This is a genomic window from Streptomyces sp. NPDC048353, assembly GCF_055587165.1.
The window spans coordinates 103514-159968 of the sequence record NZ_JBVJGU010000002.1 but is presented as its reverse complement, the minus strand read 5'-3'; the positions used below and the strand labels follow the sequence as shown (position 1 = coordinate 159968).

Genomic DNA, 56455 nt, shown 5'->3' with positions numbered 1-56455 from the left:
GAGGGCACCCGGGTTCGGCTCACGCGCCCCGGGGCGGCCCCGGCCGAGTGAGGCCGGGGGAACACCGTGCGTCGCGTTCGATTCTGTGGCAGGGTCTAGCGGGGCGATTCAGCGGGACCCGCGAAGGGTCCGAGGGGAGTCTGCTGCGCTGTGTCGAAAAACGCCACCGGGACGCGTACGGGAAGCGATCAGGCCCTCGCCGTCTACCTGGAACTCCGAACCCGCCCCGCCGCCGCCTTCGACGAGATCGCGGACGGACTCGCACTCTCCGCCGAGGACCGGGAGCGATGTCGTGGCGAACTCGCCACCCTCGGCCTGATCGAACAGCCCCCCACCGCGGCCGGCCCCCACACGCCCGCCGTCGTCGACCCCGACATCGCCCTCGTCCGCCTCCTGCAGTGCGAGCGCGAACGGCTGGAGAACCGGCTCGCCGAGACCAGCCGCGCCCAGAGCACCCTGGCGACCCTCGCCGGCCCCTTCCTGCGCGCCGGGACCGCCCCCGACTCCGAGGTCGCGGTCGAGATCGTCGCCGACCCCGACCGCGTCCGACACGAGCTGGCGGCCCTCACCGACACCGTGCGGTACGCCGTCCACTCCATGCACACCGGCTCCGTGCGGCGCGAGGACATGGGCGACGAGCTGGAGCGCGACCGCCACCGCCTCGCCCGCGGGGTACGCGTCCGCGCCATGTACAGCCGCCGGATCAGCTCCGTACCCGAGATGATCCAGCATTTGGAGGTCCGCAGCGCCCTCGGCGTGGAGATCCGGCTCTCGCCCGTCGTCCCGATGAACATGGTCCTCGCCGACGAGAACTTCGCGATGCTGCCCACCGACCCGCACGCGCCGGACTCCGCCACCATCCTCGCCCGCGGGCCGGGCCTGGTCCGGTCCTATCTCGCCCTGTACGACTACTGCTGGCACGCGGCCACCCGGTACGGCGACGAGGAGGCCCCCGAACGCGGCGGCGACGGGCTCTCCGAACAGCAGCGGGCCGCCCTCCACATGCTCGCCTCCGGCATCAAGGACGAACAGATCGCGAAGAACCTCGGAGTGTCCCTGCGGACCGTCAGCCGGCTGCTCTCCGAGGTGATGCACGAACTGGGCGCGGCGAGCCGCTTCGAAGCCGGGGTGAAGGCGGCCCGGCTCGGCCTCCTGGACGGCGAGGCGCGCGACCGGGAGGCGTGACCCCGGACGCGGAAAGGGAGGGGAGTGACCCACGACACATCAAAGATCGGCAGGACGGACACCCGACGAGCCGTATGACAAGGTGAGGCGGGGCGACTTGGATCTACGAGGGGGGTCACTTCGCCATGGTCTCGACGGGCGACGGCATCGGAGAGCACGTGACCGGTCCCGTCCTGACCCTCTATCAAGAGCTGCGCAGGCGGGGGATATCCAGCTTCGGCGAGGCGTACAGCGAGTTGAGACTGGCGCCGGAGGAGTACGAGCGATGTCGTGACGAACTAACCTCCCTGGGCCTGATCGTGCCGACGGGCCCCGCCCACGCCACCGTCGCCGCGCTCGCCGACGGCAGCTGGCGCCGCGAGACGGACATGGTCGCCGCGATCGACCCCGAGATCGCCCTGCTGCGGCTGCTCGAACGGGAGCGGGAACGGCTGCGCGAACACCTCGCCGAGGCCGACAAGGCGTACAGCACGCTGGAGACGCTGGCCGGCACCTTCCTGCGGGCGAGCGCGCTGACCCGCTCGGAGGCGGCCGTCGAGGCGTTGACCGACTACCGCCGCATCCAGCAGGCCATCGAGGACATCACCGACGTGATGCAGGAGAGCTCGGCCTCCCTTCACCCCGGCACGCCGGGCCGGCAGAACCCTGACAGCATGCTGGACCGCGACCGGCGCCAGATCGCCAACGGCGTGCGGGTGCGCGCCATCTACGGCCGGCAGGAGGCCGCCGAGCCGGAGATGGCCGCGTTCCTGGGCCGCCGCGCCGCGCTGGGGGTGGAGATCCGGCTCGCACCGGCCGTCCCCATGAACATGATCATCGCGGACCGGCAGTTCGCCCTGGTCCCCATCCGGCCCGAGGACCCCCGCGAGGGAGCGATCCTGGCGCGGGGCTCCGCGCTGGTCCGGCCGTACCTCAGCCTGTACGAGCACTGCTGGCACACGGCCACGCCGTACGGCACCGAGGTCGCGCCCGAGCGGGGCGGCGACGGACTGTCCGAGCAGCAGCGGGCGGCGCTGCAGATGCTCGCGTCGGGAATGAAGGACGAGAAGATCGCGCGGACGCTCGGGGTGTCCTTGCGGACGGTGAGCCGCATGATCTCCGAACTCATGCAGGAATTGGGCGCGTCGAGCCGATTCGAGGCCGGAGTGCGCGCCGTCCAGCTCGGCTGGCTGGACTGAGAAAACCGTCAGGCCCCGCAATCCCGATGCGATTGCGGGGCCTGACGATTTCCTGCGTCCTGCGTCCTACGGGACGCGGAGGCGCGTCGCCTCAGTCGATCGAGGGCGCGGGCGACGGCGGCGGGACCGGCCAGCCGTTGTCCTCCTGGCCGCCGGCGTTCTGCGAGACCGGGGCCGGGGCGGAGTCGGGGGCGGTGACCAGGGCGGCGCCACCGCCGACGGCCAGACACGCGGTCAGGGCGACGGCGAACCGGCGGGCGGCCGTGCGAATATCCGCGCCATGCGCAGCAGACATGATTCCTCCAGGAGTTGGAATGCGAATTCCGTCCTCCGGGGACCCGTGCCGCCGGGCGCTCCCTGAAGACATCTCCATTCTGGACCGCCCCCGGAATGCGATCCATAGATTCCCTCTGCGTGGACCCGCCATGGCGTGGATGCGTCATTACGCCATCGCGGCAACGGAATTGCCGGGTCCGGGACCGCTCATACTTTTGGTCGAACCAAAAGTAATGCTAGACTCGCACGACGGCCTTCTCGTTCCTCCAGGAGAGAGGGGCCGCCGGGGCAGGGGCGTGCCGCCGCCCTTGCCCCACCACGACGGCGTCCGCCCGCGCGGCGTCGTAGACCTCGATCGTGCGCGCGGCGGAGGCGTGCCAGCTCATCCCCCGGGCGTGCCGGACCGCCGCCTCCCCCATCGTCACCCGCGCCGCCGGATTCCCGGCCAGCCACAGCAGCCGGCGCGCGTACTCCACCGGGTCGTGGCCGCGCACCAGCAGTCCCGTCACCCCGTCCCACACCGCCGTCGGCAGCCCGCCGACCGCGGCCGCCAGCACCGGCGTCCCGCACGCCTGCGCCTCCAGCGCCACCAGACCGAAGGACTCGCTGCGCGACGGCACCACCAGCACGTCGGCCGCCCGGTACCAGTCCGCGAGCCGGTCCTGCGGTACGGGAGGACACGGCCGCAGCACGTCCGTCACGCCCCGTTCGCGCGCCAGTCGCCAGGCCGTGCCCTCCTGGCTCGCCCCCGAATGGCCGCCGATCACCGGAACGATCAGACGCCGGCGCAGCTCGGGTGCCATCAGCAGGAGTTCGGCGACCGCCCGGACCAGGACGTCGGGGCCCTTGAGGGGCTGGATGCGGCCGGCGTACAGCGGGACGAAGGCGTCGGCGGGCAGCCCGAGCCGGGCCCGCGCCGCCGCCCTGCCGTCCCCCGGCCCGAAGGTCCGCAGGTCCACCCCCGGCCGCACCACCTCCGTGCGCGGCGCCCGCGCCCCGTACAGCGACCGCAGCGCCTCGGCCTCGTCGGCCGTGTTGGCGATCAGCCGGTCGGCGGCGCCGACCACCTGGTGCTCGCCGCGGACGCGCAGCTCGGGCTCGGGGGTGTCGCCCGCCGCCAGGGCCGCGTTCTTCACCCGGGCCAGGGTGTGGGCGGTGTGCACCAGCGGTATCCGCCAGCCGGCGGAGGCGATGCGCCCGGCCTGGCCGGAGAGCCAGTAGTGGGAGTGGACCAGGTCGTAGCGGCGCTCCTCCTTGAGCAGGGCCAGCGAGAACGGCACGACCAGATCGGGCATCGCCTCTTTGGGCAGGGCCCGGCGGGGGCCCGCGTGCAGATGGCGGACCCGCACGCCCGGGGCCAGCTCGACCGAGGCGGGGACGGCCTCGCCGCGGCAGCGGGTGAACAGGTCGACCTCGGCGCCCTGTTCGGCGAGCGCCCGGGACAGCTCGACCATGTAGACGTTCATCCCGCCGGCGTCGCCGGTCCCGGGCTGGTGGAGCGGCGAGGTGTGGACGCTGAGCATGGCGACGCGCAGGGACACGTGGGGCTCCTGTGAGGGGCGGGCCACGTGTCCCTGCGTCGCGCGCACGGCCACGCGGCGAGTGGGTGGAACGGAGGCGGAGGCGGAAACGGGGATGCGGAACGGGTACGGGCGGCGGAACCGGCCGGTCAGAAGCCGAAGACCGGGCCCGAGGGCGGGGCGAGCCGGGTCCCCGGCAGCGGGGCGGTCAGGGCGTGCCAGTCGACCGGCCTGCCCGGCGCCGCCTGGAGCGCCCCCGCGAGCCGGTCGGCGCCCTCCGGCATCACCGGCCGCGCCCACGCGGACAGCGCCGACGCGAACGCCAACTGACCGGCGAGCGCCGGCAGGTGACGGCAGGCGGTGGTCGGCCGGCAGCGCTCGTGGGCGTTGACATGGCCGAAGTCGGCGACCGACCGGACCATCTCGTCGAGGACCGCGACCGCGCGGCGCGGGTCGAAGGCGTCGGGCCCGTAGGCGTCCCGCAGGTCGTCCACGGCCCGGTGCAGCCGACGCTCCAGGACCGCCCAGCCGGTTCCGCCGGGCAGCGCCTGCGGGGCCAGACCCGCGCACTCCTCGCGCACGGAGGCGAAGAGCCGCGCCAGCCAGCTGTTCCAGGACTCGTCCAGCTCCTGCCGGGCGGTGGCGAGCCGGTCGCGGGAGAAGACCGTGCGGCGACCGGTGGGGCGGGCCTGGAGCACATGCCGCCGCAGCGTGTCGGAGCCGTACTCGGTGAGCAGGTCGAGCGCCCAGACGTTGCCCTCCTGGACGCCCTCCTCGATGACGTACGACTCGTTGACGCAGAAGTCCTGCGGCAGCTTGACGTCCTGGGCGAGGAGCAGCACCGGCAGCAGCACCGCGTGGCAGAAGGCGTGCCCGAAGCCGCAGAAGTGGATGGCGCGGGCGGGCAGCGGGCCCTTGGTGTCGTAGCCGAACAGGTGCATCGCCGCGGCTTCGAAGCAGCCGTCGATGCGGTGGTCGGGGAAGCCCTCGACCGGCACCTCCAGGCCCCAGTCGGCCGGGTTGCCGACCGCGATGTCCGGCAGCCCGTCCTCGACGAGCGACTCGCACAGCGCGGCGAGCCGCGGCGGCAGCCCGGCGGTCGCCCAGTAGTCGGCCAGCGTCTCCCGGAACGGCTCCAGCGGTACGTACAGCCGGCGGCAGCGCTTGGGCAGCGCCAGGGTGTCGCACAGCGAGCAGCGCGGGGTGATCAGGTCGCCGCCGTCGTTGGGGCGGGCGCACTCGTGGCACATCCCGCCGTCGCTCGCCGCGCCGCAGTGCGGGCAGACGCCGGTGACGTGGGCGCCGTACAGCCAGCGCTCGCAGGGCTCGCAGTAGGGCAGCAGCCGGGTGCGCGGGGCGATGACGCCCTGGGCGTAGAGGCGGCTGAACAGTTCCTGGACCCAGCGGGTGTAGCCGCGGTCGCGGCGGGGGCGGACGATGTGGTCGAACTCCACGCCGGAGCGCAGCCAGTCGGCGGTGATCGCCGCGCGGTAGCCCTCGGCGACCTCCTCGGGCTTGCGGTGGTGGCGCAGCGCCCTGACCTCGACGGAGCTGGCGTGGTCGGCGGTGCCGGTGGTGAACCGGACGGCCTCGCCCTCGGCGCGCAGATAGCGGGTGAGGACGTCGGCGGCGACGTACGGCCCCGCGAGGTGGCCGATGTGCAGTTCGCCGTGGGTGGCAGGAGGGGTGGCGGTGATCCAGACGGGGGTGCTCATGGGGACCTCCTGAGCGTCAGCGAGGTTCGAAGTGGAAGCTGCGGATGAAGCAGTCACGCGGCTGTTCGACGGCATAGACGACGCATTCGAAAAGGGCCTGGGTGGTGAGCTTCTCGTCGGGCGCCATTCCGTCCGTACGCACTCCGTCCCATTCGGCGAAGCGCGGATCGGAGGTGGAGAAATCGGGAGGGTAGAGGGAGAAGACGCGGACACCCGAGGGGCGCAGCCGCCGGGCGAGGATGTCGGCGAATCCGGCCTGGGCGCTCTTCGCCGCCCAGAACGCCTCGTGGGCGGTGGCGGCCGAGGCGCCCTCGGCGTCCCGGACCGCGACCATGTTGACGATGTCGGGGCGCAGTGAGCCGCGCAGCAGCGGCAGGAAGTGCTTCACCATCAGGACGGTTCCGCCGGCGGTCGACTCGATCGTCTCCACGATCGCGTCGTCACTGGCCGCCTCCAGGTCCATGCCGTCGAGCCAGCGCGCCCCGTTGTTGACCAGCAGGTCGACGCGGTCGGTGTGCTCGCCGACCCGGGCGGCGAACTCCCGGATCTCGGCGGGCCGGCTCAGGTCGCAGCCGAAGGCGTGAATGCGGTCGCGGGCGGAGCCCATGACGTCGGTGCGGGTCCGCTCGGCGGCCTCGACGGTACGGGCCGAGACATAGACCTCGGCGCCGAGGTGTGCGAATCCGACGGCGAGCGCGCGGCCGAAATAGCGGGACGCTCCGGTCACGACGACACGCAGATTCTCGAATGTCATGCTCGTCTGCTCTCCCCTGCCGGACGGGCGAATGCGGTCGAATTCAGCGTGGCAGAGGAAAGGGAGCCCAACCCCGTTGTACGGGCTGCGCGTTCACGCCGTTGCGTGGATACGCCAGGGGATCCGGAGGCGGTCGACGACGGCCGCGCGCTTGTGGTGGACGGCGACGCGGCCGTCGTCGCAGGAGACGGTGACGGGCCCGCCGGGGGTGCGCACGGTGCCGCGCAGGGGCGGGACGACGGTCCCCCCGACGGACGCGGCGGCGGCGAGCGCGGCGGCTCCGGTGAGGGCGAGCCGGGGGTGCCAGCCGCCGACGGTGAGGGCGCGGACGGCCGTGCGGCCCGCGTCGTCCACGGCGAACGCGGCGATCTTCGGCAGTGCGGAGCCGGGCGGGTGCCCGAGGGCGCGGGCGGCGTGCGCCCGGAGCGCGAGGAGGCGGCGCCGGGTGCCGTCCCCGGCGCGGAAGAGGGCGTCGGCGGTGGGGGCGCCGAGGTGGGCGGCGTCGACGAAGACGTACGGATTGCCGTACCGGACCAGGGAGACGGGCAGCCCGCCGAGGACGTCGACGGGGCGCCCGGTGGGGAGGGTTCCGGGGGCGTCGGGGGGACGGAGGAAGCGGAGGGTGTAGGAGGCGGCGGGCGGGCCGGTGGGGCCGGCGGGCTCCGGGGTGCAGAGGAGGTCGTCGTCCGTCGTGACGGCGTGGACGGTGACGGGTCCGGGCCGGGCGGCCGCCACCACGCAGGCGAGCAGCGAGTGGCCGCAGCCGGTGCGGAAGTCGAACCCCCCGCCGGGCAGGGCCTGGACGAAGCGGTAGTCGAGGTCGTGGCCGGGGCGGGCGGACGGCCCGTACAGGGCGATCTTGTTCAGCCCGGCGTAGGGGGTCGCGGCCAGGGCCCGGCGCAGCGCGACCAGTTCGCCGCGCAGCGCCAGCGCGCCCGCCGGGAGGTGGGAGAGGCGTACGACCAGGGTGGGGCCCGGCGCGTCCTCGGCGCGGACGACGGTGGCGGCCACCCCGCCGCCCGCACCACCCGCGCCGCCGGCGCCCGTACGCCCGCTCGCGCCCGTACGCCCGCCCGCACCACCCCCGCCCGTACGCCCGCTCGCACCGCCCGCGCCCGTACGCCCGCCGCCGTCCGGTGTCACGCCGCGCAGCCCACCGGGATCCGCATGCCCTGGACGACGTCGCTCCACAGTTCGTGGACGGCGATGCCCCAGAGGGCCAGCGCGTCCTGCTGCGAGGGGCGTTCGAGCTGGCGGGCGAGGAGCCGGCCGACGCGGTCGGCGCGGAGCCTGCCGCCGAGGACGAGGCGGGCCGGGGAGAGGAGTTCGCGGACCGTGTCCAGGAGGGGGCTGCCGGGGGTGAGCAGGGCGGCGATCGGCAGTGTGAACGGCTGCTTGGGCCGGTTCAGGACCGCCGCGGGCAGCAGCTCCCGCCCCGCTTCGTACAGCGCTCGCTTGCCCCGCCGCGCCTCCGGCGGGAGCGAGCGCGCGTAGGAGACGACCGAGGGCTGGCAGAACGGCATGCGGGCCTCCACCGCCCACGCCATCGACAGGTGGTCCACGCGCCGCAAGTGGTACGCGGGCAGCCGCCACCGGGTCTCGAACGCCGTCATCGCCTCCAGCCGGCCGGCCCCGACCGCCTCGGCCGAGCGCAGCTCCTGCTCGATCCGGTCGGCCGCCGAGCCCCGCTCGGCGATGAACGCGCGGTACCCCGGCGTGTACAGGTGCTCGCGGAGCATCCGGGGGGCCGCCGACAGCGCGTCCGTGTACGCCCCCGCCCAGTCGGCGCCCGCCGGCGCGTCGAGCGCGGCGCGCATCCGGTCGTACCCCCCGAAGAGTTCGTCGGCGCCGTCGCCCGCGAGCGCGACGGTGAAGCCGCTCTGCCGTACGGCGCGGAACAGGGCGTACGTGGAGAGGGCGATGGGGTCGGCGTTGGGCTGGCCGAGGTGGCGGACCGTGCGGGTCAGGAGGGAGCCCAGCTCGTCGGGGTCGACGGCCACCTCGTGGTGCACGGTCCGGGCGCGGCGGGCGACGGAGCGGGCGTACGCGGACTCGGAGCCGGGCCATGTGCCGCGGTAGGTGAGGTGGAAGGTGTGGAGCGGCGGCGCGTCGGTCTCCCGGGCGTACTCGGCGGCGAGCGCGGTGACGAGCCCGGAGTCGAGGCCGCCGCTGGTGATCGCGCACACCGGCACCTCGGCGCGGACGAGCCGCCGCACCTCGCGCCGCAGCACGTCCTGCGCGTCGCCGGCCGACGCGTCCCCGGCCGGGGCGCGGTGCGGGGCGCGGCGGCGGACGAGGGGCGGGCGGCCGGGCCTGACGACGGCGGTCGCGCCGGGCGGCAGGACGTCGATGCCGTCGAGGGCGGTGCGGGCGGAGAAGGGCGTACGGGTGGCGAGGACGGTGTCCAGGGTGTCCTCGCGCGGGCTGATCCGTACGCCGTCGAAGGCGAGGAGCGCGGGGATCTCGGAGGCGAACCGGGTCGATCCGTCGGCCGGGTCGTGGTGGAGGTGCACCGGTTTCATGCCCATGTCGTCGACGGCGAGGAGGAGTCGGGGCCCGTGGCCGGTGCCGGTCCTGAGGTCGAGGACGGCGACGGCGAACATCCCGTCGAGGTGGTCGGCGAAGGCGGGGCCGTACTCGGCGTAGAGCGCGGGCAGGACGGTGCCGTCGCAGCGGTCGGGGAACCGGTGGCCGCGGGCGGCGAGGTGCCGGCGCAGCTCGGCGTGGTTGTAGATCTCGCCGTTGAGCACGGCGAGGATCCCGGGCAGGTGCGGCAGCCGGTAGGGCTGCCTCCCGCCGCGGGGATCGGTGACGGCGAGGCGGTCGCACCCCAGCGACCAGCCGGGCCCGCCGAGCACGTGGTGCTCGTCGGGGCCGCCGTGTCGCTGGCGGGCCGAGACCGCCGAGAGTTCGGCCGGCTCGGGGCGGGCCGCCCCGGCGGCGAAGGAGCCGAAAATCCTGCACATTGCCGGTCGCCCTCCGGTTCGTCTGCCGCGGCTCCGGCCGCCCGTCGTGGCCGCCGCGCGCTTCCTGACTCGGGTCACACATCCCATGACGTACTCAATGATTTGAATCTACCAACTTTTTGGGTGGCGCGTAAGTGCCATGTCCGGTTCACGCCACGACATGGCCTTGCGACGCCCCCGGCTCGGCAACACGCTTGCCCCATGGAGGACTTCGCGACCGACAGCAAAGACCGCAGCGCCCCCGCATCCCTGCTGGTGGTGGCCGCGCACCCGGACGACATCGAGTTCTGCGTCAGCGGCACGGTGATGCAGTGGATCGAACGCGGGACCCGCGTCACCTACTGCATCGTCACGGACGGCGGCGCCGGCGGATACGACGAGAAGCTCCCGCGCCAGGCCATGGCGGACCTGCGCCGCGCCGAACAGGTCCACTCAGCCAAGCTCAGCGGCGTCGCCGACGTCCGCTTCCTCGGCTACCCCGACAGCTTCGTGGAACCGACGGTGGAGCTCCGCCGCGACCTGTGCCGGGTCATCCGCGAGGTCCGCCCGCAGCGGGCCATCGTCCCCTCCCCCGAGATCAACTGGGCCCGCGTGGCCGACCTCCACCCCGACCACCGCGCCGTCGGCGACGCCTGCCTGCGCGCCGTCTACCCCGAGGCCCGCAACCCCTTCGCCCACCCCTCGCTGCTCCGGGACGAGGGCCTGGAGCCCTGGACCGTCCACGAGCTGTGGCTGATGACGGGCCCGACGCCCAATCAGTACGTGGACGTCACCCAGGTCTTCGACCGCAAGGCCGAGGCCCTGCGCATCCACACCTCCCAGACCGCGCACTTCGACGACCTGGCCGGACTGCTACGGGAGTGGCTGAGCGAGCACGCCACGGCGGGGGGCCTGCCGGCCGGCCGCATGGCGGAGGCGTTCCAGATCGTGCACATCGACTGACGGCCGCTCCCGGAGGGCGCCGGCAGGGGCCGGCGCCTACGATCGGCCCATGTCGAACCTCTCCCTGTGGTCACGGGACTCGGTCCTGTCGATCGGCTCCGTGGGCTCGGTGCTCTCCATCGGCTCGGTCGGCTCCGCCCTGTCCATCGGCTCGATCGGCTCCGCCGCCTCGGCCGCGTCCGTCGGATCCTGGCTGAGCGCCGGCTCCCTGCTCTCCGCCCGGTCCTGCTGGTCGGTCATGTCCTGGCGCTCCCGCCGGGGCGTGATGACGGCGGGAGCCCTCGCCGCCGCCCTCACGACAGCCGCCGTCCTGACCGCCGCGGGGGCCCGGGGACGGGGATGACCCCGAGAGGCCCCCGCGCCCTACGCCACCAGGTGCACCGCCAGGCCGGTGATCAGGGCGCTGGACACGAGGGCCGTGCCCAGGCGGCCCCGGGGGCCCGTCAGGGTGCGGCCGAGGAGGGCGCCGCCCGTGGCCAGGAGGAGTTGCCAGCTCGCGGAGGCGGCGAGGGCGGCGAGGACGAAGACGGTCCGGTCCAGCGGGGTCGCGGGTCCGGAAGGGCCGGTCGCCAGGATCAGGGCCACGAAGTAGATCACGGTCATCGGGTTCAGGACCGTGATGCCCAGGAACGTGAGGAAGGCCCGCCGCGGGGTGAGCGGGGTGGCGCCGTCGGCCCGCCGCGCGAGGGTCCGGGCGCGGTAGGCCCGTACCGCCGTCCAGGCCGCGCGGGCCGCGAGGCCCACCAGGACCACCGCCGAGACCCATCGCAGCGGCCCCATGACCGGGGCGAGGAGCGGGACGAGCGCCGAGCCGCCCACGACCGCGAGCAGGGCGTAGAGCCCGTCCGCCGCCGCGACGCCGAGGGCCGCGCCCGCGCCCGTACGCCAGCCGGTGCGGGCCGTGACCGCCACGAGATAGGCGCCGACCGCGCCGACCGGGATCGCGATGCCGTAGCCGGCCAGCAGGCCGGCCAGCAGCGCGGCCGTCACGCGACGGACGGGATCGCGCCTCCGGGGGAGCCGGGCTGCTGCTGTCGGCGGTAGGCCGAGCCGTCCTTCGTACGGGAGAGCAGGCCGCCGGTCACCAGATAACGGCGCAGGGCCGGGAAGTCGTCGTGGACGGTCGACAGCGCTTCGTTGACCTCGCGCTCGCTGTAGGTGCGGGCGGGCTCGAAGAGCGTCGCGGCCAGATGGGCGAGGAGCTGCTCCCGACGGGCCGGCCTGCGCGGGATCGCCTTCAGGCGTCCGTCCGTCGAGAAGAGGTCCGCCACCGGGCGGGGTTCGGCTGGGAGAGTCATACGCCGAACAGTGACGCGCGGCCCCGGGCCCGGGCAAAGCATTTTCGCGGGCCGGGCGGGCCGGGCGGCCGGGCGGCCGGCCCGCCCGGAGACACGCCCTAGCGGTAGATGCACAGCTCCCGCTCCGTCGCCCCCCACAGCTCGTACCGCGTCCGCACCAGAGGGCGGCCCGCGTACAGCCGGATCAAGGTCGCCGCGTCCCCCGTGAAGCGGGCCGGGGGGCGGCCGGGGGTCTCGTCGCCGAGGACGACCGGAGTCCCGCGGTCGTGGAGGGCAGCGACCAGGCGGGGTGTCTCGCGCCTGCGGCTGACCACCGCGAGCAGCGGGAGCGCCAGGTCCAGGCCCGCCGAGCCGCCGTACGCGCCGGGGACACCGAACGCCTCGCGGACGTCGCCCGCGTGCACCCACTCCCCCAGCGCCACCGCGTCCAGCAGTCCGTCCGTCGTCTTGGCGATCACCGGACCCGCCTCCGAGAAGCCGCGTTCCAGCTCGTCCAGGATCCGGCGGAGTGGCCAGGACTCGCGCTCGGCGACGTCCGCCGCGTTCGCGTCCGGCAGGAAGACGCCCTCCTCCAGCCGGCCCTCGACGATCCGGACCAGGGCCGCCCCGCAGTGGGCGATCACCTGCCGGGCCGTCCAGCCCGGGCACGCCGTCCGCAGTTCGAACGCCGCCTCCGGGGTCCGCCGCAGCAGCGGCATCAGCGCGTCCCGTTCCGTACGCAACAACCGGTCCGGGAGCCAGGGATCACGTACGTACGACATCAGTAGCGGTAGTGGTCCGGCTTGTACGGGCCCTCGACCTGGACGCCGATGTAGGCGGCCTGCTCGGGGCGCAGGGTCGTCAGCTTCACGCCGAGGGCGTCGAGGTGGAGGCGGGCGACCTTCTCGTCCAGGTGCTTGGGCAGGACGTAGACCTCGGTCGGGTACTCCTCCGGCTTGGTGAAGAGCTCGATCTGGGCCAGGGTCTGGTCCGCGAAGGAGTTCGACATCACGAACGACGGATGCCCGGTCGCGTTGCCCAGATTGAGCAGCCGGCCCTCGGAGAGCACGATCAGGACCTTGCCGTCGGGGAACGTCCAGGTGTGGACCTGCGGCTTGACCTCGTCCTTCACGACACCCGGAAGCTTGGCAAGCCCCGCCATGTCGATCTCGTTGTCGAAGTGACCGATGTTCCCCACGATGGCCTGGTGCTTCATCCGGGCCATGTCCGAGGCCATGATGATGTCCTTGTTGCCGGTCGTCGTGATGAAGATGTCCGCCGTCTCCACCACATCGTCCAGCGTGGCCACCTGATAGCCGTCCATCGCCGCCTGCAGCGCACAGATCGGGTCGATCTCCGTCACGATCACCCGCGCACCCTGACCACGCAGCGACTCCGCACAGCCCTTGCCCACATCGCCGTACCCGAACACGACCGCGGTCTTCCCGCCGATCAGCACGTCGGTGGCACGGTTGATGCCGTCGATCAGAGAGTGACGGCAACCGTACTTGTTGTCGAACTTCGACTTCGTCACCGCGTCGTTCACATTGATCGCCGGGAACAACAGCGTGCCCTCGGACATCATCTCGTACAGACGGTGGACACCCGTCGTCGTCTCCTCCGTCACGCCGCGGATCTCCGAGGCCATCGCCGTCCAGTCCAGTGTGGAGCGCCCCAACAGCTCCAGCACGACCCGCAGTTCGTCGTTGTCGGCCGTCGACGGGTCCGGGACCGCGCCCGCCTTCTCGAACTCGACGCCCTGGTGGACGAGGAGGGTGGCGTCGCCTCCGTCGTCCAGGATCATGTTCGGTCCCACGGCGTCCGGCCAGGTCAGCGCCTGCTCCGTACACCACCAGTACTCCTCCAGGGTCTCGCCCTTCCAGGCGAAGACCGGGATGCCGGCGGCGGCGATCGCCGCGGCCGCGTGGTCCTGGGTGGAGAAGATGTTGCAGGACACCCAGCGCACCCGCGCGCCGAGGGCGACCAGGGTCTCGATGAGGACGGCGGTCTGCACGGTCATGTGCAGCGAGCCGGTGATCCGGGCGCCGGCGAGGGGCTGCCGCTCGGCGTACTCGCGGCGGATCGCCATCAGGCCGGGCATCTCGTGCTCGGCGAGGGTGATCTCCTTGCGGCCGTACTCCGCCAGCGAGAGGTCGGCGACCTTGAAGTCGGTGAAGGCGTCAGACATGGGCAACGCTCCTTGCGTTCATGATGCTCCGGTGGATTTCCAGGGCCGCCGTCGACCTGTTCAGCGTGATGTAGTGCAGGCCCGGCGCCCCCTCGTCGAGCAGTCGCAGGCCCATCGCCGTCGCGTGCTCGACGCCGATCCGGTACGCGGCCGCCGGGTCGTCCCGGGCCGCCTCCAGGCGGTGGGCCAGCTCCTCGGGGAAGGCGGCGTCCGACAGCTCGGCGAAGCGGCGGATCTGGCGGACGTCCGTGGCCGGCATGATCTCCGGGATGATCGGGATGTCGCAGCCGGCCGCCGCGACCCGGTCCCGCAGCCGCAGATAGTCCGCCACGTCGAAGAACATCTGCGTGATGGCGTAGTCGGCGCCCGCCCGGCACTTGGCGACGAAGTGGGCGAGGTCGCTCCGCGGGCTCCCGGACCGTGGGTGGCCCTCGGGGAAGGCGGCCACCCCGATCCTGAAGTCGCCCAACGAACGGACCAGTTCGATCAGTTCGTAGGCGTACGTGAAGCCGTGCGGGTGCGGTGTCCAGGGGCCGCGCGGGTCGCCGGGAGGGTCGCCGCGGAGCACGAGGACGTCCCGTACCCCGGCGTCCGCGTAGGCGCCGATGACGGCCCGCAGCTCCGCCACCGAATGCCCGACCGCCGTCAGGTGGGCGACCGGCCGCAGGGTCGTCTCCGCCGCGATCCGCTGCGTGACCTCGACCGTCCGGTCGCGGGAGGACCCGCCCGCGCCGTACGTCACCGACACGAAGTCCGGGGCCAGGGCCTCGACGCGGCGGATCGCCTCCCACAGGGTCCGCTCGCCGCGGTCCGTCTTCGGCGGGAAGAACTCGAAGGAGAAGGTGGGGTTCACGGGCGCCGGCCTCCCGCGTTGAAGTAGCTCGCCTCGGGGTGGTGGACGACGATCGCGTCCGTCGACTGTTCGGGGTGGAGCTGGTACTCCTCGGACAGCTCGACGCCGATCCGCTCCGGCCGCAGCAGCGCGGCGATCTTCGCCCGGTCCTCCAGGTCGGGGCAGGCCGGGTAGCCGAGGGAGTACCGGCAGCCCTGGTACTCCGTCCGCAGCATCCCCTCGATGCCCGCGGGCTCCGAGGCGCCCGCGATGCCCCACTCGGCGCGGACGCGGGCGTGCCAGTACTCCGCGAGGGCCTCGGCGAGCTGCACCGACAGTCCGTGCAGCTCCAGGTAGTCGCGGTAGCGGTCCGCGGCGAAGAGCTTCGCGGTCTCCTCTCCGATCCGCGATCCGACGGTGACGACCTGGAGGGCGACGACGTCGACCTCGCCCGAGTCCTCGGCGCGGAAGAAGTCGGCCAGACAGAGGCGGCGGCCCCGCCGCTGGCGGGGGAAGGTGAAGCGGGTCCGCTCGCCTCCGTCCTCGTCCAGGACGATCAGGTCGTCGCCCTTGGACACACAGGGGAAGTAGCCGTGCACGACGGCCGCTTCGAGGAGCCGGTCCGTCTGGAGCCGGTCCAGCCAGCCGCGCAGCCGCGGCCGGCCCTCCGACTCGACGGTCCCGGCGTCCTTCAGGCCCCACTGGCCCTTGAAGAGGGCGCCCTCGTCGAGCCAGGAGGCGTACTCCTTGAGCTGGATGCCCTTGACGACCCGGGTGCCGAGGAACGGCGGTTCGGGGACGGGGTGGTCGGCGGCGACGTCCGATCGGCCGGCCGGCTCGGGCTCCCGTACGTCGAGGAGGGGCGTGTCCCGCTTCGGCACCCTGCGCTGCTTGCGCTCCGGCAGTACGGCCCCGGGGACGCCCCGCTTGACCGCCATGAGGGCGTCCATCAGGCGCAGGCCCTCGAAGGCGTCGCGGGCGTAGCGGACCTCGCCCTGGTAGATCTCGTGGAGGTCCTGTTCGACGTAGGCGCGGGTGAGGGCGGCGCCGCCGAGGATGACGGGGAAGTCGGCGGCCAGGCCGCGCTGGTTCAGCTCCTCCAGGTTCTCCTTCATGATCACCGTGGACTTGACCAGGAGGCCGGACATGCCGATGACGTCGGCGCGGTGTTCCCCGGCGGCGTCCAGGATCGCGGAGACGGGCTGCTTGATGCCGAGGTTGACGACGTTGTAGCCGTTGTTGGAGAGGATGATGTCGACGAGGTTCTTGCCGATGTCGTGGACGTCGCCGCGTACCGTCGCCAGCACGATGGTGCCCTTGCCGTCGGCGTCGGTCTTCTCCATGTGCGGCTCCAGGTAGGCCACCGCGGTCTTCATGACCTCGGCGGACTGGAGCACGAACGGCAGCTGCATCTGTCCGGAGCCGAACAGCTCGCCGACGACCTTCATGCCGTCGAGCAGCGTCTCGTTGACGATCTCGAGGGCCGGCTTGGCCTGGAGAGCTTCGTCGAGATCGGCCTCCAGGCCGTTCTTCTCGCCGTCGATGATCCGCCGCTTGAGGCGCTCCTCCAGCGGCAGCGCGAGCAGCTCGTCGGCCTTCCCGGCCCGCAGGGACTTCGCCGTCGCGCCCTCGAAGAGTTCGAGGAGGCGCTGGAGCGGGTCGTAGCCCTCCCTGCGCCGGTCGTGGATCAGATCGAGCGCCACCTCGACCTGTTCCGGCTCCAGCCGGGCGATCGGCAGGATCTTCGACGCGTGGACGATCGCCGAGTCGAGCCCGGCCTTCACGCACTCGTCGAGGAAGACCGAGTTCAGCACGATCCGGGCGGCCGGGTTCAGACCGAAGGAGATGTTCGACAGGCCCAGCGTCGTCTGCACGTCCGGGCGGCGCCGCTTCAGCTCCCGGATGGCCTCGATGGTGTGGACGCCGTCGCGCCGGGACTCCTCCTGCCCCGTGCAGATGGTGAACGTCAGGCAGTCGATGAGGATGTCCGACTCCCTGATGCCCCACCGCTCCGTCAGATCCGTGATGATCCGCTCCGCGATCGCGACCTTCGCCTCGACCGTGCGGGCCTGGCCCTCCTCGTCGATCGTGAGCGCCATCAGCGCGGCCCCGTGCTCCCGGACGAGCGCCGCGACCTTGGCGAACCGGGACTCCGGTCCGTCGCCGTCCTCGTAGTTCACCGAGTTGATCACCGCGCGGCCGCCGAGCTTCTCCAGGCCCGCCCGCAGCACCTCCACCTCCGTGGAGTCCAGCACGATCGGCAGCGTGGAGGCGGTCGCGAACCGGCCCGCCAGCTCCTCCATGTCCGCGACACCGTCGCGGCCGACGTAGTCCACGCACAGGTCCAGCATGTGCGCGCCCTCGCGGATCTGGTCGCGCGCCATCTCCACGCAGTCGTCCCAGCGGCCCTCCAGCATGGCCTCGCGGAACTTCCTCGACCCGTTCGCGTTCGTCCGCTCGCCGATCGCCAGGTACGCCGTGTCCTGCCGGAACGGCACATGGCCGTACAGCGAGGAGGCGCCGGCCTCCGCCTGGGGAGCCCGCGCCGTCACCGCCGCTCCCCGGACCCGCTCCACGACCGCCCGCAGGTGCTCCGGAGTCGTACCGCAGCAGCCGCCGACCAGCGACGGACCGTACTCCCGGACGAAGCTCTCCTGCGCGTCGGCCAGCTCGGCCGGGGAGAGGGGATAGTGCGCGCCGTCCTTGCCGAGGACCGGCAGGCCGGCGTTGGGCATGACGGACAGCGGGATACGGGAGTGCCGGGCCAGATAGCGCAAGTGCTCGGCCATCTCCGCAGGACCGGTCGCGCAGTTCAGGCCGATCACGTCGATGCCGAGCGGCTCCAGCGCCGTCAGCGCGGCGCCGATCTCCGAGCCCAGCAGCATCGTGCCCGTCGTCTCCACCGTCACCTGCACGATCAGCGGCAGGTCGTACCCGCACCACTCCAGGGCCTGCCGGGCGCCGACGACGGCCGCCTTCGTCTGCAGCAGGTCCTGCGAGGTCTCGATGAGCAGCGCGTCGGCGCCGCCCCGGACGAGCCCCTCCGCGTTCTGCCGGTACGCCTCCCGCAACGGCTCGTACCGGATGTGGCCCAGCGACGGCAGCTTTGTGCCCGGCCCCATGGAGCCGAGGACCCAGCGGGGGCGCCCGTCGACGGCCGTGTGGGCGTCCGCGGTGGTACGGGCGATCCGGGCGCCGGCCTCGGACAGCTCGTAGACCTGGTCCTCGATGCCGTACTCCGCGAGGGCGGCCAGGTTCGCGCCGAAGGTGTTGGTCTCGACGCAGTCCACGCCGACGGAGAAGTACGCGTCGTGGACGGAGGCGACGATGTCGGGGCGCGTGACGTTGAGGACCTCGTTGCAGCCCTCCAGGTTCCGGAAGTCGTCCATCGTCGGATCGGCGGCCTGGAGCATCGTGCCCATCGCCCCGTCGGCCACCACGACCCGGGTGGCGAGCTCGTCCCGCAGCGACCGTCTCATGACAACCCCGCAAGGTGGACGAGGAGTTCGGCCGTGCAGGCCGTGCCGTACGTCGTCCTGATCCGCTCCACGAGGTGGTCCCGGCGCAGCCGGTACTCCTGCGTCCCCACGGAGTCGAGGACCGTCGCGGCGACCGCGCAGCCCAGCCGCGCCGCGCACCACTCCGGCACGCCCCACAACGTCCCGGCGAGGAATCCGGCCCGGAACGCGTCCCCGACGCCGGTCGGATCGACGACCTCGGGCACCCGGACCGCCGGCACCGACAGCGGAGCTCGGCCCTCGCCCCGGACGCGGACCCCGGCCGCGCCGTGCGTGGTGACCCAGGCGCCGACGCGACGCAGCACCTCCGCCTCCGGCCACCCCGTCCTCTCCTGGAGCAGAGCCGTCTCGTACTCGTTGGTGAAGAGGAACCGGGCCCCGTCCACCAGCTCCCGCACCTCGTCCCGGCCGAGCCGCGCCAGCTGCTGCGACGGGTCGGCCGCGAACGGAATGCCCAGGTCACGGCAGGTGCGGGTGTGCCGCAGCATCGCCTCGGGGTCGTCCGGGGAGACCAGGACCAGCTCCAGCCGCCCCACCCGGGCGACGACGTCCCGCAGCTCGATCGCGCGGGCCTCCGCCATCGCCCCGGCGTAGAAGGTGGCGATCTGGTTCTGCTCCCGGTCGGTGGTGCACACGAACCGGGCGGTGTGCAGGGACGCGCTGACGCGCACCGCATCGGTGTCCACACCGTGGTCCTTCAGCCAGACGCGGTACGGATCGAAGTCGGCGCCGACCGCCCCCACCAGGACCGGGCGCAGGCCGAGCGTCCCGAGCCCGAAGGCGATGTTCGCTGCCACCCCGCCGCGCCGTACCTCCAGGTTGTCGGCGAGGAACGACAGGGAGACCCGGTCCAGACGGTCCGCCAGCAACTGCTCGGTGAACCGTCCGGGGAAGGTCATCAGATGGTCGGTCGCGATGGAACCCGTGACAGCGATACGCATGCTCAGACCCCTTCGTCCCGGCGCGCCGCCCTCTTCAGCGCGTCCACGCGGTCCGTGCGCTCCCAGGTGAACTCCGGCAGCTCGCGGCCGAAGTGGCCGTAGGCGGCGGTCCGGGCGTAGATCGGCCGCTTCAGGTCCAGGTCGCGGATGATCGCGGCCGGCCGCAGGTCGAAGACCTCGCGCACAGCCGCCTGGACGGCCTCGTCCGGGAGCGTGCCGGTGCCGAAGGTCTCGACGAAGAGACCGACCGGCTCGGCCTTGCCGATGGCGTACGCGACCTGGACCTCGCAGCGCGAGGCGAGGCCGGCCGCGACGACGTTCTTCGCGACCCAGCGCATCGCGTAGGCGGCCGAGCGGTCCACCTTCGACGGGTCCTTGCCGGAGAACGCGCCCCCGCCGTGCCGGGCCATGCCGCCGTACGTATCGATGATGATCTTCCGGCCGGTGAGTCCGGCATCGCCCATCGGGCCGCCGACCTCGAAACGGCCGGTCGGGTTCACCAGCAGGCGGTAGCCGTCCGATTCGAGGTTGACGCCCTCCTCGGCGAGCGCCTTCAGCTCCGCCTCGACCACGAACTCCCGGATGTCCGGAGTCAGCAGCCCCTCCACGCTGATGTCGGCCGCGTGCTGCGAGGAGACGACCACCGTGTCCAGCCGGACCGGCCGGTCACCCTCGTACTCGATGGTGACCTGCGTCTTGCCGTCCGGGCGCAGATACGGCACGGTCCCGTTCCTGCGGACCTCCGTCAGCCGGCGCGCGAGCCGGTGGGCCAGAGCGATCGGCAGCGGCATCAGCTCCGCCGTGTCGTCGCAGGCGTAGCCGAACATCAGCCCCTGGTCGCCGGCGCCCTGCGCGTCCAGCTCGTCCGAACCGCCCTCGACCCGCGACTCGTACGCCGTGTCCACACCCTGCGCGATGTCCGGGGACTGGGCGCCGATGGAGACCGACACCCCGCACGAGGCTCCGTCGAAGCCCTTGGCGGACGAGTCGTAGCCGATGTCGAGGACCGCCTCGCGCACCAGCCGCGCGATCGGCGCGTACGCGGTGGTGGTGACCTCGCCCGCCACGTGCACCTGGCCCGTGGTGATCAGGGTCTCCACCGCCACCCGCGAGGACGGGTCCTCGGCGAGCAGCGCGTCGAGGATCGTGTCGCTGATCCGGTCGGCGATCTTGTCGGGATGTCCCTCGGTCACCGACTCCGAGGTGAACAGGCGGCGGCTGCTCATGCCCGGCCCACCTCCGCACGGACCGGGGCGAAGAAGTGGGCGTCGATCGCGGCGAGCGTCCGGATGGAGTCGACCTCCAGGGTCTCCATCTGGATCGACCGGCCGCTCTCCTGCTCCAGCAGGAAGACGAACTCGACGAAGGACAGCGAGTCGATGAGCCGGTTCTCGATCAGGTCCAGGTCGGGCGCGATGTCCTCGCGCTCCGGGTGGCGGTCGAGGATCCAGCTCTTCACCTGCTGCAGGCCGTCGGCCATAATTGCTCTCCTTTGCGATGCCTGGTTGATCAGCTGCTGCTGTTCGGGACGGAAGGTGTGGGGGGCGCGACGATGATCGGGGCGGCCACCGCGACCGCGTAGTCCACGTCGTGGCTGATGGAGACGGTGATCTCGGTGATCCCGGACTCGGCGGCCATCTCGGCGGCCGAACGGTGCAGCTCCACCAGCGGCCAGCCGCCCTCGGAGCGCCGTACGACGATGTCCGGCCAGGGCAGGAACCTGCCCCGGACCCGGAGGGTCTTGAAAGCCGCCTCCTTGGCCGCGATCCGCCCGCACAGGCTCATGACGTCGAGCCCGGAGGCGGTACGGCAGTCGGCGAGTTCGCCGGGGGTGAGCATCCGCTCGAAAAACCGCTCGCCGTACTCGGCGAGGAGCCGGCGGACACGGATGACGGACACGATGTCCATGCCGAGGTTCGCCCAGCCCAGACCGCCCGCCGGCGGGGCGACGGGTCGGGCCGGCACGTCAGACCACCGGCCCGGCCGCCACGCTCGCGTCAACCCGCGTACGGGCGTTCGCGTCGAGGACCGCCTGCGTCGCCGCCGCCCAGTCGCCGTGGCGACGGGTCAGCGCGGACAGCCACCGCTCCAGACCGAACGCCACACAGCTCGTGAACGCCGGCCCGCCGCTCGACGCGAGCGAGATGTCGCAGCGTTCGCCGAAGAAGTTGCGGTGCGTGTTGACCGAGGCGATCGCCAGATCCTCGTAGAGGAACTCGTACTTCACCGGCGTCAGCCGCTGGAGCAGCGCCTTCGAACCGCCCTTGTCGAAGAACGGATCGCAGGCCGCCTCCCGGCGCAGCGGCAGCCCCAGCGCCCGGGCGAACGCCTCGATCCGGGCGGTGGACTCCGCCAGATGCGTCTCCGCGTGCTCACGGGCGCCGATGGCGACGATCTCCCGCATACGGAAACCCAGCTGCCGGCGCATGCCCTCGTAATGCGTCTCCTTGCGGAAACACCACGAACACACCGTCACCAACGTGTCGTCGGCGACGCTCCGCCCCTGATGGTCCAGGTAGACGGCGTAACAGGACGCCGAGGGCAGCCCGAGCGCGGCGGGTTCGAGCGCGTCGCACGGAAAGCAGCCGGTGTCCGAACAGAAGGCGGACGTCTCGCGGCGCTCCAGATCGAGCGGGGCGGCGACGACGGCCTGGTGCGGGAAGTTGTCGTAGTAGTCGAGCCGCGCCAGATCGGCGGTCGGCAGCAGCGGGGGCATGGTCATCGGGCGGGCGCCCGCCGCCACGCCCCAGCCCTCGAAGGTGTCGTCGAGAAGCCGCAGCAGAGCGGTCGCCTCGGGACCGAGGGACGGCAGGCCCCTCGTCTCCCCGGCACTCGCGGGGGTCGTCACGGTCATGGTGGTTTCACCTCTCGGGGTACGACGGTCCGGCGGCCGTCAGACGACGGGCAGGGTGTCGTCGGAGAAGATCCCGGTCTTCAGGAAGAAGGCGAGCGGCTTGCGGATCGCCTTGCGCTCGAAGGGACGGCGGCGCTCGTCGGCGACGAGGGCGTTCCGCAGGGCCAGCGGATCCGGGACGCCGGCGTCCCGGTACACGTGCGGGTTGTAGAGCGAGTTGATGCTGTAGACGACGTACCGCTTCAGGTACGCCTCCACCTCCGCGACCCGGGCGGCCGGCACCGCCTCCCGCATCCGGGTGAAGAGCAGCGAGACCAGCTCACGGCCGAAGGCGATGTGACGGGACTCGTCCTGGTGGTGGATGCGGTTGACCTCGCGGATGGTGTGGCACAGGGAATCGTCCTGCGCCATCCGCATGTTGTAGTGGTCGACCAGCTCCTCGAAGAACAGGATCCGGGCGAAGACCAGGAAGTTCTCCACCTCCGGCTCCCACGCGGAATCGGCCCGCATGGCCGTCGAGCCGTAGATCTTGTTGCCGTAGCGGCGGCAGAACTCGGCGAAGAACCACATGTGCTCGTTCTCCTCACCGATGAAGTGGTGGAAGAAGTCCGAGGGCACCTCGAAACCCGGCATGTGGATCCGGCCGACGACCTCGATCAGCAGCTCGCGGATGCCGTGCACGTTGAGGCTGTAGAAGTTGATCGACTCCCACTTCGACAGCCTCCGGATCGTCTCCTCACCCAGCTCGTCGAAGTGCGGAGTGCCGTAGACGGTGAGCAGCTCCGGCGTCATCCACAGCTGTTTCTCGTCCAACCGGTCGGGCCAGTCGAACTGCTGGTAGGGGTTGTAGTACTCCTCGATGGAGCGGGAGCTGAGCCGCTCCAGGACTTCCATGAAACGGTCGGTGACGGGCAAGGGGGCACTGACGCCCATATTCGGTCTCCTTCTTTCTTTGGGGCTCGGTTCGCCTCCGGGCGCTCTGTGCGACTGTCGACGGTCGATCGTGCTCGCCCGCTCGTTCCTCGCGGGCTGCGCGCGTTCTCCCTTTCGACAGCCGCGCGCCCTTCGGCTCACTCGCCCGAGGCGTACGGGGCGGGCGGCGGCAACCGTGGGGCGGGGTTCCGGTGCGTCAGGGACGGACCTCGTAGACGGCGTTGACCGGGGTCTCCGTCGCGCGGCGCCAGCGGGTGAAGCCGGCCTCCTCCGCGATGGCGCGGAACGCCTTCTCGCCGGAGTGGTTGCCGAGCGCGTGCGGGCCGCGCTGGGCCACCGCGACGGGCAGGCACATGACGGCCGACAGGGCCATGAACATGCGCGCGGCCGGCGTACGGGTGTCGATGTCGGCCGGGGAGACGTTCGACTCCACCAGCATCCAGGTGCCCTCGGCGTCCAGCGAGGTGCGGACGTGCCGGGCGGCCGCGACCGGGTCGCCCATGTCGTGCAGGGCGTTGAAGAAGGTGACCAGGTCGTAGCCGGTGCCGGGATAGTCGTCCGCCGACGCGACCTCGAAGACGACCCGGTCGGAGAGGCCGGACTCCTCGGCGAGCTGCCGGGCGAGGGAGACGGCCTCCTCGGAGTAGTCGAAGCCGTGGACGGTGGCCCGCGGGAACGCCTGGGCGATCAGCAGCGTCGTGTGCCCGACACCGCAGCCGACATCGGCGACCGTGCCGCCCGCGGCGAGCTTGTCGGTGACCCCGTGGAGCGCGGGCAGCCAGTCCGGGACCAGCTTGTGCTCGTAGGTGGGCTGGAAGAAGGAGCCCATCCCGGTGTCCAGGGCCGCGTCGTGCTCGGCCCAGCCGACGCCGTCCCCCGTGCGGTACGCCTCCACGAGCAGGTCCTCGGTCGCGTACAGCGCCTTCAGGGCCGTGAAGAACCCGGCGGCGAAGGTGACGGCCTTCGGGTCGGCCAGGACCTCGACGTGGTCGGCGGGCAGGGTGTACGTCGCCGCGCTCGGGTGGCGCTCGACGTAGCCGGCGGAGAGCTGGGCGTGCAGCCACTCCTCGATGTACCGCTCGTGGGTGCCGGTCTTCCCGGCGAGCTGTCCGGCGGTCAGCGGACCGTGCTCGGCGAGGCACCGGTACAGCCCGAGCCGCTCGCCGAGGGCGACGGTCAGACCGCGCACGGCGGCCCCGGCGTCGGTGATGACCTGCTGGTGGAACGCGTGGGCGCTCATGCGGTCCGCTCCTCGCCGTGGGTGGGGAGATCGCAGGTGAAGAGGAAGGACCGGGGCACGCGCGGCACCGTCCGGGGCGGGACGGGGTAGGGCCAGCGGTCGAAGTCGGCGCCCTCCTCACCGGGCTGCCTGACCTCGCGCACCTCCCAGCCGCAGGCGGCGAGCAGCGCCTCGGGCTCCTCGGTGCCGAAGAGCCACGGGTTGCCGTCCTCGCGCAGCGCGCTGAGGAACGGGCGGGACAGCGGGTTCTCCAGGGCGGCCTTGGAGATGACGTCGCCGAGCAGCACGGAGCCGGGCGCGGCGTGCGCGGAGAGCGTGGAGATCAGGGTCCGTACCGCCTCTTCCGGCAGGAAGAACAGCAGGCCCTCGACCACCCACAGGACGGGCTCGTCGCTCTTCCATCCGGCCTCCTTCAGGGGGCCGGTCCAGTCCTGGGTCAGGTCGACCGGCACGGTGATCCGGGTGCGGCCCGCGGGCGGCGCCTCGTCGGCCAGCATCGCGGCCTTGGCCTCCAGGAGGGCCGGGCGGTCGAGTTCGTAGACGGTGACGCCGTCGGGCCAGGGGAGGCGGAAGAAGCGGGTGTCCATGCCGGCGGCGAGGAAGACGACCTGGCGGATGCCGCGCTCCTCGACCGCCTTGACGATCGCCCGGTCCAGATAGGTGGTGCGGATGGCGAGGAACGGCACGGTGCCGGCCCCGGCGTAGCGCTCCAGCAGCTCGAAGCCGATCCGGTCGGCGACGGTGCGCGCGTAGGGATCGGCGAACAGCCGGTCCTCGCGCTCGGTCTCCAGGGCGCGCGCGGCGGCGGTCCACTGGGCGGTGCGGGATACGGCCTCCACAGGAGGTCCCCCTTCATTCGGTTGACGAAAGAGACGTGCGGCCGGCGGAGAGACGGACGGCCGTGTCCGGCCGGGGAGGGGTACCGGACGGGTCAGGCGCTCATGACCGGTGCGCAGTTCTTCGTACGGGCACACGCGACGGGGTCCTCGGCCGCGGGCATCGACGACAGATGGTCGGCGTCGGCGTCGGTGGGGCGCCGCCGGAAGATGCTGTGCAGGATCATGCTGAACACGGCCGTCCCGTCGGCGGCCACCAGCGTGCACCGCGGCTTGACGGTGCCGGTGGCGGGGTTGAACGGCGACGGAGTGGAGCCGAGGATCTCCACCCGGGCGGTGAGGACGTCCCCCGGGCGTACGGGGCGCAGATAGCGGACCTCGTCGATGCCGGGCGAGCCCGTGCAGGCGCTGTAGGCGAGCAGTCCGTCGACATAGCGCCGCATGAACATCGCCTGCGTGTGGAAACCGCTCGCGATCAGTCCGCCGAACGGCGAACGGGCCGCGAGATCGGGGTCCGTGTGGAAGGGCTGCGGGTCGAAGCGCCTGCCGAACTCCAGCACCTCCTCGGCGGTGACCGTGACGGTGCCCAGTTCATGGACGTCGCCGGGCCGGAAGTCCTCGAAGTAGCGCATCGCGCGGCCCCCTTGACCTGAAGGTGGTCGTTCCCAGTCGTTCCCTGGCATCACCCAATCTACGAATTGCTCATTTATTTTGTCAACCCAAAAGAAGACTTCTGTGGCCCCAACCGCCCGGCCGTTCACCGGTGTCGTCGCACAGGGCCCGCTCGACGTCGCTCCAGAGGTCCTCCACCCCCTCGATGCCGACGGACATCCGCACCAGGCCGGGCCCTATGCCCGCCGCGGCGAGGGCGTCCGCGTCCAGTTCGCGGTGGGAGGTGGACGCCGGGTGGGTCACCAGCGTCTCCACCCCGCCGAGGGAGAGCGCGAGCCGGGCGATCCGTACCCGCTCGATGAACGCCCGGCCCGCCTCCCGGCCGCCGGTGAGCTCGAAGGAGAGCATCCCGCCGCCCCCGGAGAGCACCGTGCGCGCGGTGGCGTACGACGGGTGGCCGGGCAGCCAGGGGTAGTGGACGGCCGCCACGTCCGCACGGGCGGCGAGCCGTTCGGCGAGGACGGCCGCGTTCGCGCAGTGCTCCCGTACCCGCAGGGGCAGCGTCGCCAGGCCGCGCAGGGTCAGCCAGGCGGCGAACGGGTCCGCGCAGGCGCCCAGTTCGACGGTGCGCGGCCAGACCGCGCGACGCAGCTCGTCGTCCGCGAAGACGGCGGCGCCGCCGAGGACGTCCGAGTGGCCGGAGAGGTACTTGGTGGTGGAGTGGACGACGATGTCGGCGCCGAGCTCCAACGGGCGGCAGAGCACGGGCGAGGCCAGGGAGTTGTCGACCACGCCGGTGACCCCGAGCCGGCGGGCGGCGGCCAACAGACCGGGCAGTTCGGGCACCCGGCCGGTGGGGTTGGCGATGGTCTCCAGCATCAGGAGCCGGGTGCGGGGCCGCCGCGCGGCCTCCTCGAACTCGGCGACGTCGTCGCCGGAGACGGCGGTGACCTCGATCCCGTACCGCTCGGCGAGGTCCGACAGGACCGCGTACGTCCCGCCGTACAGACAGCGCTGGGCGACGACGTGGTCACCGGGGCGCAGCAGGGCGAGCAGCACCCCGCTGATCGCGCCCATCCCGGACGCGAAGGCGAGGGCGGACGCGCCGCCTTCGAGACCGGCGAGGGTCTTCTCCAGGGCGCGTACGGTCGGGTTGCCGCGCCTGCCGTAGACGAACGGGCCGTCGGGGCCGGCCATGGCCTCGGCGAGCGCGTCGGCCGAGTCGAAGGCGAAGGCCGAGGACTGCACGAGGGGGACGGAGAGCGGGCGGCTGGCGGGGTCGGGCGGGTCGTCGACGACGTGGACGGCTCGGGTGCTGATGTCCATCTTCATTCCTCCCGGAGGGCGGACGTGAGGTACGGGCGTACGGCGGCGGACGGACGGAAAAGGGGTCGCCCGACGTCCGTCGTGGACATCGGGCGACCCCTGGGAGTGCAGGGCGGACGCCCCGCGTGGGTCACACGGAGGCCTTCTCGCCCTGTGGTGCGGGCGCGGCGACGGCGGAGGCGAGGGACGTGTCGGACTTCATGACGAGGAGGGTGACGACACCGCCGACGGCGGCGATGACCGCGGCGCCGATGAAGGCGGCGGAGAAGCCGTCGGTGAGGGCGGGCAGGTCGCCGAGCCTGTCGGCGCCCTGGGACATGGCGACGGCGGTCAGCGCGGCGAGACCGAGCGCGGAACCGACGTTGTAGGTGGTGTTGACGATGCCGGAGGCGAGGCCGGCCTGCTCCTGCGGGGCGCCGGACATGGCGGCGATCATCGCCGGGATGTAGGCGAGGGACATGCCGAGCGCGGCCACCAGGGAGGCGGGCAGGACGTCGACGAGGAAGGTGCCGGTCGGCGGGACGGCCGCCAGCCAGACCAGGCCGGCCGCGAGGACCAGCAGACCGCCGGCGATGAGCGGCTTGGCGCCGAACCGGCCCATGAGGCGGGCGGTGATGGCCGTCATGAAGATCATCAGCAGGACGGTCATGGGGAGCAGGGCGGCACCGGACTCGAAGGCGCCGTAGCCCAGGACCTGCTGGAGGTAGAGGTTGAGGAAGTACCACATGGGGATCCAGGCGGCGCCGAGCAGCGTCATGGCCAGGTTGGCCGAGCCCAGGCGCGGGACCCGCCACACGCTGAGCGGCATGAGCGGCTCGCGGACGGACTTCTGGATGACGAAGAAGAGGACGAGCAGCACGGCGGCGGCGGCCAGCTGGAGGACCGTGCCGGTGGAGCCCCAGCCGGTCTCGGGGGCGCGGACCACGGCGAAGACGGCGAGCGCGAGGCCGGCGGTGACGGCGACGGCGCCGAGGACGTCGACGGAGCCGCGGCGGGCGGCCACGTCGGGCAGCAGCCTGGTCGCGGCGAGGGTGGCGAGGCCGATCGGGATGTAGATGATGAAGACCCACTGCCAGCTCATCCACTCGGTGAAGACACCGCCGAGGAAGACGCCCGCGGTGCCGCCGGCGGGGGCGGCGGCGCCGTAGAGGGCCATCGCCTTGCCGAGCTCCTTCGGGTCGTGCATGAAGAGCATCATCAGGAGCGTCATGGCGGAGGGCGCGATGAGCGCCCCGCCGACGCCCTGGACGGCGCGGCCGACGATCTCCACCCAGGCGGTCTGCGCGGCGGCGGCGACGACCGAGCCGACGATCATGACGGCCCAGCCGGTGACGAAGATCCTGCGGGCTCCGACGAGGTCGGAGAGGCGGCCGCCGAGGAGCAGGAGCCCGCCGAAGACGATGACGTAGGCGTTGAAGATCCACTGGAGCTCGCTCTGCGAGAAGCCCAGGTCCTTCTGCATCTCGGGGAGGGCGACGCCGATGATCGACGTGTCCATGATGACCATGAACTGGGCGGCGGCGAGCACGACAAGTGCCCACCAACGCCGGGGATTGACGGTTGACATTGCCCTGCTCCTTCGCTCGCACATACCCCTAGGGGGTACCTTCGCGGAGTACCGTAGCATACCCGTGGGGGGTATGTCAGGGCGCTGCGGGAGCGCGGTCGGACGGCGCCCTTCCGTGCGGCGCGAGGCCGCCGGGCCGGTGGCGCGAGACGGCCTTGCGGGCAGGGGGAGGCGGCACAATGCCCGTATGACCGCCGAAGAAGAGCACGCCGAGCACGCCCCCGACCCCGAGCTGCTCCAGCGCTGGACCTCGACGCTGCGCGCGGCCCGGGCCGGCCGCGAAGGCCCCGACCCCCTCCCGTACGGCCTGAACCTGCTGGCCCGTTGGGCCGAGCCGCAGCGCGCGTACCACACGGTCGACCACCTGCGAGCGGTCCTCGACCGCATCGACGAACTCGCCGACCTGGGCGGAGAGGGCGGCGAACTCGAACTGGTCCGGCTGGCGGCCTGGTTCCACGACGCGGTCTACCGCCCGGACCGCTCCGAGAACGAGGAACGCTCGGCGGCCCTGGCCGAAAAGGCCCTCACGGAAGCCGGCCTCACCGCTCACGAGGTGGCGGAGGTAGCCCGCCTGGTACGCCTGACGATCACGCACGACCCGGCGGACGGCGACATCAACGGCGAACTCCTCTGCGACGCCGACCTCGCGATCCTGGCGAGCGCCCCGGATACCTACGCGGGGTATGCGAGGGCGGTCCGCACGGAGTACGCCTTCGTCCCGGACCCCGCCTTCCGCGAAGGCCGCGCAGCGGTCCTGCGCCACCTCCTCTCCCTCCCCCGCCTCTTCCGCACCCCGTACGGCGCGGCGGCCTGGGAGTCGAAGGCCCGGGCGAATTTGGAGGCGGAACTGAAGGAGCTGACGGAGGCCTGACGCCGGGGGCGATCGGCGCATCCCGACCGACGTCCGCCGCCCCCGGTGAAAAGCACTACGGCGTTGTCACAGCCCCCTGCTAGCCTCCAGCGGCTCGCATGATCACGAGCACACGAGACCAAGGGGAGGGGACGCATGTTCGGGAGGAAACGACCCGGGGGCAGACGCGCGGTGGTGACGGGGTGCTGCGTCGCGGCCGTCGTGGCGGCCGTGCCCGGCACGGCGCACGCGGCGGAGAACCTGCCGCCGAGGCAGCCGCTCGTCGCGGACCTGCAGAACGCGTTCCAGCCGTGCGCGACGGGCGACGAACCGACGTACGTCAGCGAGCGTCCCGTACTCACCGCGGTGCTGTACGACCCCGAAGAGGACAACCAGCCGAGCGATGCCAACAGGGTCAGCGGCGACTTCGAGGCCTGGTGGACGGATGCGGCCGGCGCCGAGCAGCGCCGGACGTTCAGCACCCCCGGCACGACCTCGGGCAGCAACCAGCGCTGGCAACTCCCGCAGGACATCCCGGCGGACACCGTCGTCTCCTGGCACGTCCGGGCCGACGACTCCACCGCCACCTCCGCGTGGAGCTCCGAGAACGGCGGCGCGGCCTGCCGGTTCGTGTACGACGACACGAGCCCGACGGCACCGGTCGTCACCTCGCCGGACTACGCCGCGGAAGAGTGGCAGGACGGCGTCGGCCGCTACGGCTCGTTCACGATGGACTCGGCGTCGCCGGACGTCGTCGCATACCGCTACAGCTTCATCGGCGGGCCGTACACGACGACCGTCAAGGCCGAGGAGCCGGGCGGACCCGCCACCATCCGTTTCCTGCCCACCACCGCCGCACCGAACGAACTGAGCGTGGAGGCGATCGACCGCGCGGGCCGCTCCAGCGGGACCACCACCTACTGGTTCCGCGTGAAATCCGGGCGCGCGCCCGTAGCCCACTGGCGACTGGCCGACGCGGCCGGGTCCACGACCGCCGCCGCCGAGACGGGCCCGGCCGCCACGGCCGGCCAGGGCGTGTCCTTCGGCGCCCCGGCGCCCGCCGGATCCGGCGTGTCCGCCACGGCCACGCTCGACGGCGGCCGTCACGGCCACCTCACCCCGGGCGTCCCGGCCGTCGACACCCGCAAGACCTTCGCCGTCGCCGCCTGGGTACGCCCCTCGCGGACCGACCGCGTGATGACGGTCGCGAGCCAGGACACCGGCAGCGGTGCCGGCTTCACCCTCGGCCTGCGCGGCCGGGCCTCCAACCCCACCTGGTCGTTCGCCGTCGGCGGCGCACAGATCACGGGCGGCGCCCCGGAGACCGGCGAGTGGGCCCACCTGCTGGGGCTGTACGACACCGAGACCGGCGAGGCGCAGCTCTACGTCAACGGCCACCCCGTCTCCACCCCCGCCCAGGCCGCTCCCGCGGCGGCGCCCGGAGCCTTCCAGATCGGCCGGGTCCAGGGCGCGGCGGTGTACAAGCACCGCTGGCACGGCCAGATCGGTGACGTACGGGCCTACGACCGGGTCGTCGTGCCGGCTGAGGTGACCGCACTGGCGTACCGCAAGCCGCAGCTCCTCGGCCACTGGTCCCTGGAGACCGCGACCGACGGCGCCAGCCCCGAGCAGCGGGGCGGCGCGCCGCTGCGCCTCGGCCAGGGAGCGACGATCCACCGCGGCCCCGACAACTCCTGCATCCCCGACCTCGACCCCGACTGCCCCTTCGTGCCGTACGCGCTGGTCGGCGACGGGAACCTGAAGCTCGACGGCGAAAGCGGGTACGCGGCCACCGACGGGCCGGTCGTGGACACCGGTGACAGCTTCACCATCGGGGCGGTGGTCCGCCTGTCTGACGTCGAGCCCGACCGTCCGATGACGGTGCTCTCCCAGGCCGGGAAGAACACCGACGCGTTCAAGGTGCGGTACGAGCCGGCCACGCGCGCCTGGCAGCTGGTCGTGCCGGTGAAGGACGAGGCGGGCGCCGCCGAGAAGGTGGTGTCCCGGATCTCGGGTTACCACGGCGAGCAGGACATGCCGTACCGCCTGGCCGTGGTCTACGACGACGCGACCGACACGATCAAGCTCTTCATGAACGGCTACACCAACGAGGAAGCCACGGCAGCCCTCCCCCAGGGCTGGCAGAGCACCGGCCCGCTCCAGGTGGGGCGCGGCACGACCGCCGACGGCTGGGGCGAGTACCTGCGCGGCGACATCGACGAGGTCCAGGCATACGCCGGCGCCCTCCGGGAGAAGGACATCGCCATGCTGGGGCACGGCGCCGCCCCTTGCCTGTGCTGAACCGCTGACCTCCGATCCTTCGAGGGCCGCCGGCCCCCGCCTGATGGCGGGGGCCGGCGGCCCTCTCTCGCTGCCCCCCGGGCCCCCGTCCACATGGCAAGACACCCCGCGCCCCAGGAATGACAGGCACAACCACCCCGTTGACACATGTCATGCCGTCTTCCTCCGCCGAGACCACGACACCGCCCGATCCCGACCCCGCCCCCACCGCCGCCGCCCCCGCGCGGATGCCCCTGGCCGTGTACATCCTCGGGCTGTCCGTCTTCGCGCTCGGGACGAGCGAGTTCATGCTGTCCGGGCTGCTGCCGCCCATCGCCGAGGACATGGGGGTCTCCATCCCCCGCGCCGGGCTGCTCATATCCGCCTTCGCCATCGGCATGGTCGTCGGCGCCCCGCTGCTCGCCGTCGCCACCCTGCGGCTGCCCCGCAAGACGACCCTCGTCGCCCTGATCACCCTCTTCGGCCTCGGCCAGGTCGCGGGCGCGCTGGCGCCGAGTTACGGCGTGCTCTTCGCCTCCCGGGTGGTGAGCGCCCTCGCCTGCGCCGGCTTCTGGGCCGTCGGGGCCGCCGTCGCCATCGCGATGGTGCCGGTCGGCTCCCGCGCCAAGGCGATGGCCGTCATGATCGGTGGTCTCTCGATCGCCAACGTCCTCGGCGTCCCGGCCGGCGCCTTCCTCGGCGAGCACCTCGGCTGGCGCGCCGCGTTCTGGGCGGTCGGCGCGGCCTCGGCCATCGCGCTCGTCGGCGTCGTGACCCGCATCCCGCACATCCCGCCGCCCGCGACACGGCCCCGGCTCAAGGGCGAGCTGGTCATCTACCGCGACCGCCAGGTCCTGCTCTCCGTCGTGGTCACCGCGCTCGCCGCCGGCGGCGTCTTCTGCGCGTTCTCGTACCTGGCGCCGGTGATCACGGACGTCGCCGGGATCGACGCCCGCTGGGTCTCCGCGATCCTCGGCCTCTTCGGCATCGGCGCCCTCATCGGCACGTACATCGGCGGCCGCGTCGCCGACGCGCACCTCTTCGGGGTGCTGCTCAGCGGCATCACCGCCTCCACGCTCTTCCTGGTCGCCCTGGCCCTCTTCGCCTCCAGCCCGGCCGCCACGATCGTGCTCGCCTTCCTGCTGGGCGTCTCCGCCTTCTACACCGCCCCGGCCCTCAACGCCCGCATGTTCAACCTGGCCGGCGCCGCCCCCACCCTCGCGGGCGCCACGACCACCGCCGCCTTCAACCTCGGCAACACCGGCGGCCCCTGGCTCGGCGGCACCGTCATCGACGCGGACCTCGGCTTCGCGGCGACGGCCTGGGCGGGCGCCGCGATGACCGTCGTGGCCCTGGCGGCGGTCACCCTCTCCCTGCGCCTGACCCGCCGCACCCCGGCCCCCGGCCACGTCGTCGCCTCCTCCGCCTCCCGGCCGGAGGCGACCATGGCCCGGGTGGACTGACTCCCGACCACCCCGCGACCCGCTCATGGGCGTGTGCGACGATCATGCGTCGTTCACACCCATGGGGGGTTCATGCCAAGGGCATCGGCGTCCGCGAGACGCCCCGTTTCCGCCGTCATCGTCTCTCTGCTCGCCGTCCTCGGGACGTTTCTCCTGCCGGCCGGGACCGCCTCCGCGCGGCCGGCGGCCGAAGAGTGCGTGCCCGTCGCCGAGGGCCGGCACGCGGGCGAGTTCACCACAGCCGGGCAGGCCCTCTGCCTGGAGCTGCCCAGCCCACAGGGCACCCGCATCGCGGCTCTGACCTCCCGCGGCGGCGCCGGCGTCCGTACCGCGGTCCAGGTCGTCGACGCCAACGGCACCGCCCAGTGCACGGAGAGCGCGCTCTCGTCCGGATCGTGCGCCCTGACCGGCACCGCGCCGTTCCGCGCCCAGGTCCGTGCCGTCGACGCCGCGGAGACCGGCGCGTACGGCGTCCACTTCGTCCGTACGGACGCCCCCCAGCCCGGTTGCCAGGTGCTGCCCGCCGGTACCTTCGCCGACGACTCCGCCGCTGTACGGATGGCCACCGGCGACGGTGTGTTCTCGCACTGCCTGACCATCCCGGCGGACGCCCACGCCGCCGCCGAGCTGTTCCGGTTCCGGTACGCCTTCCCGGACGACCGGGACCTCTTCCCGGACTACGCGATGCGGCTGATCGACACCGACGGCAACGGCGCGGAGTGCTACACACACCCGACGCCGGGCCAGCAGCTCCGCACCGATGTCCTCAGCAGCTGCTCGCTCGACCCGGGCAAGGTGTACACCCTGCTGCTGGAAGGCCAGGACGCGCCCGCCACACACACCGTCGTCCACCGCGACGTGAGCGCCACGGCGGAGGGCTGCGCCGGCTCCTCAGCGACCGCCATCGGGGCCCCGGCCGTCCAGGCCGCCTCGGGGGAGAACGGCACGCTGCGCTGCCACCGCGTCACGACGAACGCCGCGACGGACCGTCTCTCCATCGACGTGCGCGACGAGGAGAACAGCACCCACACCCTTGTCATGAACGCCGAGGGCCGCGTCACGTGCTGGTTCGAGACCCAGGCGTGTGTGGCCACCGGCTCCACCGGCTACCAGGTCGTCACCCAGGCACCGGAGGGCTGGTCCCTTCCCGAGTCGTACCGCCTCGACGCCTGGCGGACCTTCTCGTCCGCGGGTCTGGCTCCCGAGTGCCCCCGGGCCGGGGCCTTCGCCGCCGGCTGGGGGCCGGTGACCGGCGCCCTGTCGGAGGAGCGCACCGCGGCGTGCGTCGTGGTGCCCACCGTGGCCGGAGACCGCTTCACGGCCCGCGTCACGGCCACCGACGGCGGGACGTCTCCCGCGCGGCACACGCTGTACGGCAGTCAGGGCCAGCAGCGCAACCACGTGTCGGAGTACACGGCCGACGGCCAGACCCTCTTCGTCCTCTCCCTGCCGGACGGCACCGACCGGACCGCCTACCGCGCCGCCCTCACCTGCGTCGACGCACCCTGCGGCACAGAGAACCCGACCGTCGGCACGGTCACCCCCGGCACCGTCCCGAGCGGTACGGTCGCGACCCTCACCGTGCAGGGAACCGCGCTCAGCATGGGCAACACGGTCAAGCTGACCGGCGGCCCGGCACCGCTGACGGCCACCACCGTCTCGGTCTCCGATGACGCGCGGACCCTGAAGGCGACGGTCGACCTGCGCACGGCACCGGCCGGGACCTGGTCCCTCGGCGTCCTGGCGTACGGCAAGGAGTACGCGCGCGGCTCGCTGACGGTGACACCGGCCGCCACCGGGCACGGCACCTACAAGCCGGTCACCCCGACCCGGCTGATGGACACCCGCAGCGGCCTCGGCGTCCCCCAGGGCAAGGTCGGCCCGGGTGCCACCGTCACCCTCCAGGTGACGGGCAAGGCCGGCATCCCGGCCGCCGGCGTCACCGCCGTCGTCCTCAACGTCACGGCCACCGGCCCCACCTCCGCCGGCTTCGTCTCCGTCCACCCCGACGGCACCACCCGCACCAGCGCATCGAACCTCAACTTCACGGCCGGCCAGACCATCCCCAACCTGGTCGTCGTACCGGTGGTGAACGGCAGGGTCAGCTTCTACAACCGCGCCGGGTCGGTCGACCTCCTCGCGGACGTGGCGGGCTACTACACCACCGACGGGACCGGCTCCACGTACCGGCCGGTCACGCCCACCCGGCTGATGGACACCCGCGCCGGCCTCGGCGTCCCCAAGGCCAGGATCGGCCCGGCCGGTACGGTGACGCTCCAGGTGGCGGGGGTCTCCGGCATCCCGGCGGCCGGGGTCACCGCCGTCGTCCTCAACGTCACGGCCACCGGCCCTACGGCGACGAGCTTCGTCTCCGTGTACCCGAACGGCACCGCCCGCACGAGCGCGTCCAACCTCAACTTCACGGCCGGGAAGACGATCCCCAACCTGGTGGTCGTCCCCGTCGTGAACGGCAAGGTGAGCTTCTACAACCACTCCGGCTCCGTGGACCTGCTGGCCGACGTCGCCGGTTACTACACCACCGACGGCACCGGATCCACGTACAAGGCGGTCACGCCCACCCGGCTGATGGACACCCGCGCCGGCCTCGGCGTCCCCGCGGCCAAGGTCGGGCCCGGCGGCACGGTGAGCCTCCAGGTCGCGGGGAAGCCCGGCATCCCGGCCGCGGGGGTCACCGCCGTCGTCCTCAACGTCACGGCCACCGGCCCGACCTCGGCGAGCTTCGTGTCGGTGTACCCGGACGGGACGACCCGTACCAGCGCGTCGAACCTCAACTTCACCGCGGGCCAGACGATCCCCAACCTGGTGGTCGTGCCCGTCGTCAACGGAAAGGTCGCCTTCTACAACCGGGCGGGGTCGGTCGACCTCCTCGCCGACGTGGCCGGTTACTACACGTCGTAACGCGGGAGGTCCTCCCCCGGCGCCGGCCGGCCCTTCGGCCGGCGCAGGCCCGCCTCCGTGATCCGGCGGACGAGTTCCTTGGAACCGACCTCGATGGCGCCCGCCGCCACCGCATCGGCGTACCGGTCCGACGGGATGTCGTAGTGGTCGCGCTCGAAGGCGCGGGGCGGGGCGCCGATCGAGGCGGCGAAGGCGTGCAGCTCGTCATGCGAGACGTCGCTGACGAGGTGCGACCACATACGGCCGTGGCCAGGCCAGGTCGGCGGGTCGATGTAGAGGGCCACCTCAGCCACCCGCCGCCGGAGCCGGCACGCCGAGGGCCCCGACCCCCGCCGCACGGGCGCGGACGCGGACGCGGGTGCTCGTGGCCGCCGTCGTGCCGCCGGGGCCGCCGCATACGTCAGCCCGCCGACCCGGGCCACGCCCGCCTTGCCGCAGACCCAGTGCGGAGCCGCCGCTCACGTCAGCCCGCCGACCGGGGCCACGACCACGCCCGCCTTGCCGCAGACCCAGTGCGGGTCCGGCCCCAGCTCCGGCTCCACGTCCAGGGCGTGCGGGTCGCCCGAGGAGCAGACCGGGCAGATCGGCCAGCGGCCGTGCCGCTCCAGGATCGCGTCCTGCACGTCCTGGGCGACGAGCCCGGCGACGTACGTGATGCCCTCGGGCCACTGCTCCACCCACCACCGCCGGTGGGTCACCGCGTCCTCGACCATCGAGACCACCTCCGCCGCGGCGACCTCACGTGCCGCCAGATCGGCGAGAATCAGGGCGCGGGCCGTGTGCAGCGCCTGCTCCAGGCGGTCGATGTCGTCCATGGACTCATTGTCACCCCACACGCCCCGACGGCGAAGGTCCCTCCGCATCCGGACCGAGCAGGGTCTTGACGCTCCCCCGGACCGAAAATATCTTTCAGAGGTGACCAATGACGTGAAGGAAATTTTCAGCGGCGGCTCCGGGACAGCGCCCGCGCCCGGCAACGCCCCGCCCGCGCCCGCCGCTCTCGCGGCCAAGGTGCGGACCCTCGCGCCGTCCATGACCCGCTCCATGCAGCGGGTCGCCGAGGCCGTCGCCGGCGACCCGGCCGGCTGCGCCGCCCTCACGGTCACCGGCCTCGCCGAGCTCACCGGCACCAGCGAGGCCACCGTCGTGCGCACCGCCCGGCTCCTCGGCTACCCCGGCTACCGCGACCTGCGGCTCGCCCTCGCCGGCCTCGCCGCCCAGCAGCAGTCCGGACGCGCGCCCTCCGTCACCGCCGACATCACCGTCGACGATCCGGTGGCGGACGTCGTCGCCAAGCTCGCCTACGACGAGCAGCAGACGCTCGCGGACACCGCGGCCGGACTCGACACCGTCCAGCTCGGCGCGGCCGTCGCCGCCCTCGCCACCGCCCGCCGCATCGACATCTACGGCGTCGGCGCCTCCGGCCTCGTCGCCCAGGACCTCGGCCAGAAGCTCCTCCGGATCGGCCTGCTCGCCCACGCGCACAGCGACCCGCACCTCGCCGTCACCAACGCCGTGCAGCTGCGCTCGGGCGACGTCGCCCTCGCGATCACCCACTCCGGTTCCACTGGCGACGTCATCGAACCCCTCCGCGTCGCCTTCGACCACGGCGCCACCACCGTCGCGATCACCGGCCGCCCGGACGGGCCCGTCACGCAGTACGCCGACCACATACTCACGACCTCCACCGCCCGCGAGAGCGAACTGCGCCCCGCCGCCATGTCCTCGCGTACGAGCCAGCTCCTCGTCGTGGACTGCCTGTTCACCTGCGTCACCCAGCGGACCTACGAGACGGCGGCACCGGCGCTCGCGGCCTCGTACGAAGCCCTCGCCCACCGCCACTCCCCCCGCACCCGCTGACCCACCCCGGCCCCGCACCCCGCACCCCGCTGAACCATCCGCACCCCGCACCCCGCACCCGCTGATCGTCAACGACGACGACGCACCGAAAGAGCCCGCACGTGTCCTCTACGTACTCCGAACTGCGCGCCCAACTCGCCACCCTCGCCACCGAGGCGTTCCGCCCCGAGCTGTCGGAGATCGACCGGCTCCCCACCGCCGAGATCGCCGCGCTGATGAACCAGGAGGACCAGACCGTCCCCCTCGCGGTCGCCGCGCAGCTGCCGCGGATCGCCGACGCCATCGACGCCACCGCCGCCCGCATGGCCGACGGCGGCCGGCTGATCTACGCCGGAGCGGGGACCGCGGGCCGGCTGGGCGTCCTCGACGCCAGCGAGTGCCCGCCGACCTTCAACACCGACCCCGCCGAGGTCGTCGGACTGATCGCGGGCGGCCCCTCGGCGATGGTGAAGGCCGTGGAGGGCGCGGAGGACTCCCGCGAGCTGGCCGCCGAGGACCTGAACGCCCTCGGCCTCACCGCCCGCGACACCGTGGTCGGCGTCTCCGCCTCCGGCCGCACCCCCTACGCCATCGGCGCGGTCGCCCACGCCCGCGCGGCCGGCGCGCTGACCATCGGGCTGTCCTGCAACGCCGACAGCGAGCTGGCGGCCGCCGCCGAACACGGCATCGAGGTCGTCACCGGACCCGAACTCCTCACCGGCTCGACACGGTTGAAGGCCGGCACCGCCCAGAAGCTGGTCCTCAACATGATCTCGACGATCACGATGATCCGGCTCGGCAAGACGTACGGAAACCTCATGGTCGACGTCCGCGCGTCCAACGAGAAGCTGCGGGCCAGGTCGCGGCGGATCGTCGCCCTCGCCACCGGCGCGCCCGACGAGCAGATCGAGACCGCGCTCACCGCCGCGGACGGCGAGGTGAAGACGGCGATCCTGATGATCCTCGCCGACATCGACGCCCCCTCCGCCGCCCGCCGCCTCACGGCCTCCGCCGGCCATCTGCGCGCGGCCCTCTCCGCCCGCTGACGCACCGCCCCCACTCCCTCCCCGCGACGCACGGCCCCTCTCCGCACCGCCCTCCCCTCCCCCTCCCCACTCCCCCCACAGCAAGGCACGGCCCATGAGCACTGACGACAAGAACCGCGCCATCGCCGCCGCGATCCTCCCCCTCGTCGGCGGCGCACGGAACATCGACTCCGTGGCCCACTGCATGACCCGGCTGCGGCTCGGTCTGCGGGACCGCTCCCTCGTCCAGGACCAGGCCCTGCGGGCGCTGCCGTCCGTCCTGGGCGTGGTGGAGGACGACACGTACCAGATCGTCCTCGGGCCCGGCACGGTGGCGCGGGTGACACCCGTGTTCGAGGCGCTGGTCGCCGAGGCGGGCCCGGTCTCCGACGCGCCCGCCCCCGTCACCGCGGAGGGCGGAGGCACCGCCCCGGCCGGCACGGCGGACGGCCTCGCGGCGCAGGGCGCGGCGATCAAGGCGGCGCAGAAGGAGCGCAACGCCACCCCCTTCAAGCTCTTCCTCCGCCGGATCGCGAACATCTTCGTCCCGCTGATCCCCGCCCTCATCGGCTGCGGCATCATCGCCGGCCTCAACGGCCTGCTGGTGAACCTCGGCCTGCTCCCCGCCGTCACCCCCGCGCTCGCGGCGATGGCGAGCGGTTTCATGGCGCTGATCGCAGTCTTCGTCGGCTTCAACACGGCGAAGGAGTTCGGCGGTACGCCGATCCTCGGCGGCGCTGTCGCGGCCATCATCGTCTTCCCCGGCGTCGCGAAGATCGACGCGTTCGGCCAGACGCTGTCGCCGGGACAGGGCGGCGTCCTGGGCGCGCTGGGTGCGGCGGTGCTCGCCGTGTACGTCGAGAAATGGTGCCGCCGCTGGGTGCCGGAGGCGCTGGACGTGCTGGTCACGCCCACCCTCACGGTCCTCGTCTCCGGCCTCGCCACCCTCTACGGCCTGATGTTCGTGGCCGGGGAGATCTCGACCGCGATCGGCGACTTCGCCGACTGGCTCCTCGCCCACGCGGGCGCCGGGGCCGGGTTCGTCCTCGGCGGTCTCTTCCTCCCGCTGGTGATGCTGGGCCTGCACCAGGCGCTGATCCCGATCCACACCACGCTGATCGAGCAGCAGGGTTACACGGTCCTCCTCCCGATCCTCGCGATGGCGGGCGCGGGCCAGGCGGGCGCGGCGATGGCCGTGTACGTCAAGCTCCCCCGCAACGGCTCCCTGCGCCGCACGATCAAGTCGGCGCTCCCGGCGGGCTTCCTCGGCGTGGGCGAGCCGCTCATCTACGGCGTCTCCCTGCCGCTGGGCCGCCCGTTCGTCACGGCCTGCGTCGGCGGCGCGTTCGGCGGCGGCTTCGTCGGGCTCTTCAACATGCTGGGCGCCGAGGTCGGCTCCACGGCCATCGGCCCCTCCGGCTGGGCCCTCTTCCCGCTCCTCGACGGGGACAAGGGCCTGGGCGAGACGATCGCGATCTACGCGGGCGGGTTGCTGGTCGGTTATGTGGTGGGCTTCGTGGCGACGTACTTCTGGGGCTTCAGCCAGGCGCTTCTGGAGGAGTTCGACGTGGACACGGACGCTGCCGGAGTGGTCGCCTCCGGCAGCCCGAGGCCGTCGGCCGCTCCCGCACCGTCGGGACCGTCAGGCCCGTCCGAGCCCTCCGAACCCTCGGAACCGGCGAAGGTCTGACCCGTACGGCTGCGGCGCCCGCCGGCCCGTACGGCGAAGGTCTGACCCGTACGGCTGCGGCGCCCGTCAGCCCGGACGGTTCGCGCAGTACGTGTCCCGCGCGGGCCGTTCGCCCGACCTGAGGAACTCCGTCACCGCCCGGTCCCCGCACGCGTTGCCGTTCCCCAGGTACATCCCGTGCCCGCCCTGGTCCACGGTGACCAGCCTGGCCCGTTCGCCGAGGGCCGCCCGCATCCGCAGGCCGGCGGCGTACGGGGTCGACGGGTCGCGCAGGCTCTGGATCATCAGGATGTTCGACGGGCCCCGGTCGGTGATCCGGACCGGCTTCTCGGCCGGGGTTTTCCAGAAGGAGCAGGGCGTGATGTTCACGGGGAAGCCCGCCGTGAGCGGGTGGCGGGCGCGGTCGGCCGCGACGGCGCGCCGGTGGGCGGGGATCGAGCGCGGCCACGCGACGTCGTTGCACACGACGCCGATCATGATCGCCGCGTCCTCCTGGGACAGCGCCTCGGTGAGGTCGGGCGTCGGCGCCGGGGTACGGCCCGGGTCCCGGGCGTCCCGCACCAGCCGGGCGAACCCGGGGAAGGCGGCGTCGGCGTAGAGCGCGGACTGCAGGGCCTGCCGCAGCATGGTGCCGGTCAGCGGTACGCCGGGCTTCGTCGACTCCTTGGGCTCCCGGTCGAGCCGGTCCGCGAGCGCCAGGACCATCGGCCGCACGTCCTCGGCCCGTTCCGCGAGCCGGAGGCCCTGGGCCGCCCGGTCCGGGTGCGACGCCCAGGCGGCGAAGTCGGGGAACCGGTCGTCGGCACCCTGCGACATGAACGCGAGCCAGCCCCGGGCCACCCGCCGGGGGTCGGGGTCGCTGCTGCTGTCCAGGACCCAGCGGTCGGTGCGCCCCGGGAACCTCTGCGCGTACACCGCGCCCACGTACGTCCCGTAGGAGACTCCCCAGGCGGAGAGCTTCTCCTCCCCGAGCGCCTGGCGGAACCGGTCCAGGTCCCTCGCCTGGTTCGCCGTCGTCATGTTCGCGAGGACCTCGCCGCCGTTGCGTGTGCAGGCCTCCGCGGTTCGCCGGGAACGCGCGACGTTCGCGGCGATCCCCCCGTCGGCGGCCGGCCACGGCCGCAGGTTCACCAGTCGGCGGTCGTCCTCGTCGAGGCCGCAGCTCGCCCTCTCACTGCCGCCCACCCCGCGCGGGTCCATCGCCACCAGGTCGTACGTCCCGCCCAACTCCCCCCGCAGGGCCGCACCCTTCGCCGTCAGCCTGCCCACTCCGGAGCTGCCGGGGCCGCCGGGGATCACGACGAGCGTCCCGCGCCGCTCGTCCGGCCGGTCGCTCAGGATCCGGGACACGGCGATCGAGGTCCGGCGCCCACCGGGATCGGCGTAGTCCAGCGGCACGGAGAGGGTGGCGCACTCCTGCCCGAGCCCGTCGGGCCCACAGGGCGTCCAGTCGAGCCCACCACCGGGCTGCGCGGCCCGCGCCCCGGTGAGGGAGGCGGCCACGGCGGCGGCGGAGAGGGCGAGCACGAGGGTGTTGCGCGTCCAAGTCGTCATGCGTAGAGCCTGGTTGACGGCGGCTCACCGTCCCATCCGGCAGCCGGGAGGGTGGAGGGTGGGGTTTGCCCCCGTCGGAAGCCGCCGCCGCAGCCGACTGAATTTCCGCCCGCCGAGGCAACGCGCGGCCGCCCGCTCACGTCCCTGAAGGCGTGAACGCCTTCCTCGATCCGGACGAACCCGACACCGAAGAGCATGTGGCCGAGGGCCCGTTGTGGCGCCACGCCTGCTGGGCGGCGGGCGTCGCCGCCCTGGGGGTGGGCCTGGGGTGGTCGGGCTCCCTGTTCCGGCTCGGTCCGGAGGAGTACGGGCTGCCGCCCGCCGCCCCGGGGCCGGTCTGGGCGTACCTGGGCGTGTGGTTCCTGACGGCGGTGGCCTCGGCGGCCGTGCTGCGCGCCGCGGCCGCTCGGGTCCCCGTCTACGCCACCGGGCGGATCGTCGTCGGACTGGCCTTCCTGGGTACCCGCGTCTCCCTCGGCTGGCGTCCGGAGGCGGGCGCCCTGACGGCGATGGCCGTAGCGGCCCTGGCGGTCGCGGTCCTGTGGTCGGCGTTCGCGTTCCGGGGCCGGCGGGGCGCCGCGTCGGCATGATCCGGGAGCCGGGAGCGGAGGCAGGGGCCAAGGAACCCGGAGCCACCCGCCGCGAACCGCCGGCGGTCACCGGTCAGCCGGAAGCCGTCGCCGGCCCCAGCCGGTCAGCCGTCAACCGGAAGCCATCGCCGGTCCCAGCCGGTCAGCCGTCAACCGTCAGCCGGAAGCCGTCGCCGGTCCCAACCGGTCAGCCGTCAACCGGAAGCCGTCAGCCGTCGCCCGTCAGTCGTCAGCCGGGAGCCGTCGCCGTGCGGCGTCACATCGTGCCGAGGTACTCCGCCAGCCGGTCGTACTCCTCCTTGACCCCCGCCTCCATCCCCGTCGCGAGGGCCTGGTCCCGGACCTCCTTCGACGGCCAGACCGACGTGCTCGTCAGGGCGGTGCCCCCGGTCGGCGTCGCGTCGAAGGCCAGGGTGACGTGCACCGGCGGGCCCGGCATCAGCTCGAAGGTCTCGGTGTAGACGAGCCGCTCGTTCGGGACGATCTCTTCGTACTCCCCCGAGAAGACGATCTCCTGCCCGTCGGGGGACTCCTGTCCCCAGCGCCACGCCCCGCCGACCCGGAGGTCGATGTCGCAGACGGTCGTGGTGAGCGCCGCCACGCCGTACCACCGGCGCACGTGCTCCGGCCGCGTCCAGGCCTCCCAGACCCGTTCGGGCGGGGCCTCGAAGGTCCCGGTGATGACCAGCTCGCGGTCCGTCGGGGTCGTCAACAACGTGATCATGGTCCGCTCCCGCCGTGAGGGGTCCTCTCCCCAGCATCACCCCGAACGCCCGGCCGCGGCACCCCAGGCCGGGCGGCCGCCTCCGGCCCGAACCGCCCCCGCCCCCGTACCCCCGCCGTACCGCCGCCGTCGTACGGCCGGAGGGCCGCCGCGGCCCGGGAACGCCCGAGGGCGGCACCCCTGCTGGGGTACCGCCCTCGGTGAACAGCCGATCCGGGAGGATCAGAAGTCCATGTCACCGCCCGGCATGCCGCCCGGAGCGGCCGCGGAGGCCTTCTCCGGCTTGTCGGCGATGACGGCCTCGGTGGTCAGGAACAGCGCGGCGATGGAGGCCGCGTTCTGCAGCGCGGAGCGCGTGACCTTCGCCGGGTCGATGATGCCCTCGGCGATGAGGTCGACGTACTCGTTGGTCGCGGCGTTGAGGCCGTGGCCGACGGGCAGGTTGCGGACCTTCTCCGCCACGACGCCACCCTCGAGGCCGGCGTTGATGGCGATCTGCTTCAGCGGGGCCTCGAGGGCCAGCTTCACGATCGCGGCGCCCGTGGCCTCGTCGCCCGTGAGGTCGCCCTCGAGCTTCTCGAAGACCGAGGAGGCCTGGAGCAGGGCCACGCCACCACCGGCGACGATGCCCTCCTCGACGGCCGCCTTCGCGTTGCGAACGGCGTCCTCGATGCGGTGCTTGCGCTCCTTGAGCTCGACCTCGGTCGCGGCACCGGCCTTGATGACGGCCACGCCGCCGGCCAGCTTCGCGAGGCGCTCCTGGAGCTTCTCACGGTCGTAGTCCGAGTCGGAGTTCTCGATCTCGGCGCGGATCTGGTTCACGCGACCGGCGACCTGGTCGCTCTCGCCCGAACCGTCGACGATCGTGGTCTCGTCCTTGGTGATGACGACCTTGCGGGCGCGGCCGAGCAGGTCAAGGCCGGCGTTCTCCAGCTTGAGACCGACCTCCTCGGAGACGACGGTGCCGCCCGTGAGGATGGCGATGTCGTTCAGCATGGCCTTGCGGCGGTCGCCGAAGCCCGGGGCCTTGACGGCGACGGACTTGAAGGTGCCGCGGATCTTGTTGACGACCAGCGTGGACAGGGCCTCGCCCTCGACGTCCTCGGCGATGATCAGCAGCGGCTTGCCCGACTGCATGACCTTCTCCAGGAGCGGGAGCAGGTCCTTCACGGAGGAGATCTTGGAGTTGACGATCAGGATGTACGGGTCGTCCAGGGACGCCTCCATACGCTCCATGTCGGTGGCGAAGTACGCCGAGATGTAGCCCTTGTCGAAGCGCATACCCTCGGTGAGCTCCAGCTCCAGACCGAAGGTCTGGGACTCCTCGACGGTGATGACGCCTTCCTTGCCGACCTTGTCCATCGCCTCGGCGATGAGCTCGCCGATCTGGGTGTCGGCGGCGGAGATGGAGGCCGTGGAAGCGATCTGCTCCTTGGTCTCGACATCCTTCGCCTGCTCGAGCAGGGCGCCGGAGACGGCCTCGACGGCCTTCTCGATGCCGCGCTTGAGGGCCATCGGGTTGGCGCCGGCCGCGACGTTGCGCAGGCCCTCGCGGACGAGCGCCTGGGCGAGGACGGTCGCGGTGGTCGTACCGTCACCGGCGACGTCGTCCGTCTTCTTGGCGACTTCCTTGACCAGCTCGGCGCCGATCTTCTCGTACGGGTCCTCGAGCTCGATCTCCTTGGCGATGGACACACCATCGTTGGTGATCGTGGGGGCGCCCCACTTCTTCTCGAGGACGACGTTCCGGCCCTTGGGGCCAAGGGTGACCTTGACGGCGTCGGCGAGCTGGTTCATCCCGCGCTCGAGACCGCGCCGTGCCTCCTCGTCGAACGCGATGATCTTGGCCATGTGAAGTGGTCCTCCCGGACATGGGGTGGATAACGCTCCAGGACCGCGCCGACGCCCGCGACGGACGGCCTGCGGCTTCGGCGGTTCCTTGCCCCACCTGGCCACGGACCTCGTCTGCCCGATCCTCGTAAGCACTCTCACCTTCAGAGTGCTAACGCCAATGATTAGCACTCGACCCATGCGAGTGCAAGCGCCTCTCGGTGATCGGAACCCGACGGGCGAACGTGTCGGCACACGCACGAGGGGTCCGCATCCCGGTCAGGATGCGGACCCCTCGGCGCGAGAACGCGATGAGTGCGTGCGTGGTGGCCGATTCGCGCCGTGCTCAGACGGCGAGCTTGACCATGTCCGCCTGCGGACCCTTCTGGCCCTGCGAGATCTCGAACTCGACTCGCTGACCTTCTTCAAGGGTGCGGTAACCGTCCATCTGGATCGCGCTGTAGTGGACGAAAACATCCGCACCACCGTCGACCGCGATGAAGCCGTAGCCCTTCTCCGCGTTGAACCACTTGACGGTGCCCTGAGCCATGCCTAACTCCCCTATTACTGGCCCTTGCGCGGGACCGCACTTCGCGGCCCCGGGTCAGACCCTGCGCCGGAACGCGTCGACCGCGGCTGAATGTATCTGCCCAACTGCCCTCTGCAACAGGTCAATCGGACGAGAATTCTGGGCACGCCGGAAAGGAGAATTCAGGAGCATTCGCTGATTTACGGGGCAAGTCGGGCCCGTCAAAGTGCGCAGAAGGTACACAACACTCGAACACATTGGCTGCATCTTGTCGGGTGCGGGCGCATTCTCATATGCGTCCGGCACAGGCAGCGGAGGGGGCTTCCCCAACTCTACCCCGCTCAACCATGCAGAATTGCCCCCTCCGCTTCTGGAGCGGAGAGGGCAATTCGGTTACGCGGGGTAATGCGGAGCCTCAGCAGCCGCCGGCGACGGCCGGGATGATGGAGACGCCGGCGCCGTCGGGCGTCGCCGTCTCGAGACCCTGCTCGAAGCGGACGTCGTCGTCGTTGACGTAGACGTTGACGAAGCGGCGCAGCTTGCCCTGGTCGTCCAGGACGCGGGCGGCGATGCCGGTGTGGTTCTTCTCCAGGTCGGCGATGACCTCGGAGAGGGTCGTGCCCTCCGCCGGGACCTCGGCCTGACCGCCCGTGTAGGTACGGAGGATGGTGGGGATGCGGACCTTGACGCTCATGGAGTTGCTGCCTTCCGTGACGGGGGTGGTCAGTGGGCCAGGCCGGCGTCGCGGAACGCGTCCAGGCTGGGGCGGATGGTGGCGGTCGCCTGCGAGGTCTCGGCCACCGCGTCCAGGGTCTTCAGGCCGTCGCCGGTGTTCAGGACGACGGTCGTCAGGCTCGGGTCCAGCAGGCCGGCCTCGACGAGCTTCTTCGTCACGCCGACGGTGACGCCGCCCGCGGTCTCGGCGAAGATGCCCTCGGTCCGGGCGAGGAGCTTGATGGCCTCGACGACCTGCTCGTCGTCGACGTCCTCCACCGCGCCGCCGGTGCGCCGGGCGATGTCCAGGACGTAGGGGCCGTCGGCCGGGTTGCCGATCGCCAGGGACTTGGCGATGGTGTTCGGCTTCTGGGGCCGTACGACGTCGTGGCCGGCCTTGAAGGCCGTCGAGACCGGGGAGCAGCCCTCGGCCTGGGCGCCGAAGATCTTGTACGGCTTGTCCTCGACGAGACCGAGCTTGATCAGCTCCTGCAGACCCTTGTCGATCTTGGTGAGCTGGGAGCCGGAGGCGATCGGGATCACCAGCTGGTCGGGCAGGACCCAGCCGAGCTGCTCGCAGATCTCGTACGCCAGCGTCTTCGAGCCCTCGCCGTAGTACGGGCGCAGGTTGACGTTGACGAAGCCCCAGCCCTCGCCGAGCGGGTCGCCGATGAGCTCGGAGCAGAAGCGGTTGACGTCGTCGTAGTTGCCCTCGATGCCGACGAGCTCGCCGCCGTAGACGGCGGCCATGACGACCTTGCCCTGCTCCAGGTCGTGCGGGATGAACACGCAGGAGCGGAAGCCGGCGCGGGCGGCGGCGGCGCCCACGGCGCCGGCGAGGTTGCCGGTGGAGGAGCAGGAGAGGGTGGTGAAGCCGAAGGCGCGGGCGGCTTCGAGGGCCTGGGCGACGACGCGGTCCTTGAAGGAGTGCGTCGGGTTGCCGGAGTCGTCCTTGACGAAGAGCCTGCCCGGCTCGACGCCCAGCTCGCGGGCGAGGTTGTCGGCCTGGACGAGCTTGGTCCAGCCCGGGTTCAGGTTCGGCTTGTCGGCGACGTCGGCGGGGACCGGCAGCAGCGGGGCGTAGCGCCAGATGTTGGCGGGGCCGGCCTCGATCCGCTTGCGGAGCGCCTCGGGGTCGCCGGTGGGGAGGTCGTACGCGACCTCGAGCGGGCCGAAACAGAGCTCGCAGGCGAAGATCGGACCGAGGGCGAAGACTTCGCCGCATTCGCGACAGGAAAGCCCGGAAGCGGGACCGAGGTCGACCGAGTTCTGGGTGTTCGCGACAGTCTGTACAGCCATGGAGGGAGGCCCTTTCTCCTCATCTTTCCCATGGCGAATTTCGCCATGAGACGGATTTGGCACCTTCCCTAGCCGGGGACCTCGCGCTGGCGAGCGTACTGACCGACTGGAGGGTTGCCGGGGCTTCAACGGGCCGTTTCCCTCTGCCCCTCTGGATGAGCGGTATTCGGTTGTAGAACGCGGGTGGCACCCCGACATGCGTCGGGGATCCGCGTTGTTCAAGACTGTAACCGAAGGCATGGACGCTTGAGATGGTCGTCCGACCCGCGAGATGGAGATCACGTTGCTGGATGAAGTGGAGCGCTGGCTGGCCCGGCGGTCCTGGTCCGTCGCCGAGCGGCCGCTCGACCGGATCCTCGCGGCCAAGCGGGGGACCACCGTCAGCGTCGTGCTGCCCGCGCTCGACGAGGAGGCGACGGTCGGCGCGATCGTGTCCACGATCCGCCGCGAGCTGATGTCGGACGAGGTCCCGCTCGTCGACGAGCTGGTGGTGATCGACTCCGGTTCCGGTGACCGTACGGCCGAGGTCGCGGCGGCGGCCGGGGCCCGGGTCGTGGCGCGGGACGCGATCCTGCCGCGGATACCCGCCGTGCCCGGCAAGGGCGAGGTCCTGTGGCGCTCCCTGATGGTGACCCGCGGTGACGTCGTCTGCTTCGTCGACGCGGACCTGCGGGACTTCTCCGCCGACTTCGTCTCCGGGATCGTGGGCCCCCTCCTCACCGATCCCGGCGTCGACCTCGTCAAGGCGATGTACGACCGCCCGCTGGGCGGCGAGCCCGGCCAGGGCGGCCGGGTGACGGAGCTGGTGGCCCGGCCGCTGCTCAATCTGCACTGGCCGCAGCTGGCCGGTTTCGTCCAGCCCCTGGGCGGCGAGTACGCGGCCCGCCGCTCGCTCCTGGAGCGGCTGCCGTTCCCCGTCGGGTACGGAGTCGAGCTGGGCCTCCTCGTCGACGCGCTGCACACGGTGGGCCTGGACGCGCTCGCCCAGGTCGACGTGGGCGTCCGCAAGCACCGGCACCAGGACGGCCAGGCGCTGGGCCGGATGGCGGCGGCGATCTACCGGACCGCGCAGCTGCGGCTCTCGCGCGGCCACCTGGTGCGGCCCCGGCTGACCCAGTTCGAGCGGGACGAGACGGCGGGCGGCGGGGGCTTCACGCCGCGGACGTACGCGGTGGACACCGAGGAGCGGCCCCCGATGCGCGAGATCGCGGAGTACGCGCACCGCCGGGTGGCCTAAGGCGTGTCGGACGGGGCGTGTCCTCGGCCCTTCCGGCGCGTGGCGCATCCTCGAATGATGATGTTTTTTGCATACATTTCCGTTCTATGAGGTTCACCCATCGCAAGGGAGCGCTGCTCGGGGCCGCGGGGCTCCTCGCCGGCTCGCTGCCGCTCGTGGCGGCCGGCCCGGCCGCCACGGCCGTCCACGGCTCCGGCGCGGCACCGGAACCTGTCCCGGCGGCCGAGGTGCTGGATCGTGCCGAAACGCCGGGACGTGCGGAAGTGCCGGATCGGGCCGAAGTGCCGGATCGCGCCGAGGCGCTGGTGCGGGCCGAGGCGCTGGTGCGGGCCGAGGCGCTGGTGCGGGAGGCTGCCCGGCCGCCCGGGCTGCCGTCGCCGGAGGCGCGGCGTCCGGTCCCCGTGCCGCACGGCCCCGGCGTCTCGACGGCGCGGGCCGGCGACCACCGCACCGAGCGGCTGTGGCTGCTCGGCGGCCTCGCCCTGGCGCTCACGGCGACGGGTGTGGTGGCGACGGCCGCGCTGCGCGCCGCACGGGCCGTGCACGGCGCTCCCGGCGCGCGGGGCCCGCAGGACTCGCGTGGCCGGCGTGGCGACTGAGCGCCGTCGTTCGTATACGCACGTTTGAGCGTTTACGGGACGGGCTAGGTTCGCCACATGGCTTCTGTGCTGGTGGCTTCCAACCGTGGTCCGGTCTCGTACGCCGTGGCGGAGGACGGCTCTCTCGACGCCCGCCGGGGCGGTGGCGGGCTGGTCTCCGGGCTGAGCGCCGTCTCCTCCGAGGACAGCGTGTGGGTGTGCGCGGCGCTCGGCGACGGCGACCGGCAGGCGGTCCGGCGGGGGGTCTCCGAGCCGGGCGTGCGGATGCTCGACATCGACGCGGACGTGCACGCCGACGCGTACAACGGCATCGCGAACTCGGTGCTGTGGTTCGTCCACCACATGCTGTACCAGACGCCCGTGGAGCCGGTCTTCGACGCGGAGTTCCGCCGCCGCTGGGCGTCGTACGAGACGTACAACCGCGCCTTCGCGGAGGCCCTCGCGGCCGAGGCGGACCCGGGCGCCCTGGTCCTCGTGCAGGACTACCACCTGACGCTCGTCCCGGGCATGCTCCGCGAGGCGCGGCCCGATCTGCGGATCGGACACTTCTCGCACACCCCGTGGGCGCCGCCGGAGTACTTCCGGATGCTGCCCGACGACATCGCCGAGCAGGTGCTGCGCGGCATGCTCGGCGCGGACCGGCTCGGCTTCCTGACCCGGCGCTGGGCGGATGCCTTCGACGCCTGCTGTACGGCCCTGGTGGGCGGCACGGGCGGCACGGAGCTGGGGGTGCACGGCCTCGGCGCCGACGCGGACTTCCTGCGGGAGCGGTCGCGGCGGCCGGACGTGGAGGAGCGGCTGGCCGCGCTGCGGGAGCAGATCGGCGGGCCGGACCGGAAGGCGATCGTCCGGGTGGACCGGACGGAGCTGTCGAAGAACATCGTGCGGGGCCTCCTCGCCTACCGGGCCCTGCTGGAGGAGCGTCCGGAGTGGCGCGGCCGGGTGGTGCACGTGGCCTTCGCCTACCCCTCGCGCCAGGACTTGGTGGTCTACCGCGACTACACGGCGGAGGTGTCGCGGGTCGCGGAGGAGATCAACGCGGAGTACGGCACGGAGGACTGGACCCCGGTCCTGCTGCACGTGAACGACGACTTCGCGCGCTCGCTCGCCGCGTACCGCCTGGCGGACGTGGCGCTGGTCAACCCCATCCGGGACGGCATGAACCTGGTCGCCAAGGAGGTCCCGGTCGTCTCGGACGAGGGCTGCGCGCTGGTCCTGTCGCGGGAGGCGGGGGCGTTCGAGGAGCTGGGCGAGGACGCGGTCACGGTGAACCCGTACGACGTGACGGGCACGGCCCGGGCACTGCACGAGGCCCTGACGATGCCGGCCGCCGAGCGCGCCGAGCGCTCCAAGCGCCTGGCGGCCGCGGCGACGGCGCTGCCCCCGCAGCGCTGGTTCCTGGAGCAGCTGGAGGCGCTGCGCGAGGTCCGCTGACCTCCCACAGACCGCCCGGCCGAGCCTGGAGGGCCCCGGCCGGGCCGACCACCCGACCGCGTCACCGCGGCGGTACGCCGAGGGCGCCCCGGATGCTTCCGGGGGCGCCCTCGGCGTGCGGGGCGGGGGGCCGGTCAGCCGGTCTCCTGGACCGCCTTCGCCAGGGTGGTCAGGAACTCCACGACCGCCGCCGGGCCCGGGACCGAGAGGTCGGCGCGGTCGGAGAGTTCGGTGACCTCCGTCGAGCCGCTGCAGACCAGGAGGCCCGGGGTGCCGTTCGAGCGGAGCTTCTCCACGGCCGCGTAGGCCGGCAGGTCGCCCAGGTCGTCGCCCGCGTAGAGGACGGACCCGGCGCCCGACTCCCGTACGTACTCGGCCAGCGCCACGCCCTTGTCCATGCCCGGCGGGCGCAGTTCCAGGACCATGCGGCCGGGTTCGAGGACGAGGCCGTGGTGGGTGGCGAGGTCGCCGAGGGGGCCCTTGAGCGCCTCGAAGGCGCCCTGTGGGTCGGTTGCGCGGCGCGTGTGGACGGCGACCGCGCGGCCCTTCTCCTCGATCCAGGTGCCCGGCCAGGCGCCGACCCGGTCCAGGAAGCCGGGGAGTTCGGCGCGGACGGCGGCCACGCCGGGGTGCGGTTCGGCGGCCACGACCGTGCCGCTCACGGCGTCCCAGCGTTCGGCGCCGTAGTGGCCGAGGACGACGAGGCGTTCGAGGCCGGGGACGCCGGCGAAGCCGCCGTACCGTACCGCCACCCCCGCGGGCCGTCCGGTGACCACCACGACGGAGGCGATCCGGGGCGCCAGGGCGGCCAGGGCGGCGACGGCGCCGGGGTGGGCGCGCGCCTGTTCGGGGTCGGGGACGATCTCGGCGAGCGTCCCGTCGAAGTCGAGGGCGACGACGGCGCGCTCGGGCCGCGCGAGGAGCGCGGCCAGGCCGTCGCGGCCGGCGGACGTGGTCGGATGCGGAAGACTGACCATAGGACGACCCTACCGACGGAGCCTCAGCGGCGCTGCTCCTTCTCGGCACGGACCCGGCGCAGCCGGTTGACGGTCACGGGGTCGTGCGCGAGGGCGCGCGGGTCGTCGAGGAGGGCGTTGAGGAGCTGGTAGTAGCGGGTGGGCGAGAGGCCGAGCCGCTCGCGGACGGCCCGCTCCTTGGCGCCGGGGCCGGGCCAGGAGCGCCGCTCGACGGCGAGCACGGCCCGCTCCCGCTCCCCCAGCCCGCCGTCCGTACCGGAGCCGCCCGTACCGTCGGCGTCGCCGCCGCCCGTACCGTCGGCGTCGCCGCCGCCCGTACCGTCGGCGTCGCCGCCGCCCGTACCGGAGGCATCCGTACCGGCGGCGGGCTCGTCCGGCCCCGCCGGCTCCACATCGTTGGTCATACGACCCAACTTATTCCGCGCTCTCGGCCGCCGTCGCGTCCCGTGCGATCTTCCCGAGCACCTCGGACACCTTCGCGTCCGGCTCGACGGCCTTGCCGATGTTCCGCTTGACGTCGTCGCTGACCTGCGCCCAGGAGGTCTTGCCGACCGGCGGCAGCTGCGCGTTCGGCAGCTCCTTCAGGAAGGCGCGCAGGTTCTGGTGCTCCGGCTCCGCCTCCATCGTGGCGTAGGCGCTGACGGTCGGCGGCAGCAGGTCGTTGTCCCCGGCGAACTTCAGCACATTGGGGTCGCTGAAGACGAAGTCCAGGAAGGCGCCGATCTCCTTGCGGTGGCCGTTCTGCTTGAAGCCCATGATCCAGTCGGCGACGCCCATGGCCGACTTGGCCTTGCCGTCGACGCCGGGCAGCGCGACCTTGCCGACCTTCACGCCCCGCTTCTCGGCCTCCTGCATCAGCGAGGGGTGGCCGTTGAGCATGCCGACCTCGCCGCGCGAGAACGCGGCGAAGGCGTCCTTCCGGTTCAGCTTCCCCGGGGCGACGGGCCCGGTGAGGCCCTTGGCGACGAGGTTCTTCCTCAGCCACTCGAAGGTCGCCACGTTCGCGTCGGAGTCGATCTTGTAGCGGTCGGTGGCGTCGGTGTATCCGTCGCCGCCGCTGAGCAGCCACATCATCGTCTCGGCCTGCGCCTCCTCCGGGCCGAGCGGCAGGGCGAAGGGGTACGGGACGCCGTCGTCCTCCAGCTTCCCGGCGGCGGCGGCGAGCTCGGCCCAGGTCGTCGGGGCCTTGGTGACGCCCGCCTTGTCGAAGAGCTCCTCGTTGAAGAAGAGCAGCCGGGTGGAGGCGGCGAACGGCAGCCCGTACTGCGTGCCCTTCCGCTCGCCCGCCTCGGTCAGCGGGGCGAGGAAGTTGGCCTGGACGGGTATGGAGAGCAGTTCGTCGGCGGAGTACAGCTCGTCGGCGGCGGCGTAGTCGGCGTAGGCGCCGATCTGGGCGATGTCGGGGGCCTGGTCGGCCTTGACCATCTCGGCGACCTTCCGGTCGACGTCGTTCCACGACTCGATCCGGACGTCGATCTTCACACCGGGGTGCTCGGCCTCGTAGGCCGAGGCGAGGCCGTCCCAGTACTTCTTGGTGGTGTCACCACCGGTGAGGTCGTAGTCGGCGGCGACCACCGTGAGGGTGACGTCGCCGGCTTCCGCGCCGGTGAGGCCGCAGCCCGAGACCGCGACGGTCAGGCCCAGCGCGGCGATGGTCGCGGTCAGTCCAAGGAGTCGCCGCTGCACAGCGTTGTCCCACCCTCTGCTCGTCGTCGAGCTGTGATTTTCACAGGGAAGAAAGCATAAGGTCTACACCACTTGGGTATCGCTTCGGCATCGTCGGGGCCGGGCCTCCCGGACCCGCGAGCACGGCGGGGGTCCGGCGCACCACGGCCGACCGCCCCGCCCGATCATTTGTATGCCCACGCAACAATCCCGCTCAGTGGACTAGACCTTTCTGTGGTTCACGCGCGACACTGTCCCCCGTGAGACACGTCATCGCCCTGGATGTGGGCGGCACCGGCATGAAGGCCGCCCTCGTCGGGGCGGACGGCACCCTGCTCCACGAGGCCAGGCGCGCCACCGGACGCGAGCGCGGCCCCGAGGCGATCGTCGAGACGATCCTCGGGTTCGCCGCCGAGCTGCGGGACCTCGGTCGCGAGCGGTACGGAGAGGCCGCCTCGGCCGCGGGAGTCGCCGTCCCCGGCATCGTCGACGCCGACCGCGGCATCGCCGTCTACGCCGCCAACCTCGGCTGGCGGGACGTCCCGATGCGCGCCCTGCTCAGCGAGCGCCTCGACGGCATCCCCGTCGCCCTCGGCCACGACGTCCGCACCGGCGGCCTCGCCGAGGGCCGCATCGGGGCGGGCAACGGCGCCGACCGCTTCCTCTTCGTGCCCCTCGGCACCGGCATCGCCGGCGCCATCGGCATCGGCGACGCGATCGAGGCCGGCGCCCACGGCTACGCCGGCGAGATCGGCCACATCGTCGTCCGCCCCGGCGGCACCGACTGCGGCTGCGGCCAGCGCGGCTGCCTGGAGCGGTACGCCTCCGCCTCCGCCGTCTCCCTCGCCTGGGCCGAGGCCTCCGGCGACCCCGACGCGGACGCCGCCGACTGCGCGAAGGCCGTCGAGTCCGGCGACCCGGAGGCCGTACGGGTGTGGCAGGAGGCGGTCGACGCGCTCGCCGACGGCCTGGTCACCGCACTCACCCTGCTGGACCCCCGCACGCTCATCATCGGTGGCGGTCTGGCCGAGGCCGGGGAAACCTTGTTCACACCCCTCAGGGCCGCGGTGGAGGAACGGGTCACCTTCCAGAAACTGCCCGCCATCGTCCCGGCGGCCCTCGGGGACACCGCCGGATGCCTGGGCGCGGGCCTCCTCGCCTGGGACCTGCTCTCCCACGACACCCGCACCGACAACGAGTCCGACTCGGAGGTATCCGCCTGATGGCCGATCGCACAGTTCTCGCCGGCGCGCGCGTCGTGCTGCCGACCGGAATCGTCGAGAACGGACGCGTGGTCGTCGAGGGCCGCCGCCTCGCGGCGGTGGGTGCCCCCGGGGGCGCCTCCCAGGACGCGGGCCCCGGCGAGGCCCCCGCGGTCGACCTCTCCGGCCACTGGATCGTCCCGGGCTTCGTCGACATGCACAACCACGGCGGCGGCGGCGCCTCCTTCACCGCGGGCACGGTCGAGGACGTCCTCAGGGGCGTCCACACCCACCGCCTGCACGGCGCGACCACCGTCGTCGCGTCCTTCGTCACCGGCGACATGGACTTCCTCGCCCGCCGCGCGGGCCTCCTCTCCGAACTGGCCGAACAGGGCGAGATCGCCGGTCTCCACTTCGAGGGCCCGTTCATCTCCCCGTGCCGCAAGGGCGCCCACGACGAGACGCTGCTGCGCTATCCCGACCCGGCCGAGGTCCGCAGGCTGATCGACGCGGGGCGCGGCCAGGCCAAGATGGTCACGCTCGCCACGGAACTCCCCGGCGGCCTCGACTCCGTACGCCTGCTCGCGGAGCACGGCGTGATCGCCGCCATCGGCCACACGGACGCCACGTACGAGCAGACCGTCGAGGCGATCGACGCGGGCGCCACCGTCGCGACGCACCTCTACAACGCGATGCCGGCCCTTGGCCACCGCGCGCCGGGGCCGATCGCCGCGCTCCTGGAGGACGAGCGGATCACGGTCGAGCTGATCAACGACGGGACGCACCTGCACCCGGCCGCCCTGGAGTTGGCGTTCCGTCACGCGGGCCGGGACCGGGTCGCGTTCATCACGGACGCGATGGACGCGGCCGGCTTCGGGGACGGCCGCTACATGCTCGGCACGCTGGAGGTCGAGGTGAAGGACAGCGTGGCCCGGCTGGTCGAGGGCGACTCCATCGCCGGTTCGACCCTCACCCTGGACCGCGCGTTCAAGCGGGCGGTGACCGTCGACCGGCTGCCGGTCGAGTCCGTCGTCCGCGCCGTCTCCGTCAACCCGGCCCGGCTGCTCGGCGTCGACGACAGGGTCGGCTCCCTGGAGACCGGCAAGGACGCGGACCTCGTCGTCCTGGACGGGGAGTTCGAGCTCGTGGGCGTGATGCGCAAGGGCGCCTGGGTGGTGGAGCCGAAGCCAGCGTAGGACCGGCGACTCCGCGGTCGCCGGCCTGCTGTCGGGTCCGGTCGACGGCCTCTCCTGGCAGGAACGGAGAAGTGGGGGGGGGGGGGGGGGGGGGGGGGCGGCGGGGGGGGGGGGGCGGCGGCGGGGGGGCCGGGGGCCCCCCCCCCCCGCGGCGGGGTGGTGGTAAGAAACACAGAAAC

51 protein-coding genes and 1 riboswitch are annotated in these 56455 nt (G+C 72.6%); of the genes, 17 read left to right on the top strand and 34 right to left on the bottom strand.

Annotation, left to right across the window (positions count from 1 at the left end):
- Positions 1-150: 150 nt before the first annotated feature.
- Together ACZ6RC_RS06090 and ACZ6RC_RS06085 are read left to right on the top strand one after the other, a co-directional pair.
- Positions 151-1185, top strand: a complete 1035-nt coding sequence (locus ACZ6RC_RS06090) for a helix-turn-helix transcriptional regulator (protein ID WP_469579607.1) — start codon at positions 151-153, stop codon at positions 1183-1185.
- Positions 1186-1343: 158 nt separating this feature from the next.
- Positions 1344-2363, top strand: coding sequence for a helix-turn-helix transcriptional regulator (locus tag ACZ6RC_RS06085; RefSeq protein ID WP_453612569.1), 1020 nt, complete (start codon positions 1344-1346; stop codon positions 2361-2363).
- A gap of 91 nt (positions 2364-2454) precedes the next feature.
- Here the strand turns inward: ACZ6RC_RS06085 and ACZ6RC_RS06080 are convergent, their stop codons facing one another.
- From ACZ6RC_RS06080 to asnB, 6 genes are all read right to left on the bottom strand, one after another.
- Entirely contained in the window at positions 2455-2658 is a 204-nt protein-coding gene (locus ACZ6RC_RS06080; protein ID WP_469579604.1) for a hypothetical protein, read from the bottom strand.
- Between the two features lie 217 nt (positions 2659-2875).
- Positions 2876-4162, bottom strand: coding sequence for a D-inositol-3-phosphate glycosyltransferase (mshA, locus tag ACZ6RC_RS06075; protein WP_469580749.1), 1287 nt, complete (start codon positions 4160-4162; stop codon positions 2876-2878).
- A gap of 146 nt (positions 4163-4308) precedes the next feature.
- Complete coding sequence (locus ACZ6RC_RS06070) at positions 4309-5874, bottom strand: class I tRNA ligase family protein (protein ID WP_469579602.1); 1566 nt, start codon at positions 5872-5874, stop codon at positions 4309-4311.
- 16 nt (positions 5875-5890) lie between these two features.
- Positions 5891-6628 carry an SDR family oxidoreductase gene (locus ACZ6RC_RS06065; RefSeq protein ID WP_469579600.1) on the bottom strand — a complete coding sequence of 246 codons (738 nt, stop codon included), beginning with the start codon at positions 6626-6628 and terminating at the stop codon, positions 5891-5893.
- Positions 6629-6721: 93 nt separating this feature from the next.
- Positions 6722-7771: a PrpF domain-containing protein gene (locus ACZ6RC_RS06060; protein ID WP_469579598.1), complete on the bottom strand. Its 1050-nt coding sequence runs from the start codon at positions 7769-7771 to the stop codon at positions 6722-6724.
- Positions 7768-9594, bottom strand: coding sequence for an asparagine synthase (glutamine-hydrolyzing) (asnB, locus tag ACZ6RC_RS06055; protein WP_469579596.1), 1827 nt, complete (start codon positions 9592-9594; stop codon positions 7768-7770). The genes ACZ6RC_RS06060 and asnB overlap by 4 nt, the downstream gene beginning before the upstream one ends.
- Before the next feature lie 201 nt (positions 9595-9795).
- Here asnB and ACZ6RC_RS06050 point away from each other — a divergent pair, with 201 nt between their 5' ends.
- Together ACZ6RC_RS06050 and ACZ6RC_RS06045 are read left to right on the top strand one after the other, a co-directional pair.
- Positions 9796-10536: a PIG-L deacetylase family protein gene (locus ACZ6RC_RS06050; RefSeq protein WP_469579594.1), complete on the top strand. Its 741-nt coding sequence runs from the start codon at positions 9796-9798 to the stop codon at positions 10534-10536.
- Positions 10537-10585: 49 nt separating this feature from the next.
- The gene (locus tag ACZ6RC_RS06045) at positions 10586-10879 is read left to right on the top strand and encodes a hypothetical protein (protein ID WP_391143682.1); all 294 of its coding nucleotides are present in this window, start codon (positions 10586-10588) and stop codon (positions 10877-10879) included.
- A gap of 20 nt (positions 10880-10899) precedes the next feature.
- Here the strand turns inward: ACZ6RC_RS06045 and ACZ6RC_RS06040 are convergent, their stop codons facing one another.
- From ACZ6RC_RS06040 to ACZ6RC_RS05960, 17 genes are all read right to left on the bottom strand, one after another.
- Entirely contained in the window at positions 10900-11526 is a 627-nt protein-coding gene (locus tag ACZ6RC_RS06040) for a LysE family transporter (protein ID WP_469579593.1), read from the bottom strand.
- Positions 11523-11834, bottom strand: coding sequence for a DUF2087 domain-containing protein (locus ACZ6RC_RS06035; protein ID WP_453612549.1), 312 nt, complete (start codon positions 11832-11834; stop codon positions 11523-11525). The genes ACZ6RC_RS06040 and ACZ6RC_RS06035 overlap by 4 nt, the downstream gene beginning before the upstream one ends.
- A gap of 98 nt (positions 11835-11932) precedes the next feature.
- Entirely contained in the window at positions 11933-12595 is a 663-nt protein-coding gene (locus ACZ6RC_RS06030; protein ID WP_469579591.1) for a maleylpyruvate isomerase family mycothiol-dependent enzyme, read from the bottom strand.
- On the bottom strand, positions 12595-14001 hold the full coding sequence (ahcY, locus tag ACZ6RC_RS06025) for an adenosylhomocysteinase (RefSeq protein WP_469579589.1): 1407 nt from the start codon (positions 13999-14001) through the stop codon (positions 12595-12597). The genes ACZ6RC_RS06030 and ahcY overlap by 1 nt, the downstream gene beginning before the upstream one ends.
- On the bottom strand, positions 13994-14854 hold the full coding sequence (gene metF / locus ACZ6RC_RS06020; protein WP_391143671.1) for a methylenetetrahydrofolate reductase [NAD(P)H]: 861 nt from the start codon (positions 14852-14854) through the stop codon (positions 13994-13996). Before metF ends, ahcY begins: the two co-directional genes overlap by 8 nt.
- Positions 14851-18312, bottom strand: a complete 3462-nt coding sequence (gene metH / locus ACZ6RC_RS06015) for a methionine synthase (protein WP_469579586.1) — start codon at positions 18310-18312, stop codon at positions 14851-14853. The genes metF and metH overlap by 4 nt, the downstream gene beginning before the upstream one ends.
- The gene (locus ACZ6RC_RS06010; protein ID WP_453612537.1) at positions 18309-19292 is read right to left on the bottom strand and encodes a carbohydrate kinase family protein; all 984 of its coding nucleotides are present in this window, start codon (positions 19290-19292) and stop codon (positions 18309-18311) included. Before ACZ6RC_RS06010 ends, metH begins: the two co-directional genes overlap by 4 nt.
- A gap of 2 nt (positions 19293-19294) precedes the next feature.
- Positions 19295-20518 carry a methionine adenosyltransferase gene (gene metK, locus ACZ6RC_RS06005; RefSeq protein ID WP_391143666.1) on the bottom strand — a complete coding sequence of 408 codons (1224 nt, stop codon included), beginning with the start codon at positions 20516-20518 and terminating at the stop codon, positions 19295-19297.
- A complete protein-coding gene (locus ACZ6RC_RS06000; RefSeq protein ID WP_391143663.1) occupies positions 20515-20772 on the bottom strand; it encodes a phosphopantetheine-binding protein in 258 nt (85 codons plus the stop codon). The genes metK and ACZ6RC_RS06000 overlap by 4 nt, the downstream gene beginning before the upstream one ends.
- 29 nt (positions 20773-20801) lie before the next feature.
- Positions 20802-21257: a holo-ACP synthase gene (acpS, locus tag ACZ6RC_RS05995; protein WP_469579583.1), complete on the bottom strand. Its 456-nt coding sequence runs from the start codon at positions 21255-21257 to the stop codon at positions 20802-20804.
- A gap of 1 nt (position 21258) precedes the next feature.
- The gene (locus ACZ6RC_RS05990; RefSeq protein ID WP_469579581.1) at positions 21259-22146 is read right to left on the bottom strand and encodes a class-II aminoacyl-tRNA synthetase family protein; all 888 of its coding nucleotides are present in this window, start codon (positions 22144-22146) and stop codon (positions 21259-21261) included.
- Positions 22147-22185: 39 nt separating this feature from the next.
- Positions 22186-23079 (bottom strand): diiron oxygenase, encoded by an 894-nt coding sequence (locus ACZ6RC_RS05985; protein ID WP_469579579.1) that lies wholly within the window; start codon positions 23077-23079, stop codon positions 22186-22188.
- 196 nt (positions 23080-23275) lie between these two features.
- Complete coding sequence (locus tag ACZ6RC_RS05980; RefSeq protein WP_469579577.1) at positions 23276-24319, bottom strand: class I SAM-dependent methyltransferase; 1044 nt, start codon at positions 24317-24319, stop codon at positions 23276-23278.
- Positions 24316-25158, bottom strand: a complete 843-nt coding sequence (locus ACZ6RC_RS05975; RefSeq protein ID WP_391143649.1) for a class I SAM-dependent methyltransferase — start codon at positions 25156-25158, stop codon at positions 24316-24318. Before ACZ6RC_RS05975 ends, ACZ6RC_RS05980 begins: the two co-directional genes overlap by 4 nt.
- Positions 25159-25250: 92 nt before the next feature.
- Entirely contained in the window at positions 25251-25787 is a 537-nt protein-coding gene (locus ACZ6RC_RS05970) for a MaoC family dehydratase (RefSeq protein WP_469579574.1), read from the bottom strand.
- A gap of 82 nt (positions 25788-25869) precedes the next feature.
- Positions 25870-27093 carry a trans-sulfuration enzyme family protein gene (locus ACZ6RC_RS05965; RefSeq protein WP_469579573.1) on the bottom strand — a complete coding sequence of 408 codons (1224 nt, stop codon included), beginning with the start codon at positions 27091-27093 and terminating at the stop codon, positions 25870-25872.
- A 130-nt stretch (positions 27094-27223) separates the two neighbouring features.
- Positions 27224-28660 (bottom strand): MFS transporter, encoded by a 1437-nt coding sequence (locus ACZ6RC_RS05960; RefSeq protein ID WP_469579571.1) that lies wholly within the window; start codon positions 28658-28660, stop codon positions 27224-27226.
- A gap of 187 nt (positions 28661-28847) precedes the next feature.
- Here ACZ6RC_RS05960 and ACZ6RC_RS05955 point away from each other — a divergent pair, with 187 nt between their 5' ends.
- The 4 genes from ACZ6RC_RS05955 to ACZ6RC_RS05940 all read left to right on the top strand — a co-directional run bounded on the left by ACZ6RC_RS05955 (position 28848) and on the right by ACZ6RC_RS05940 (position 36172).
- A complete protein-coding gene (locus ACZ6RC_RS05955; protein WP_469579569.1) occupies positions 28848-29531 on the top strand; it encodes an HD domain-containing protein in 684 nt (227 codons plus the stop codon).
- A gap of 135 nt (positions 29532-29666) precedes the next feature.
- A complete protein-coding gene (locus ACZ6RC_RS05950) occupies positions 29667-31811 on the top strand; it encodes a LamG-like jellyroll fold domain-containing protein (RefSeq protein WP_469579568.1) in 2145 nt (714 codons plus the stop codon).
- A gap of 227 nt (positions 31812-32038) precedes the next feature.
- Positions 32039-33253, top strand: coding sequence for a Cmx/CmrA family chloramphenicol efflux MFS transporter (locus tag ACZ6RC_RS05945; RefSeq protein ID WP_391144366.1), 1215 nt, complete (start codon positions 32039-32041; stop codon positions 33251-33253).
- A 72-nt stretch (positions 33254-33325) separates the two neighbouring features.
- Positions 33326-36172: a hypothetical protein gene (locus tag ACZ6RC_RS05940; RefSeq protein WP_469579566.1), complete on the top strand. Its 2847-nt coding sequence runs from the start codon at positions 33326-33328 to the stop codon at positions 36170-36172.
- On the opposite strand, the gene ACZ6RC_RS05935 is transcribed toward ACZ6RC_RS05940, so the two are convergent.
- Positions 36160-36456 (bottom strand): DUF4031 domain-containing protein, encoded by a 297-nt coding sequence (locus tag ACZ6RC_RS05935; RefSeq protein WP_453612514.1) that lies wholly within the window; start codon positions 36454-36456, stop codon positions 36160-36162. The genes ACZ6RC_RS05940 and ACZ6RC_RS05935 overlap by 13 nt on opposite strands.
- A 174-nt stretch (positions 36457-36630) precedes the next feature.
- On the bottom strand, positions 36631-36987 hold the full coding sequence (locus ACZ6RC_RS05930) for a hypothetical protein (RefSeq protein WP_391143633.1): 357 nt from the start codon (positions 36985-36987) through the stop codon (positions 36631-36633).
- 100 nt (positions 36988-37087) lie between these two features.
- On the opposite strand from ACZ6RC_RS05930, the gene ACZ6RC_RS05925 reads away from it, so the two are divergent.
- The 3 genes from ACZ6RC_RS05925 (at position 37088) to ACZ6RC_RS05915 (ending at position 40726) form a co-directional block, all read left to right on the top strand.
- Entirely contained in the window at positions 37088-38032 is a 945-nt protein-coding gene (locus tag ACZ6RC_RS05925) for a MurR/RpiR family transcriptional regulator (RefSeq protein ID WP_391143631.1), read from the top strand.
- A gap of 101 nt (positions 38033-38133) precedes the next feature.
- Entirely contained in the window at positions 38134-39057 is a 924-nt protein-coding gene (gene murQ / locus ACZ6RC_RS05920; protein ID WP_469579563.1) for an N-acetylmuramic acid 6-phosphate etherase, read from the top strand.
- A 94-nt stretch (positions 39058-39151) separates the two neighbouring features.
- Positions 39152-40726, top strand: a complete 1575-nt coding sequence (locus ACZ6RC_RS05915; protein ID WP_469579561.1) for a PTS transporter subunit EIIC — start codon at positions 39152-39154, stop codon at positions 40724-40726.
- A gap of 66 nt (positions 40727-40792) precedes the next feature.
- Here ACZ6RC_RS05915 and ACZ6RC_RS05910 read toward each other — a convergent pair whose 3' ends face one another.
- Positions 40793-42280, bottom strand: a complete 1488-nt coding sequence (locus tag ACZ6RC_RS05910) for an alpha/beta hydrolase (protein WP_469579559.1) — start codon at positions 42278-42280, stop codon at positions 40793-40795.
- Between the two features lie 152 nt (positions 42281-42432).
- On the opposite strand from ACZ6RC_RS05910, the gene ACZ6RC_RS05905 reads away from it, so the two are divergent.
- Positions 42433-42870 carry a hypothetical protein gene (locus ACZ6RC_RS05905; RefSeq protein WP_469579558.1) on the top strand — a complete coding sequence of 146 codons (438 nt, stop codon included), beginning with the start codon at positions 42433-42435 and terminating at the stop codon, positions 42868-42870.
- A gap of 256 nt (positions 42871-43126) precedes the next feature.
- On the opposite strand, the gene ACZ6RC_RS05900 is transcribed toward ACZ6RC_RS05905, so the two are convergent.
- The 5 genes from ACZ6RC_RS05900 to thrC all read right to left on the bottom strand — a co-directional run bounded on the left by ACZ6RC_RS05900 (position 43127) and on the right by thrC (position 47966).
- Positions 43127-43594, bottom strand: coding sequence for an SRPBCC family protein (locus ACZ6RC_RS05900; RefSeq protein ID WP_453612501.1), 468 nt, complete (start codon positions 43592-43594; stop codon positions 43127-43129).
- A gap of 222 nt (positions 43595-43816) precedes the next feature.
- A complete protein-coding gene (gene groL, locus ACZ6RC_RS05895; protein WP_391143616.1) occupies positions 43817-45445 on the bottom strand; it encodes a chaperonin GroEL in 1629 nt (542 codons plus the stop codon).
- Positions 45446-45770: 325 nt separating this feature from the next.
- Entirely contained in the window at positions 45771-45974 is a 204-nt protein-coding gene (locus ACZ6RC_RS05890; protein ID WP_005315736.1) for a cold-shock protein, read from the bottom strand.
- A 394-nt stretch (positions 45975-46368) separates the two neighbouring features.
- Positions 46369-46647 (bottom strand): MoaD/ThiS family protein, encoded by a 279-nt coding sequence (locus ACZ6RC_RS05885; RefSeq protein WP_147978539.1) that lies wholly within the window; start codon positions 46645-46647, stop codon positions 46369-46371.
- Positions 46648-46676: 29 nt separating this feature from the next.
- Entirely contained in the window at positions 46677-47966 is a 1290-nt protein-coding gene (thrC, locus tag ACZ6RC_RS05880) for a threonine synthase (RefSeq protein ID WP_391143613.1), read from the bottom strand.
- A gap of 16 nt (positions 47967-47982) precedes the next feature.
- Positions 47983-48128: riboswitch (SAM riboswitch) on the bottom strand.
- Positions 48129-48249: 121 nt separating this feature from the next.
- Here thrC and ACZ6RC_RS05875 point away from each other — a divergent pair.
- The 3 genes from ACZ6RC_RS05875 to ACZ6RC_RS05865 all read left to right on the top strand — a co-directional run bounded on the left by ACZ6RC_RS05875 (position 48250) and on the right by ACZ6RC_RS05865 (position 51236).
- The gene (locus tag ACZ6RC_RS05875; protein WP_453612498.1) at positions 48250-49203 is read left to right on the top strand and encodes a glucosyl-3-phosphoglycerate synthase; all 954 of its coding nucleotides are present in this window, start codon (positions 48250-48252) and stop codon (positions 49201-49203) included.
- 86 nt (positions 49204-49289) lie between these two features.
- Positions 49290-49802, top strand: a complete 513-nt coding sequence (locus tag ACZ6RC_RS05870) for a hypothetical protein (RefSeq protein WP_469579554.1) — start codon at positions 49290-49292, stop codon at positions 49800-49802.
- 57 nt (positions 49803-49859) lie between these two features.
- Positions 49860-51236 carry an alpha,alpha-trehalose-phosphate synthase (UDP-forming) gene (locus ACZ6RC_RS05865; RefSeq protein ID WP_391143605.1) on the top strand — a complete coding sequence of 459 codons (1377 nt, stop codon included), beginning with the start codon at positions 49860-49862 and terminating at the stop codon, positions 51234-51236.
- 134 nt (positions 51237-51370) lie between these two features.
- On the opposite strand, the gene otsB is transcribed toward ACZ6RC_RS05865, so the two are convergent.
- From otsB to ACZ6RC_RS05850, 3 genes are all read right to left on the bottom strand, one after another.
- Positions 51371-52213 carry a trehalose-phosphatase gene (gene otsB / locus ACZ6RC_RS05860; RefSeq protein WP_469579552.1) on the bottom strand — a complete coding sequence of 281 codons (843 nt, stop codon included), beginning with the start codon at positions 52211-52213 and terminating at the stop codon, positions 51371-51373.
- A gap of 23 nt (positions 52214-52236) precedes the next feature.
- A complete protein-coding gene (locus tag ACZ6RC_RS05855; RefSeq protein WP_391144362.1) occupies positions 52237-52455 on the bottom strand; it encodes a DUF3263 domain-containing protein in 219 nt (72 codons plus the stop codon).
- 172 nt (positions 52456-52627) lie between these two features.
- Complete coding sequence (locus ACZ6RC_RS05850; RefSeq protein WP_469579550.1) at positions 52628-53899, bottom strand: ABC transporter substrate-binding protein; 1272 nt, start codon at positions 53897-53899, stop codon at positions 52628-52630.
- A 239-nt stretch (positions 53900-54138) separates the two neighbouring features.
- Between ACZ6RC_RS05850 and ACZ6RC_RS05845 the strand changes: the two genes are divergently transcribed.
- Together ACZ6RC_RS05845 and nagA are read left to right on the top strand one after the other, a co-directional pair.
- Positions 54139-55101, top strand: a complete 963-nt coding sequence (locus tag ACZ6RC_RS05845; RefSeq protein ID WP_469579548.1) for an ROK family protein — start codon at positions 54139-54141, stop codon at positions 55099-55101.
- Positions 55101-56276 carry an N-acetylglucosamine-6-phosphate deacetylase gene (gene nagA, locus ACZ6RC_RS05840; protein ID WP_469579547.1) on the top strand — a complete coding sequence of 392 codons (1176 nt, stop codon included), beginning with the start codon at positions 55101-55103 and terminating at the stop codon, positions 56274-56276. Before ACZ6RC_RS05845 ends, nagA begins: the two co-directional genes overlap by 1 nt.
- Positions 56277-56455 lie beyond the last annotated feature (179 nt).

Coding starts and splice junctions, on each gene's coding strand:
- ACZ6RC_RS06080 (WP_469579604.1), bottom strand. CDS start 2,658: ATGTCTGCTGCGCATGGCGCGGATATTCGCACGGCCGCCCGCCGGTTC.
- mshA (WP_469580749.1), bottom strand. CDS start 4,162: ATGCTCAGCGTCCACACCTCGCCGCTCCACCAGCCCGGGACCGGCGAC.
- ACZ6RC_RS06070 (WP_469579602.1), bottom strand. CDS start 5,874: ATGAGCACCCCCGTCTGGATCACCGCCACCCCTCCTGCCACCCACGGC.
- ACZ6RC_RS06065 (WP_469579600.1), bottom strand. CDS start 6,628: ATGACATTCGAGAATCTGCGTGTCGTCGTGACCGGAGCGTCCCGCTAT.
- asnB (WP_469579596.1), bottom strand. CDS start 9,594: ATGTGCAGGATTTTCGGCTCCTTCGCCGCCGGGGCGGCCCGCCCCGAG.
- ACZ6RC_RS06050 (WP_469579594.1), top strand. CDS start 9,796: ATGGAGGACTTCGCGACCGACAGCAAAGACCGCAGCGCCCCCGCATCC.
- ACZ6RC_RS06045 (WP_391143682.1), top strand. CDS start 10,586: ATGTCGAACCTCTCCCTGTGGTCACGGGACTCGGTCCTGTCGATCGGC.
- ACZ6RC_RS06035 (WP_453612549.1), bottom strand. CDS start 11,834: ATGACTCTCCCAGCCGAACCCCGCCCGGTGGCGGACCTCTTCTCGACG.
- ACZ6RC_RS06030 (WP_469579591.1), bottom strand. CDS start 12,595: ATGTCGTACGTACGTGATCCCTGGCTCCCGGACCGGTTGTTGCGTACG.
- ahcY (WP_469579589.1), bottom strand. CDS start 14,001: ATGTCTGACGCCTTCACCGACTTCAAGGTCGCCGACCTCTCGCTGGCG.
- metH (WP_469579586.1), bottom strand. CDS start 18,312: ATGAGACGGTCGCTGCGGGACGAGCTCGCCACCCGGGTCGTGGTGGCC.
- ACZ6RC_RS06010 (WP_453612537.1), bottom strand. CDS start 19,292: ATGCGTATCGCTGTCACGGGTTCCATCGCGACCGACCATCTGATGACC.
- metK (WP_391143666.1), bottom strand. CDS start 20,518: ATGAGCAGCCGCCGCCTGTTCACCTCGGAGTCGGTGACCGAGGGACAT.
- ACZ6RC_RS06000 (WP_391143663.1), bottom strand. CDS start 20,772: ATGGCCGACGGCCTGCAGCAGGTGAAGAGCTGGATCCTCGACCGCCAC.
- ACZ6RC_RS05990 (WP_469579581.1), bottom strand. CDS start 22,146: ATGACCGTGACGACCCCCGCGAGTGCCGGGGAGACGAGGGGCCTGCCG.
- ACZ6RC_RS05985 (WP_469579579.1), bottom strand. CDS start 23,079: ATGGGCGTCAGTGCCCCCTTGCCCGTCACCGACCGTTTCATGGAAGTC.
- ACZ6RC_RS05980 (WP_469579577.1), bottom strand. CDS start 24,319: ATGAGCGCCCACGCGTTCCACCAGCAGGTCATCACCGACGCCGGGGCC.
- ACZ6RC_RS05970 (WP_469579574.1), bottom strand. CDS start 25,787: ATGCGCTACTTCGAGGACTTCCGGCCCGGCGACGTCCATGAACTGGGC.
- ACZ6RC_RS05965 (WP_469579573.1), bottom strand. CDS start 27,093: ATGGACATCAGCACCCGAGCCGTCCACGTCGTCGACGACCCGCCCGAC.
- ACZ6RC_RS05960 (WP_469579571.1), bottom strand. CDS start 28,660: ATGTCAACCGTCAATCCCCGGCGTTGGTGGGCACTTGTCGTGCTCGCC.
- ACZ6RC_RS05955 (WP_469579569.1), top strand. CDS start 28,848: ATGACCGCCGAAGAAGAGCACGCCGAGCACGCCCCCGACCCCGAGCTG.
- ACZ6RC_RS05950 (WP_469579568.1), top strand. CDS start 29,667: ATGTTCGGGAGGAAACGACCCGGGGGCAGACGCGCGGTGGTGACGGGG.
- ACZ6RC_RS05945 (WP_391144366.1), top strand. CDS start 32,039: ATGCCCCTGGCCGTGTACATCCTCGGGCTGTCCGTCTTCGCGCTCGGG.
- ACZ6RC_RS05940 (WP_469579566.1), top strand. CDS start 33,326: ATGCCAAGGGCATCGGCGTCCGCGAGACGCCCCGTTTCCGCCGTCATC.
- ACZ6RC_RS05930 (WP_391143633.1), bottom strand. CDS start 36,987: ATGGACGACATCGACCGCCTGGAGCAGGCGCTGCACACGGCCCGCGCC.
- ACZ6RC_RS05915 (WP_469579561.1), top strand. CDS start 39,152: ATGAGCACTGACGACAAGAACCGCGCCATCGCCGCCGCGATCCTCCCC.
- ACZ6RC_RS05910 (WP_469579559.1), bottom strand. CDS start 42,280: ATGACGACTTGGACGCGCAACACCCTCGTGCTCGCCCTCTCCGCCGCC.
- ACZ6RC_RS05900 (WP_453612501.1), bottom strand. CDS start 43,594: ATGATCACGTTGTTGACGACCCCGACGGACCGCGAGCTGGTCATCACC.
- groL (WP_391143616.1), bottom strand. CDS start 45,445: ATGGCCAAGATCATCGCGTTCGACGAGGAGGCACGGCGCGGTCTCGAG.
- ACZ6RC_RS05890 (WP_005315736.1), bottom strand. CDS start 45,974: ATGGCTCAGGGCACCGTCAAGTGGTTCAACGCGGAGAAGGGCTACGGC.
- ACZ6RC_RS05885 (WP_147978539.1), bottom strand. CDS start 46,647: ATGAGCGTCAAGGTCCGCATCCCCACCATCCTCCGTACCTACACGGGC.
- thrC (WP_391143613.1), bottom strand. CDS start 47,966: ATGGCTGTACAGACTGTCGCGAACACCCAGAACTCGGTCGACCTCGGT.
- ACZ6RC_RS05870 (WP_469579554.1), top strand. CDS start 49,290: ATGAGGTTCACCCATCGCAAGGGAGCGCTGCTCGGGGCCGCGGGGCTC.
- ACZ6RC_RS05865 (WP_391143605.1), top strand. CDS start 49,860: ATGGCTTCTGTGCTGGTGGCTTCCAACCGTGGTCCGGTCTCGTACGCC.
- otsB (WP_469579552.1), bottom strand. CDS start 52,213: ATGGTCAGTCTTCCGCATCCGACCACGTCCGCCGGCCGCGACGGCCTG.
- nagA (WP_469579547.1), top strand. CDS start 55,101: ATGGCCGATCGCACAGTTCTCGCCGGCGCGCGCGTCGTGCTGCCGACC.